Genomic DNA, 57,671 nt, shown 5'->3' with positions numbered 1-57,671 from the left:
GTAGTGCAACCCAAAGAAGTTCCACTAGTCATCGAAGCAACCGGCACGATTGTTTCGAATAATATTGTGGATATTCGCCCCATGATCACCAATACGGTTGCCAAAATTCTGGTGAAGGATGGTCAAGAGGTGAAAGCAGGCGATTTATTGTTCCAACTAGATGATCGTAATGACAAAGCCAATTACGACAAACTCAAAGCCTTAGCGGATGATGCCCAGAGCCAGTATTTACGTGCCAAAGAATTGGTTGCTAAAAACTTTATCTCTAAAGCTGGCTTAGAAACTTCCAATGCCAATGCCAAGTCTGCCTTTGCCGCTGCTAAAGCTGCTGAAGTACAACTCTCATTTGATTACATTCGTTCACCGATTGATGGTCGTGCTGGCATTGTGAATGTCTTCCCTGGTTCTCTAGTACAAGCGGGTAACGTCGTATCCACTTCTACTAACTCGACCTCTACTTCGAGTGTTGGTTCCATGGTGACTATTACGCAGCTCAACCCAATCAATGTTCAGTTCATCATTCCAGAAAAAGATATTCCGACCGTGCTGGAGAATCAGCTTGATGGCGACGCTCTCACAGTCAGAGTAACGGTGGGCGATTCCAGCAAGCGCGTCTATGCAGGCAAAGTCTTGGTTGTCGACAATCAAGTAGACCCTTCAATTGGTGCTGTGCGAGTCAAGGCACAGATTCCCAATGACGAAATGACTTTGCTACCTGGTCAGTTTGCACGCGTCTTCTTGGAAGCCAGCACACTCAAAGGGGCTCTGCAAGTTCCTTCTCAGGCCATCATTCTGAGTCCCAATGGCAAAACGGTTTACATCGTAGATCAAAACGATAAAGCGGTTGCTAAGCCTGTCAAGGTTCTCTATGAATATCAAGGTCAAGCAGTGGTGGATGGTATTGCTGCGGGGGATCGGGTTGTCGTTGAAGGCAAACAAAATCTGCGTCCTGGTAGCAAGATTAGAGAATCTAAGCTTGCTATCCAACCAGTCAATCCTAGCTAAATAGAGGTCACATGACGTTATCCGAATTATGTATTCGGCGTCCCGTAATGACGGTACTGCTCTCAGTATCAACCGTCATCGCCGGTGCTGTTGCCTATCTCCATATTCCTGTTGCTGCGCTTCCTAGCTTTAACTCTCCCGTTATCTCGGTTAGCGCATCACTACCAGGTGCATCACCAGAGAATATGGCAGCCTCGGTTGCCCTGCCCTTAGAAAAAGAGTTCTCAACGATTGATGGTATTACGGTTATTAGCTCAAGCAACTTTCTGGGCACAACCAATATCACTCTCGAATTTAATAACGATCGAGATATTGATAAAGCTGCAGTAGACGTTCAAGCCGCCCTTCTACGGGCCCAAAAACGTTTGCCGATTGAGATGACGTCTCCTCCGTCTTATCGAAAAATTAATCCGGCTGATACTCCCGTTCTGATTGTCCGCATGAGTTCTCCGTCCATGAATCTCTCGGATCTCAACGACTATGCTGAGAACCTTCTGTCCCCTAACCTTTCGACGATTAGCGGTGTTGCCCAAGTGATTGTCTATGGCGCTAAACGCTATGCGGTGCGCATTCGCGTTCACCCTGATGCTTTAGCCAACCGTAATCTCACCATGGATGACGTGGCTACTGCTGTAAACAAAGCCAATACCAATAGTCCAGTGGGCGTCCTCGATGGCCCTCGTCAGTCCATTACCATTTATGCAAACCCACAGCTGGTTAAGCCTGAAGAATTTGGTAATCTCGTTATCACGCAAAAGAATGGCCTGCCAATTTATCTGCGAGATGTTGCTGAAGTAAGTCAAAGTTATGAGGATGTCAAAACCTGGGCGACAGCTGGTGGTCAGCGCTCGATCGCGATTGCCGTCCTTCGGCAACCCAGCGCCAATACAGTTGAGGTTGTTAATTCGATTAAAGCCCTGCTGCCAAAGCTACAAAAGCAGATGCCTGCTTCAATCAAGTTACAGCTGATAAACGATCGCTCGCTGTCAATCCTGGACTCAATTCATGATGTCAATATCACTTTAGCCTTAACGATCTTATTAGTGGTCTTGGTGATTTTCCTGTTCTTGAAGCACATCTCGGCAACCATCATTCCGACCATCAGTATGCCGATCTCCCTGATTGGGGCTTTTTTCATCCTCTATTTCATGGGCTATAGCCTTGATAACATTTCGCTTTTGGGAATCACGCTTGCTGTTGGCTTAGTTGTGGACGATGCCATCGTCGTTCTCGAAAATATCATGCGTTATGTCGAGGGTGGGATGGATCCCCTCAAAGCCTCTCTCAAGGGCAGCAAAGAAGTTGGCTTCACGATTATTTCGATCTCGATTTCTTTGGTTGCAATTTTCATTCCCCTGTTTTTTATGGCAGGTCCAATCGGTTTGCTCTTTCGAGAGTTTGCGGTGATTGTGACGCTGTCGATTCTGGTCTCTGCCATTGCCTCACTTACCATCGTTCCCTTGATGTGTAGTCGCTTCTTGCCAAAGCCTGGTGAGCACCCAAGAGAGTTTGCAATCAATAAAAAGTTTGACCGTATTTTTGAATGGATGCTCAAGACCTATATCCACTATTTGGATATGGCACTGAGAAACCGTAAGCGAGTATTATGGGGCGCCATTTCTACCTTCGTAATCACGATTGTTTTATTCATCTACACCCCTAAGGGCTTCTTCCCAGAGGAAGATATTGGGCAAATTTTTGCTACCACCGAGGCTTCAGAGGACATCTCATTTACTGCGATGCTGGCATTACAAGATCAAGCGGCTGCGATCGTTAACAATGATCCTAACGTCGATAGCTCAATCTCAGTTATCGGTGGAGGTGCTAGCTCAGGCTCTAATACAGGTCGCATCTTTATCATTCTTAAGCCTAAGGCAGATCGCCAAAAGATGGCACAAGTTATGGAAGGCTTACGCGCCAAGTTTAGAGAATTGCCTGGCCTTCAAGTCTATATGCGCCCTACCCAAAATCTTCAGCTGGGAGGCAAGAGCAGTAAGAGTCGCTATCAATTTACTTTGCAAAGTGTTGGCTTTGAGGGTGTAAATGAATGGGCCGACAAGCTCATGCAGAAAATGAAAGCCGATCCAATCTTTAGGGATGTCACTAGTGACTCTCAACTAAAGGGCTTAGGTATTCAAATTGAAATCAATCGAGAAAAGGCTGCCAACGCTGGTGTGACGATTGCCGACATTCGGACGGCACTTTACTCTTCATTTGGCGAGCGTCAGGTGTCGACTATCTATACACCAGTCAATACCTACTACGCTATCTTAGAAACAGCGGCTGAAGACCGTCAATACGAAACCGATCTCAATAAGATTTATGTACGTGGCCGAGCTACTGATAAATTGGTACCCCTGTCCAGCGTAGCTAGCTTTGTTCGTAAAGTAGGCCCCACTGCTGTGAACCACCAGGGACAAATTCCGGCGGTGACCTTGTCATTTAACTTGGCACCGGATGTGTTCTTGGGCGATGCAACTAAGAAAATTGAATCCTATTGCACAGAGATCGGCCTTCCCTCTTCCATCATTACCAGCTATGGTGGTGATGCCGCGGTTTTTAAGAGCAACCAATCTGGGCAAATGATTTTACTTTTGGCGGCACTGGGTGTGATTTACATCATTCTTGGTGTTTTATACGAAAGCTACATCCATCCACTGACTATTCTTGCGGGCTTGCCATCTGCCGCGATTGGAGCGATCTTGTCTTTGCGTCTATTTGGCTTTGAGCTCACCGTGATCGCCTCGATTGGCATCTTGCTCTTGATTGGTATTGTGAAGAAGAATGCGATTTTGATGATCGACTTTGCTCTGCAGGCGCAACGGGGTCAAGGCATGACTCCCGAAAAGGCGATTCGAGAAGCTTGTATCTTGCGCTTCCGCCCCATCATGATGACCACCTTTGCAGCTTTGATGGGCGCTATACCTATTGCTTTTGGTTTAGGTGCAGGCGCTGAGCTTCGTCAGCCATTAGGCATTACGGTTGCAGGGGGCTTAATCTTCTCTCAATTTGTGACCTTGATTATTACGCCCGTAATTTATCTCTACTTGGATAAATATGCAGGAAATGGGCCTATGGAAATTCCAGAATCCGTCTTAGAGGGCACCTAATATGCGTCAAGTCATTCTCGATACCGAAACAACCGGATTAAATCCTGCTACTGGTGACCGCATTATTGAAATCGGCTGTATTGAGATGGTCGGTCGACGATTAACGGATCGGACCTTTCATCATTACATCAATCCTGAACGCGATATTGATGCAGGTGCTTTTGCTGTTCACGGACTTTCAAGAGAATTTCTATCTGACAAGCCAGTCTTTGGCAATATTGTTGAGCAGCTAATAGAGTTTGTCGATGGTGCTGAGATCGTCATTCATAATGCAGCGTTTGACTTGGGCTTCTTAGATAACGAATTTGCCTTACTTAAGAGACCCCCTTTTAGAAACCTAGCCTCCAAGATTACCGACACCCTACTCGATGCTCGGCAAATGTTTCCAGGTAAACGCAACTCTCTAGATGCTCTCTGCGAACGTTTTTCGATTAGTAATGAGCACCGCACTCTACATGGTGCTTTATTGGATGCGCAATTACTTGCCGAGGTCTATTTGGCAATGACTCGGGGTCAAGAGGACCTCACCATTGATCTGATTGACTATACGGTCAATCACGATGCTGCTGGCCAGCCTAAGGCGCTACCTACCAAGCTCAAGCTAATGGCTGCTAGTGCAGAAGACTGCAAAGCACATGAGCAAATCTTGGCAGACATTGCCAAGGCTAGCAAAAAAGATCCCGTCTGGAGTGCTTAAATCGCTGCAGCGATTGCCTTACCAAGATCATCCGTCTTAGCTGTCCCGCCCAAATCCGGTGTTAAAGGTGAGTTCTTGGGTCCAGCTGCGAGGACTTTCTCAATCGCAGTAAAGATCGCTTTGCCAGCCTCTGGATATCCGAGGTGATCTAGCATCATTGAACCACTCCAAATTTGTCCAATGGGATTGGCAATCATCTTGCCGTAGATATCGGGTGCTGAACCATGAACAGGCTCAAACAAAGATGGGAACTTCCCTTCAGGATTAATACTGCCCGATGGTGCAACCGCAATCGTGCCGGTACAAGCAGGACCTAGATCGGACAAGATATCGCCAAAGAGATTACTTGCAACCACCACATCAAAACGATCAGGGTTCATAACAAACTGTGCCGTCAAAATATCGATGTGGTACTTATCAGTTTTAACATCGGCATAGTGCTTAGCCATAGCTTCAACACGCTCATCCCAATAAGGCATCGTAATGGCAATACCGTTAGATTTGGTAGCTGAGGTGAGGTGCTTCTTAGGACGACTCTGCGCCAAATCATATGCGTACTTCAAAATACGATCTACACCGTAACGGGTAAATACAGACTCCTGAACTACGAACTCACGATCGGTATCAGGGAACATTTTTCCGCCCACGCTCGAGTACTCACCTTCTGTGTTCTCACGTACAACGAAGAAATCGATATCACCTGGCTTACGATTCGCCAAGGGGCAAGGTACGCCGGGTAAAAGACGCACAGGACGTAAGTTAACGTATTGATCAAAACCTCTACGGAACTGAATCAAACTTCCCCACAACGATACGTGGTCAGGAATGATGTTTGGCATACCGACAGCACCAAAGAAAATGGCATCGTATTGCATCAAGGTTTCAAACCAATTGTCAGGCATCATCTTGCCGTGCTTTTGGTAATAATCACAGCTAGCAAAATCAAAATGGTCGAATTGCATACCGATACCAAATTTACTATTCGCCACCTCAAGAGCACGCACCCCTTCTGGCATCACTTCTTTACCAATACCATCACCTGCAATCACTGCAATTTTAGGGTTCTTGAAAATCTTTTTTGAGTTCATCAGTTTTGTCTATTAGTTGGTTATGTTGATTTATTTTACTAGTGATAAAGCTTAGCTAATCGCCCGACGAATGTCGTCGACACTGGTCTTAATACCCCGCTCTACGCTCTCAGTGTCGTGCTCAGTCGTATTCTCAATTGTCTCAGAAGCAAATTCTTGCATCCGTAGATTGTCTTTGGGGCAAATGGGTGCGCCATAGCTAGCCCAGCGCTTGAGCAAGGTCACCTCGTACCCACATTGTGCGCACTTAGCCTTGCTGCGACTGGCATTACTGGGACGCGGCGGTGGAAACACAATCGCTTGGTGTGGATAAGGGCCGAGTTCTTGACTAATCATGGAGAGTTTGACCATCAGCTCTTCAGTTGCGTGCGCCATTCTGGCTGGGCCTTCAAGCCCCACAGTTTGAGCAATGCCTTTGAAATCCTCTCCATGACCACTAAAACAGTCATCGACTGCGTGGCATAACTCATGCACCAAGGTATCCAACAATTGCACTGGGTCATCGAGTTTTGGGGAGATGAAGATTTCATTGACACCACCACCAGATCGTTCACGTGGCCAGCACTGACCTAAAGTTGTGCGCGGACTACTCGAAGCCGGAAAGCCGCAGGAGACTCTCACGGGTGGTATCGCATAACCCGCTTTAGAAAATACGGGCTCTAAATGCCTGACTGCGTCTTGTAACCAGGACTCGCGGACAGCATGTTGCTTTGATTCTGCCTTCATCTTTAGCGTTGTCCTATTTTCACGCCACCAAAGACGGCTTGAGCTTCACGAGGTAAACAACGCCAATAACGCTCATTAGCAACTACAGTGGCACCGAGCGCTGCAGCAGCCTCCCAGCCCCAACGGGGTTTGTAAAGGAAAGCTCTAGCCAAAGCAACTAGATCAGCATCTCCATCTTGCAAGATCTCTTCTGCTTGATGAGGGTCAGTAATTAAGCCTACCGCCATGGTTGGTAAGCCCGATTTTTCTTTAACGATCTTGGCAAACGGTATTTGATACTTGGGTCCAATCGCAATCTTTTGCAATGGGGAAATTCCGCCAGAAGAGATGTGCACGTAGTCACAGCCAATCGCTTTAAGTTGCACAGCGAACTGGGCGGTTTCTTCTGGGGTCCAACCACCCTCAACCCAATCATGTGCTGAAATCCGAATTCCGAGTACGCCAGAGTAGCTTGCTCTGACTGCTTTGAATAACTCTAGTGGAAAACGAATACGATTCTCAAAAGATCCACCGTATTCATCACTGCGTTGATTGGCAATGGGAGATAAAAATTGATGTAGCAAGTAGCCATGTGCGCCATGCAATTCAACCCCTTGAATGCCAATGCGAGCTGCGCGAGTTGCCGCAGTCACAAATGACTGAATCATTTCTTTGAGTTCATCTTTGGAGAGCTCATGCGGCAAACGCTCTCCTTCCAGTTGAGCAATAGCGGATGGGGCTTCGGTTTCCCAGCCACCCTGATCTACTGCCAAGAGTTGTCCGCCATCCCATGGCGTTGCACTCGAAGCCTTGCGACCCGCATGTGCTAACTGAATAAATACCGGAATGGCAGGAGCCAACTTACGAGCCCGACTGAGTTTATCTTTTAGCGCTGCTTCGGTACGGTCATCCCACAAACCTAGACATGCCGGCGTAATGCGTCCCTCAGGAGTCACTCCCGTAGCCTCAATAATGAATAGACCAGCCCCGCTATTTAAGAGATTGCCCCAGTGCATTAAATGCCAGTCTGTTGCCTCTCCATTAAGAGCTGAATACTGGCACATCGGTGCAACGACAATGCGGTTAGCGAGGTTTAGAGGGCCTTTGGGAGAGGGCAAGGTGTAGCTGGAAAAAAGCAAGCTCATAAGGGCCTTAAAGTGCAAAAAATGGGGTTATCAGACTTAAAACAGCGAAAGCGATAGAATACCTAAAACAAGAATAAAGGAGACCCTCTTTCGTGATCCCCACGACTCTGGAAACCCTCTTTTTGCCGACAAACCCCTAAGTTTACGAAATACACATTATGAAGAATGCACCACAAGCCTTTGAATCTAAAGAAGATGTTGGCCATTATGTTGGCGGCAAGATCGTCACCCCTCAAGATGGTCGCTTTGCAGACGTCTACAACCCCTCTACCGGCTCGGTAGCCCGTCGGGTTGCCTTGGCCAGTCGTAAGGATGTTGATGCGGCTGTGGCCCTTGCTGAGACCGCATTTCAGACCTGGGGCCAGACCTCCCCTTTGCGCCGCGCACGGATTATGTTCAAGTATTTGGAGCTCCTTAATGCCCATCGCGATGAACTAGCTGCCATGATCACTGCTGAGCATGGGAAAGTATTTACCGATGCTCAAGGTGAAGTAACCCGCGGGATCGAGATCGTGGAATTTGCGACTGGCATTCCTGAGCTGCTCAAGGGTGATTACACCGAACAAGTTTCGACTGGGATTGATAACTGGGTGATGCGCCAACCTTTGGGTGTTGTAGCCGGCATTACGCCTTTTAACTTCCCCGTCATGGTTCCCATGTGGATGTTCCCAGTCGCAATCGCCTGTGGCAACACCTTTATCCTCAAGCCTAGCCCAACTGACCCTTCCCCTGCCTTATTAATGGCTAAGCTCCTCAAAGAAGCGGGCTTGCCTGATGGGGTATTTAATGTGGTGCAAGGCGACAAAGAAGCCGTTGATGCTTTGATTGAGAACCCAGACGTTAAGGCAGTCAGCTTCGTCGGTTCAACCCCGATTGCTAATTACATTTATGAGCGCTGTGCACATTTTGGCAAACGCTCACAAGCATTGGGTGGCGCCAAGAATCACATGGTGATCATGCCGGATGCCGACATGGACAAAGCAATTGACGCTCTCATTGGCGCGGCCTATGGCTCTGCTGGTGAACGCTGCATGGCGATCTCAGTAGCAGTCTTAGTTGGTACTGCTGCTGACAAGATCATGCCTAAACTGATTGAGCGTACCAAGACCCTGAAGGTTAAGAATGGCATGGAGCTTGACGCTGAAATGGGTCCAATCGTTACTAAAGTAGCGCTCGATAGAATTACTGGTTACATCGAGAGTGGCGTTGCCTCTGGCGCTAAATTATTGGTGGATGGTCGCGGTCTCAAAGTCCCAGGCCATGAGAATGGCTTCTTCATCGGCGGCACTTTATTTGATAACGTGACGCCCGATATGAAGATTTATCTCGAGGAGATCTTTGGGCCAGTTCTCTCATGCTTGCGCGTAGCGAACTTTACCGACGCCTTGAACCTAGTCAACTCCTGCGAATACGGTAACGGCGTAGCCTGCTTCACCAGTGACGGCAATATCGCCCGTGAGTTTGCACGCCGCGTTCAAGTCGGCATGGTAGGCATCAACGTACCTATTCCTGTGCCGATGGCATGGCATGGCTTTGGTGGTTGGAAAAAATCCCTCTTTGGGGATATGCATGCCTACGGTAAAGAAGGTGTTCGCTTCTATACAAAGCAAAAGAGCGTGATGCAGCGCTGGCCTGAAAGTATCGACAAAGGTGCAGAGTTTGTGATGCCGACTTCGAAGTAAGCGAGTTGATACGGTAGCCATAAAAATAGCGATCTTCGGATCGCTATTTTTTATCCTCAATGAAGCAGCATGCAATCTATTGCAAAGTATCTTTGAATGCAGGCAATAATGGCATCGCCATGACTTCAATGCCTTCATCGCGCAAAGCCTCAGCTTCATCCAAAGTCGTTTGACCACGGATGCTACGCTCAGGAGATTCTTTATAGTGCATTTTTCTGGCCTCTTCTGCAAATGCAGAACCCACATCCTCAGAGCGCCCCATCAGCTCACGCATTCCCTTAAGGAAAGTCGCTTGGACTTGAGCTTCCAATTGAGAGTGATCGTTACCGGCTAATGCTAATACATCACCACTAATGCTTCCTTGTGGAGTTATAGAAGCTTGAGGAGCATTAACCAGTGCTGTACCGGGGCTTGAGCTAGATTTGGCGATATGCGGCGCAGAAGGCATCCGAACTATCTCGGTGCTATCGCATAAAGGACAAGCTAGGATGCCATTGGCTTGTTGGGAGACGCAGTCCGCTTCAGACGCAAACCAACCCTCAAAGCGATGATCTAAGGGGCAGGATAAATTGTAGACTTTCATAAAACCTAAATGGGGGCAAATATGCCAAATTCAATACCCCTATTTTATCGGGTTTATGCAGGACTGGCTTAAGAACCCAGGGCGCTGGGTTTAACCAGATTACGGCGATAGCGATCTAACCAATAAATTGCAATGGTTGTCTTGACGTCGGTAATGACGCCCTGCTCTACCCAGGCTAAGATTTCATCCAAAGGGGCAGCAAAGACATCGAGAAACTCTTCCTCATCTAAGCGACTCTTACCAGCTTGCAGACCTTCGGCCAAATAGATATCAATGAACTCCGTTGAATACGAAATCACCGGGTGAATCCGGCGGATATAGCTCCACTTACTAGCAGAGTAACCTGTTTCTTCTTCGAGCTCTCTTTGCGCACAAACCAATGGATCTTCATTGGGATCTAATTTGCCAGCTGGGATCTCCATGCAGACTTTAGCGATGGGGTAACGGTACTGACGCTCCAATAGAATGCGACCATCATCCAGGAGTGCCAAAATAGCGACGGCACCAGGGTGGGTCAAATACTCTCGCACCGCTTCTTGGCCATCGGGTAAGCTAACCCGATCGCGCTTCATGTTCAGGAAAATACCACCGTAAATATCTTCGCCTGAGATTCTCTCTTCACGAAGATGCTGATCACCTGGGGGTAAGTCGTGAAGCGATTTTTCGGTCATGGTAGGACCTCAGCGAGGGCTTAAGAGCCTAATAATGTGCGACGCATTGCGTCGAGGCAAGTCGCCATCAGGCCGCCTGGGAAGATACCCAAGACCAGCACCAGAATGCAATTGAGACTCAAGAGTCCTTTAGCAAAGGTGGATCCTGATACAGTGGTCTCATGCAAAGGTTCATCAAAGTACATGACCTTCACTACCCGCAAATAGTAGAAAGCGCCAATCAAGGAGGCGATCACCGCGATGATTGCGATGAAAGTATGCTGCGCATCGACCAAAGCCTCAAGTACGGACAGCTTCGCCGCAAAGCCTACTGTTGGAGGAATACCCGCTAAGGAGAACATCATGACTAGACCAATAAAGGCAAACCAGGGATGTTTCTTATTTAAGCCCTTTAAGCCATCCAAGGTTTCACAGTCGTAACCTTTACGTGACAGCAATATCAATAAACCGAAGCTACCCAGCGTGGTTAAGACATAGGTAATAACGTAATAGGTTGAGGCACTAAATGCATGATCATCAAACACCGAAAGCATACCGAGCATCACAAAGCCCATTTGCGCAATCGCTGAGTAGGCCAACATGCGCTTGACATTGGTTTGCGCAATCGCTGTGACGTTACCAACAACCAAGGACAGAATGGATAATAGTACCAACATGGGTTGCCAGTCACCCAAGAGTGGCAACAAGGTATTCACCAATAAGCGGAATAACAATCCAAAAGCTGCAATCTTGGGGGCTGCAGCAATCATCAGAGTTACCGCAGTTGGGGCACCTTGATACACATCAGGTACCCACATATGAAACGGCACTACCCCTAACTTAAAGGCTAAACCAGCAACAATAAAGACGAGACCAAAGGCCATCACTAAGTGATTTACACGGGGATCAGCTACCGTTTTAAAGATCTCAATGAGATCGAGTGATCCTGTGACTCCGTAGAGCATAGACATTCCGTAGAGCAAGAAACCGGAAGCCAATGCGCCCAAGATGAAATACTTAATTGCGGCCTCGACACTCTTTTCACTATTGTGGCGCATTGCTACCAGGGCGTAGGTGGGCAAAGCCATTAACTCAAGACCGAGATAAAGAGTCAAGAGATTGGAACCTGAAATCAAGACCAATTGACCAAGCAAAGCTAACAGACTCAGAACAATAAAGTCAGGGCGGAACATGCCTCGATCTATCAAATACTGCTTAGAGTAGATCAAGCTGATCAAGACAGCGCCGCAAGAGCAGGCTTTGAGGAGATTAGAGAATGGATCTGACTGGAATAAACCATTCATAGCCACGAGTGAGACATCGCTAATGCGGCTGGCAAAAACAATGGCTAAGTAGGCCAGCAAAATCATGGTGAAGAAATAGACAAATCCCACGCCGCGTGGGGTGTGGAAAATATCTTGTTCTAATCCAGCTTTGGCTGGCTGTCGCTCTCGAACATAAACACTGGCAACCAGAAGTACGCAGGTAACAACTAGCAGTACAAGTTCAGGCAGGATGGCAAAAAGGTCAAAGGCTTGCATGTGCTTTTACTCAGATTTTGCTAACAGCAACATGCTGCAGCAGATTAATCACAGCGGGATGAATAATATCGGTAAAAGGCTTGGGATAGACGCCCATGCCCAATACGCAGATTGTCAACACAGCCATCATGAAATACTCGCGGGCATTGAGATCTTTCAGCTCCTCAACGTGTTTGTTGTGGATTGCACCAAAAAATACGCGCTTGACCATCCATAGAGAATACGCTGCGCCCAAAATCAAAGCAGTGGCTGACAAGATGCCGATCAGGAAGTCGTAATCGACTGCAGCCAGAATCACCATGAACTCCCCCACGAAACCAGAAGTCGCTGGTAAGCCACAGTTGGCCATCGCCATTAGAACCGCAAATGCAGTAAAGGCTGGCATCTTATGGACCACGCCGCCGTAATCCGCAATTTGACGGGTGTGCATGCGGTCATACAGCACACCAATGGAGAGGAACATCGCGCCGGATACGAAACCGTGCGAGATCATTTGAACAATACCGCCCTCCACGCCCAAGGGGCTGAAGAGGAAGAAGCCCAGAGTAACAAAGCCCATGTGGGCCACTGATGAATAGGCCACCAGTTTTTTCATATCCTTTTGGACTAGAGCTACTGTTCCAACATAAATCACTGCTACTAAAGACAAGAAGATGATGAAGGGACCGAGGTATTGGCTAGCATCTGGAGCAATGGGTAAAGAGAAACGCAAGAAACCATAAGCACCCAGCTTCAACATGATTGCTGCCAAGACTACCGAGCCACCCGTAGGTGCCTCAACGTGCACATCAGGCAACCAAGTATGTAGTGGCCACATGGGCACCTTCACAGCGAAAGCCATAAAAAAGGCAAAGAAAATCAGTACTTGTTCTACGATATCCAAAGGGGCTTTTTGCCAAGTCAAGATGTCAAAGGTATTGGTCGCGTTATACAGATACAGCATCGCGATCAAGGTCAATAAAGAACCCAGCAAGGTGTACAGGAAGAATTTGAAAGCCGCATAGATCCGGTTATGACCACCCCACACACCAATAATGATGTACATCGGAATCAGGGTAGCTTCAAAGAAAACATAGAACAGTAATGCATCAAGTGCAGCAAAGACGCCAATCATCAATCCAGAAAGGATCAGGAAAGAAGCCATGTACTGCGATACCTTCTTATCAATGACTTCCCAAGCAGCAATCACCACAAAGATATTGATGAAAGCGGTCAGAACAATGAACCAAACAGAAATGCCATCAACCCCTAAGTGGTAGTTAATGTCATAACGGGGAATCCAAGGGATGTTCTGCACAAATTGCATGCCAGGATTAGCAATGTCAAATTGCAAAATCAAAGGCAGGGTTGCAATAAAACCAATGATCGATCCAATCAGGGCAAGCCAACGCACACCGGCATTAGGATGCTCAGACCCATAAAACAAGATGATGAGTCCAAAGAAAATCGGGATCCAGATGGCGAAGGAAAGAATCATGATGGCTACTTAAGTAACAAAGGCCTAGCGAACAAAAGGCAGGTAAGCGTACAAAACCCAAGCCAGCAATACCGCTAAGCCTGCAATCATTGCAAAGGCATAGTGATAGAGATAACCGGATTGCAAATGGCGAATCACACCAGCAAAGCGTCCTATAGCATGGGCACTGCCATTGACCACGAACCCATCGATGATCTTTTGATCACCACGATGCCACAAGATGCCGCCAATCCATAGTAGTCCTTTAGCAAAGAAGGCTTGGTTGAAGGCATCTAGGTAATACTTGTTGTCAAGTAATACCTTGATTGGTGCGAGAGCCTGAGCAAACTTCTCTGGCAACTTGGTTGCCCACAAATAACCAATCGCTGCAGATAGCACTCCTAGCGCAACCAATAAGAGCACTGGTGAGGTAAAGGCATGCAATGCCATGGCAATCGGGCCATGGAACTCTTCAGCCAATTCCATCATGGCTGGATGCTTACTGATATCAACAAAAATAGAGTCACCAAAGAAAGTGCCGAATAGCATGGGTTCAATAGTGTAGAAACCAATAATGACTGAAGGAATCGCTAGCAGAATCAATGGCAAAGTCACAACCAAAGGAGATTCGTGGGGCTTCTCACCTGGGGCAAGACCATGGTGAGCGTGATCATCACCCTCTTCTGCGTGATGGTGATCGTGTGCATGAGAATCTGCATGGCCCCAGCGAGCCTTGCCGTGGAATACATAGAAGTAGAGACGGAAAGAATATAAGGCAGTAACAAACACGCTAGCCATGACAGCAAAGTACGCAAAGCCCGATCCAGGAATATGGCTTGCCGCAACAGCCTCAATAATCGAGTCTTTTGAATAGAAGCCAGAGAAGAATGGTGTGCCGATTAATGCCAGGTTACCTAAAAGCATCATCAAGCAAGTGATTGGCATGTACTTCCACAGACCACCCATCTTGCGCATATCTTGCTCATGATGCATTCCCAAAATCACGCTACCAGCAGCAAGGAATAACAATGCCTTAAAGAAAGCGTGGGTCATCAGATGGAAAATCGCTACTGGGTAAGCAGAAACACCCAATGCTACGGTCATGTAACCCAGTTGAGACAAAGTGGAATACGCTACTACCCGCTTGATATCGTTTTGCACAATGCCGAGGAAGCCCATAAAGAGCGCAGTAATCGATCCAATCACCAAAATAAAGCTCAAGGCGACATCAGACAGCTCAAAGAGTGGCGACATCCGTGCCACCATAAAGATACCGGCGGTCACCATGGTTGCGGCATGAATCAAAGCAGAAATTGGGGTTGGACCTTCCATGGAATCAGGCAACCAAACATGCAGTGGGAACTGGGCTGATTTACCCATGGCACCGATAAACAAGCAGATACAAGCAACCGTGACTAAGTTCCAGCCAGTACCAGGCAAACTTTGTGCTGCTAATGCTGTGTTTTGGGCAAAGATCACGTCGTACTGCATTGAGCCAGTACTAGCCAACAACAATCCAATACCGAGAATGAAACCAAAGTCACCAACGCGGTTGACTAAGAAAGCCTTCATATTGGCAAACACAGCGGACTGGCGCTCAAAGTAGAAACCAATCAAGAGATAAGAAACAACGCCTACCGCTTCCCAACCGAAGAAGAGTTGCAAGAGGTTATTGCTCATGACCAGCATCAGCATGGCAAAGGTAAATAAAGAAATGTAAGAGAAGAAGCGGTTATAACCCTCCTCACCCGCCATGTACCCAATGGTGTAGATATGGACCATTAAAGACACAAAGGTCACCACACACATCATGGTGGCGGTCAATGGATCGATTAAGAAACCAATGTCGAGGTTGAGCTCACCCAATTGCATCCAGTGATAAACGGTGCCATTGAAGTAAAAACCATCCATGACCTGAACTAGTACAAAGCATGACAGGACAAAGGCAATCATCACGCCCAAGATGGTGACAAACTGACAGGCTCCGTGACCAATGCGCTCACCGCCCAATTTAGTACCGAAGAAGCCAGCAATGGCAGAACCAATCAGTGGTGCCAAAGGCACAGCGCAAAGAACGGGAAGGGTTAGGGTAAATTGCATGACTAGCCTTTTAGGTGGTCAAGGTCTTCAGCATTGATCGTATCTACCTTACGGAAGAGTACAACCAAAATTGCTAAACCAATCGCTGCTTCAGCAGCGGCCACGGTCAGAATGAAAAATACGAATACTTGACCTGCCATATCACCCAAGTAATGGGAGAAGGCAACAAAGTTTAAATTGACTGAGAGCAGCATGAGTTCGATCGCCATCAATAGAACAATCACGTTCTTGCGATTGAGGAAAATACCAATCACGCTCGTCGCAAACAAAATTGCGCTCAGTACAAGGTAGTGCGCCAGGGTTACAGTCATTTCTTTTCTCCCCGGGCATCTTGCTTCGCAGCCATATCGGTATCCATTTTGACGATCCGCATCCGGTCTGAAGCTTTGACATTAATTTGCTCAGCTACGTTCTGGGCTTTCGCATCCTTACGATTACGCAAGGTCAATGCAACGGCAGCAATGATAGCAACCAATAAAATGACGCCAGCGACTTCAAAGGCATAGACATAATCAACGAAGATCAACATACCCAGAGCCTTAGTATTGCTCATGGTAGATTCTTCCAGCATGGGCTGCACGGGTGAACTAGTACCAATAAAGCTACGAATCAAGACAATCGATAGCTCGAGCACAATCACCGCACCCATTAAGAATGCGACTGGCAAATACTTCTTAAAGTCACGACGTAAGTGCTCCAGATCCAGATCGAGCATCATCACCACGAATAGGAACAGCACCATCACCGCGCCTACATAAACCAAGATCAAAGCCAAACTGAGAAACTCCGCTTTGAGCAACATCCACAAGCCTGAAGCGCAGAAGAAAGCCAGCACCAGAAATAAGGCAGCGTGAACTGGGTTACGCGCAGTAATCACACGCAAAGCAGAAATAACCAATAAGCCTGCAAAGGCGTAGAAGAAAACCGAGAAGATTGTGGAGGTATCGAATGTCATGGGGCTATGGCTCGATTCGATTAACGGTAAGGTGCATCAGCTGCACGGTTAACTGCAATATCTTTTTCATACTTGTCGCCTACTGCCAGCAGCATCTCTTTCGTAAAATAGAGGTCACCCCGCTTATCGCCAAAATATTCAAAAATATTGGTCTCGACAATCGCATCGACTGGGCAAGCTTCTTCGCAAAAGCCACAGAAGATACATTTAGTAAGGTCAATGTCATAGCGACTGGTACGACGTGTGCCGTCGTCGCGCTCAGCGGTTTCAATCGTTATGGCGTAGGCAGGACAAACCGCCTCACACAATTTACAACCAATACAACGCTCTTCCCCGTTCTCATAACGACGCAGAGCATGTAAGCCGCGGAAGCGTGGAGACTGAGGTGTTTTCTCTTCTGGATACTGAATCGTAATCTTGGGCTTAAAGAGATAGCGACCGGTAATCGACATACCAGTCAAAATGTCTTTGAGCATCAAGCTATTGAGAAATTGGTTGATTTTCTTAATCATCGTCTTTACCTATTTCCAAATATTCCAAGGCGATACCACCCAGGCACCAACAACCATGACCCAAAATACGGAGATGGGAATAAAAATCTTCCAGCCCAAACGCATGATCTGGTCATAGCGATAGCGAGGCAAAGTAGCCCGCAACCAAATCACACAAGACAAGAGGAAGAAGGTCTTAGCAAATAACCAGAAGAAGCCAGGAATATCACGCAAGATTGGCAAATCCACAATCGGCAACCAGCCACCCAAGAACATCGTGGATGCTAAGGCAGCGATCAAAATCATATTGGCGTATTCAGCCAAGAAGAACATCGCAAAAGCCATACCCGAGTACTCGACCATATGGCCCGCAACAATTTCCGACTCCCCTTCAACTACGTCGAATGGGTGGCGATTAGTCTCAGCCACGCCGGAAATAAAGTAGATCACAAACATTGGTAATAAAGGCAACCAGTTCCAGGAGAGGAAGTTCAGGCCCATGCTGGCGAAATAACCTTGATTTTGAGATTCAACAATCGTGCTCAAATTTAAAGAGCCAGAAGTTAACAAGACGGTTACCAAGGCAAAGCCCATGGCAATCTCATAAGAGATCATCTGAGCAGATGCTCGCATCGCGCCCAAGAATGGATATTTTGAGTTTGATGACCAGCCAGCCAGAATGACGCCATAAACGCCAATGGAGGAAATCGCCATCACATACAGCAAGCCTGCATTGACATCAGATAGGACCATTTTTGCCTGGAAAGGAATCACAGCCCAAGCAGCAAAAGCCGGCATGATTACCATCACTGGTGCAATGATGTAGAGCACCTTGCTTGCTTGTGCAGGAGAAATGATCTCTTTCATCAAGAGCTTGAGAGCATCAGCAATCGGTTGCAATAAACCTAAAGGACCAACTCGATTAGGTCCAAGACGGATGTGCATCCAACCGATGAGCTTTCTTTCCCAGAGGGTCAGATAAGCAACCGCACCAAACATTGGCAGAACAATAATGACAATGCGTACCAAGGCCCAAACTAATGGCCACAAGGAACCAAAAATGGCTTGTCCTTGAGTAGTTACGAGATTTAAGAAATCCGCCATTTCTTAGACCTTACTCAAAGTAATCGAACCAAACATAGCGCCTAACTGAGCGCTAGCTGAGGTACCAGCAGAGACGCGAGCTGCCCCAGCGGCTAAGTTTGCTTCCAGCGTAACGGACAGTTGTGTCGACAAATTGCCTTGGGCAATGGAAACTAGATCACCCTCTTTAAGGCCTAGCTCATTCATCGCAGCCTGATTCAGACCAACTTGATTACCCCGTTTTGCATCGCTAGTGCGTTGCAAGGCTGGCGCACGACGAACAATCGGATCCACTGCATAAATATTGACATCAGACACCCGCTCAAAAACATTTGCAGGAGAAATATTTCCGCTTGATATAACAGGAGATCCAGTGAACTGATTATTGAGATTGTCCACAAAGCTCTCACCCAAAGCATCGCCCAAGACTTCTTCAGGCATATTGAATAAGAAACCATCTAAGCCAAGCAAGCCACCAAGCACGCGTAGCACTTTCCAGCCTGGACGTGAATCACCCAAAGGTTTGACTGCTGGCTGAATCGTTTGTGCACTACCTTCCGCATTCACGAAAGTGGCGACTGTTTCAGTGAAGGCGCTAATAGGCAGAATCACATCAGCAGTCTCTAGCAAATCGGGGCTTGTGAATGCAGTCAATGCGATCACGGTATTGGCTTTAGCCAAAGCAGCTTTAGCTTGCTCGGGATTAGCTAAATCACGAGTGGGCTCGAGATTCATGAGAATCACTGCGCGGCGCTCACCGGATAGAACAGAATTAATACCAGCACCATTAGCCTTAACCAAGCTTGCACCAACGGCATTGCCACCTACAGGCAAGAAACCAAAAGTAGCGCCAGTTTGCTGGGCAATAAATTGTGCCAACACATGCAAATCAGATGCGTTTGGATGCGCTATGGCAGCCGAGCCCAGGAATACAGCACTGGACTGGCCGGATAAAAGACTATCGGCAATCGCTTGGGCCGCAGGAGAAATGCTAGCAGCAACACCAGCTGGAGCTGAAGCAGACTTTGCTTTTGCAACTGCTAAAGCAACTTCACCAAGACTATTCACCCAAGCACTGGGCTTTACAGCTAAACTCCTTAGCGCTGAAATCAACCAGTCATCACCACCCGCGTCGATACGGTGTAAGGCAAGACCACGCTTAGCAGCAGCACGCAGACGCGCCGCCATCAATGGCTGATCTTTACGCAAATAACTACCAATCACGAGGGCACGATCTAAGCTATCAAGCTTGGTAATCGACATGCCGAGCCAAGGTGCTTTAGCAGCGCCTTCAATATTGGATTGCAATAAACGGGTTTCAATTTGATCTGAACCGAGTCCACGCACAATCTTTTGCAAGAGGTGCAATTCTTCCGTACTGCTGATTGGGTGTGCCAATGCAGCAATCGCTTGTGGGCCATGTTCAGTTGCAATCGTTTTAAGTGAGCGTGAGACGTAATCTAAGGCAGATTCCCAATCCGTCTCCAACCATTGACCGCCCTGCTTCACCATCGGTGAAGTCACGCGATCTGCACTATTAATACCCTCATAGGAGAAGCGATCACGGTCACTAATCCAGCATTCATTGATTGCTTCGTTCTCTAAAGCAACGACCCGCATGACTTTGTTTGCTTTAGTTTGAATTGTTGTATTGCTACCCAAACTATCATGTGGGCTCACAGAACGTTTACGAGCCAATTCCCAGGTACGAGCAGCATAGCGGAATGGCTTGCTAGTCAATGCGCCGACCGGGCAAATATCAATCATATTGCCGGACAACTCTGAATCTACAGTCTGGCCAACGAAAGTAGTGATCTCAGAATGCTCGCCACGGTTAATCATGCCCAACTCCATGACTCCGGCAATTTCTTGACCAAAGCGAACGCAACGGGTGCAGTGAATACAGCGTGACATCTCTTCCATTGAAATCAATGGGCCCATATTCTTGTGAAAGACTACGCGCTTCTCTTCTTCGTAACGCGAGTTTGACTTACCGTAACCTACTGCCAAGTCTTGCAACTGACACTCACCACCTTGATCACAAATAGGACAATCGAGTGGGTGGTTAATCAACAAGAATTCCATTACCGAGCGTTGAGCTTCTACTGCTTTAGCCGAATGGGTGAAGACCTTCATACCTTGTGTCACTGGTGTTGCACAAGCAGGTAATGGCTTAGGCGCCTTCTCCACCTCAACTAAACACATGCGGCAGTTCGCAGCAATCGAGAGCTTCTTGTGATAACAGAAATGCGGAACGTAAGTGCCCAACTTATTCGCGGCGTGCATCACCATCGAACCCTGAGGAACCTCAACCGTCTTGCCGTCTAATTCGATTTCTACCATGCTCACTTTAAGTAGTCCCGTACACAATATCTTTTACAAAGGCCGCGCAGATTCTAAGCAGTGCTTATGTTCTACGTGATACGCAAATTCATCCATGTAATGCTTCAGCATGCCTCTAACAGGCATTGCTGCTGCATCTCCCAATGCACAAATCGTACGACCCTGAATATTGGCCGCTACGTCATTGAGTAAATCTAAATCTTCTGGCCGACCCTCGCCGTGTTCAATCCGGTTCACGATACGCCATAACCAACCTGTTCCTTCACGACATGGGGTGCACTGACCGCAAGATTCTTCGTGATAGAAATAGGAGAGACGTAATAAAGCACGAACCATACACCGGGTATCGTTCATCACAATCACTGCGCCTGAACCTAACATCGAGCCTGCTTTGGCAATACTGTCGTAATCCATTGTGAGATCCATCATCTGAGCGCCAGGAATAACCGGCGCAGAGGATCCACCAGGAATCACCGCTTTAATCGCCCTGCCATCGCGCATCCCACCAGCAAGCTTCAAAAGTTCCACAAAAGGAGTGCCCATTGGCACTTCATAATTTCCCGGGTAAGTCACGTCACCAGAAACAGAGTAGATTTTTGTACCGCCATTATTGGGTTTACCCATATTCAAATACGCTTGTCCACCAATTGCCATAATGAATGGCACAGCTGCAAACGTTTCAGTATTGTTAATGGTGGTAGGTTTGCCATACAAACCATAGCTCGCTGGGAAAGGTGGCTTGTAACGCGGCTGACCTTTTTTACCTTCGAGCGACTCAAGCAAAGCAGTCTCTTCACCACAAATGTAGGCACCCCAACCTGGTGCAGCATGCAACTGGAAATTGAAGTCGCTGCCCATGATCTTGTCACCCAAATAACCAGCAGCGCGTGCTTCTTCTAGCGCCTCTTCAAAGCGGGTGTAATCTTGCCAAATTTCGCCGTGGATGTAGTTGTAACCCACCGAGATCCCCATCGTGTAGGCACCAATGATCATGCCTTCGATAAGCGCATGGGGGTTATAACGCATGATGTCGCGGTCTTTAAATGTCCCTGGCTCGCCTTCATCCGAGTTACACACTAAATACTTCTGCCCAGGGAACTGGCGGGGCATAAAACTCCACTTCAATCCAGTAGGAAAACCTGCACCGCCACGGCCACGCAAAGAAGATAACTTCAATTCAGCAATGATTGAATCTGGGGTGACTTTGTCAGCCAAGATACGGCGCAACTGTTGATAGCCGCCGCGGCTCTCATAGTCCTTAATACGCCAGTTATTGCCATTGAGACCCGCCAAAATCAGGGGCTTAATGTGACGATCGTGCAAGCTGGTCATGCTGACTTCCCTTGTGCGCTAAGCTCAGTCAAGAGAGCATCAATCTTTTCATTACTCATAAAACTACACATCCGCTTGTTATTCACGAGCATCACAGGTGAATCACCGCAGGCGCCCATGCACTCACCCTCTTTCAAGGTGAAAGTACCGCAAGGGGTTGTCTCGTTGTAGCCGATACCCAATGTCTTTTTGAGATGGGTCGCTGCAGTCTCGCCATGAGTTAACTGGCAAGGCAAGTTGGTGCAGATAACCAACTTATATTTACCAACTGGCTTGGTGTCATACATATTGTAGAAAGTCGCCACTTCATCTACGGCAATGCGAGGCATTCCCAAAATCTCAGCAATGGTTTCAATCACATCGTCAGAAACCCAGCCGATTTCGGTTTGTGCTGCAATCAAAGCTGCCATCACTGCAGACTGCTTTTGTTCTGGTGGATATTTAGCGATGTTACGCTCAATATCAGCCATTGTTTGAGGGGATAGTTGAAGAATAGTCATAAGTTTGTAGCACGCTGTTATTAGCGGTCAATCTCCCCGAACACAATATCTTGGGTGCCAATAATGGTGACGGCATCAGCCAGCATATGACCACGGGACATCTCATCCATCGCTGCCAAATGAACAAAACCGGGAGCACGAATCTTCATTCGATATGGTTTGTTGGCGCCATCGGAAATCAAGTACACACCGAACTCACCCTTAGGATGCTCAACCGCTGAATAAGCCTCTCCATCAGGAACGTGAATACCTTCGGTAAAGAGTTTGAAGTGATGAATCAGCTCTTCCATATTGGTCTTCATGTCCACACGCTTGGGTGGAGAGACTTTATGGTTATCACTCAACACCGGACCGGGATTGGCTTTTAACCATGCGATACATTGTTTGATGATGCGATTGGACTGGTACATCTCTTCCATACGCACTAAATAACGATCATAAGAGTCGCCATTGACGCCAACCGGAATATCAAAGTCGAGACGGTCATAAACTTCATAAGGTTGCTTCTTACGCAAATCCCACTCGATGCCTGAACCGCGAAGCATCGGACCAGTAAAGCCCAGCTGTAAAGCACGTTCTGGTGTAACAACACCAATACCAACTAAACGCTGTTTCCAAATCCGATTATCGGTCAGGAGATTGCAATACTCGTCGACATTAGCATCAAAGCCATTCGAGAACTCTTCAATAAAATCCAATAAGGAACCGCTACGGTCTTCGTTGAGACGCTTAATTGCAGAAGCACTGCGTACTTTAGATGCGGAGTACTTAGCCATTTGCTCAGGCAAATCACGATAGACTCCGCCTGGACGATAGTAAGCTGCATGCATACGGGCACCAGAGACTGCTTCATACATATCAAAGATGGCTTCACGATCCCGGAAGGCATACAAGAAGACAGCCATCGCACCGACGTCAAGACCATGACATCCAATCCACAACAAGTGATTGAGCAAACGGGTTAACTCATCAAACATCACTCGAATGTATTGCGCGCGCACTGGCACTTCAACACCTAAGAGCTTTTCAATAGCCATCACATAGGCATGCTCATTGACCATCATCGATACATAGTCCAAACGATCCATATAGGGAACGTTCTGAATCCAGGTCCGAGTCTCAGCGAGTTTTTCAGTGGCACGATGCAATAAACCGATATGGGGGTCGGCACGCTGAATGACTTCACCATCTAGCTCGAGCACTAAACGTAAAACGCCGTGCGCAGCGGGATGCTGAGGGCCAAAGTTGAGGGTGTAGTTCTTAATTTGTGCCATGACTTAAACCGGGCCTCCATACTGCTCTTCACGCACAATGCGCGGAGTAATCTCACGCGCTTCAATGGTGACAGGTTGATAGACCACACGCTTGAGCTCTGGGTCATAGCGCATTTCCACATTACCGGTAATTGGGAAATCTTTACGGAATGGATGACCAATAAAACCGTAATCGGTCAAGAGGCGGCGCAGATCTTCATGGCCATCAAACAAAATGCCGTAAAGATCAAACGCTTCACGCTCGAACCAATTTGCACTAGCCCATACAGGGGTAAGTGAAGCAACTACCGGATAAGAATCATCTGCTGCAAATACACGCACTCTTAAGCGCCAGTTGTGGGCGATAGACAAGAGATGGGTAACAACTGCAAAACGCTGACCAGACCAAGCGCCATCACGGAAGTCTTGATAGTCAACACCACATAAATCAATGAGCTGCTCAAATCCTAAAGCAGGATCATCGCGCAACATAAGCGCTGCTTCTAAATAGCTATCCGCTTCAATAACTACGGTCACCTCACCCAAAGCAATCTCAATAGATTGGGCACGTGTACCAAGTACCCGTTCAAGATTGGCTGTAAGTTGATTTAAGCGATCTGACATCTTAAGCTTTCCGTGCAATCGTGCTGGTGCGAGCAATTTTCGATTGCAACTGAATAATTCCGTAAATCAATGCTTCTGCAGTTGGTGGGCAGCCCGGTACATAAATATCGACTGGCACAATGCGATCGCAACCGCGCACTACTGAATAGGAGTTGTGATAGTAGCCACCGCCATTAGCACAAGAACCCATCGAGATTACCCAACGGGGCTCAGGCATTTGGTCATAGACCTTACGCAAAGCGGGAGCCATCTTGTTGCAAAGTGTTCCGGCAACAATCATTAAGTCGGACTGACGTGGTGAAGGACGGAACACGACTCCAAAACGATCCAAGTCATAGCGAGAAGCACCAGCGTGCATCATCTCTACAGCGCAACAGGCCAAACCAAAAGTCATTGGCCAAAGGGAGCCATTACGAGTCCAGTTAATTAACTGATCAGCAGTCGTAGTAACAAATCCTTCTTTGAGAACGCCTTCTAGTGCCATATTGATTACTCCCAGTCGAGAGCGCCCTTCTTCCAGATATAAATAAATCCCACAATGAATTCCAATAAGAAAGTCACCATAGAGGCGTAACCAAACCAGCCAATGTCCCGCAGAGCAACGCCCCAGGGGAACAAAAAGGCAGTTTCTAAGTCAAATAAGATAAAAAGGATTGCGATGAGGTAGTAGCGCACATCGAACTTCATGCGAGCATCTTCAAAAGCTTCGAAACCACACTCATACGGAGACAGTTTTTCAGCATCTGGCTTTGAAGGAGCCAAAATTTTTCCGAGGAACATGGGGACTAAACCTACCCCAATGCCTACAAGGATGAACAGCAGAACAGGAAAGTAATTAGCGAGATTCAAAGTAATCCTGAGTTATTCCTGAGTCAATTAGCTAGTAAAACCTAAAAATGTTACAAATTATTAATTAATCCAAATTCCAAGCCACTTTTACTGCTTTTTTGGTGCCGACGGCGAGACTCGAACTCGCACAGCCTAAGCCACTACCCCCTCAAGATAGCGTGTCTACCAATTTCACCACGTCGGCATCTTGCAAAACTCATCAATTCTACTGCATTGCAGTAGAGACATGCAGGGCTAAAAGCACCTAAATCGACCTAAAAAGGCCTTTTTAGATTACTTCGGTACTGCAGGTTTGCTAGGATCTTGCGCCGGCGCTACAGGAGCTGTTGGGGCAACCTGAGTGGGTGCCACGGTACCCGACAAAACACTTTGAGGGGCAGTCTTGTGATTACCGATCCAGGTAATGCCTAAAGTACAAATAAAGAATATCGCTGCAAATACGGCAGTGGTGTGGGACAGGAAATTAGCAGAACCACTAGCGCCAAATAAGCTGCCAGAAGCGCCCGATCCAAAAGCTGCGCCCATATCGGCGCCCTTACCCTGCTGAAGGAGGACCAATAAGATCACGCCCAGAGCAGAAACCACCTGCAACACTACCAACAAAGTCTTTAACCATTCCATGACTTATCTCCAAATAAAAATTATGCCTGACAAATCGCCAGAAATTCTTGAGGATCTAATGAAGCGCCCCCAATTAAGCCGCCATCAATATCAGGCATGGCAAACAATTCAACCGCATTGTCTGGCTTAACGCTACCGCCATACAAAATCCCGACATGCGAGGCAACATCCTCATCAAACTCTGCCAGTTGCAAGCGAATAACACGATGCATATCTTGAGCAACCTGTGCACTTGCTACTTTGCCAGTGCCAATCGCCCAAACGGGTTCGTAAGCAATCAGACAATCAGCTAAACGATCTTGTAGAACAGAGACCAACTTGGCAACTTGGGAGCGTACTATTTCTACTTCTCTTCCAGAATTGCGCTCATCGGCAGTTTCTCCAACACAAATGACTGGAGTGACACCATGATCTAGGGCCTGCAAGGCTTTTTCTGCAATAAGGCCATCGCTTTCACCATGCATCTGGCGACGCTCTGAGTGACCAACAATGACATAGGCACATGCAAACTCTTTGAGCATGGCCGCACTAACTTCACCTGTAAAGGCGCCGGTTTCATGGCGTGAGACATCTTGCGCACCTAAGCTTAAAAAGGCGGCTGAACAATTCTGAATGAGATCAGCACACTGAGCCAAATACGGAAACGGTGGGCAAACCACATACTTACGACCAGCGGGCATACCTTTTTCCATACCACGGCATACCACTTGCACCCAATCCTGATTGCTCTTGAGATTGCCATTTAATTTCCAATTGGCGATAACGATAAGTGGGCGCATATCTTTAGATCATTGAACCGTTAAGACAATTTTGCCTACATGCTCTGAAGACTCCATCAAGCGATGGGCATCAGCCGCCTCTTCCAGTGAAAAAGTTTTGTAAATCACTGGTTTGAGTTTGCCCGCATTGAGCAGTGGCCAAATGCGCTCGTGCAATTGATGGGTAATTTGTTTTTTAAATGAGACGGGACGGGGGCGCAAAGTAGAGCCAGTAATGGTTAAACGGCGACGCAAAATCTGTCCTGTATTGACTTCGGCTTTTGAGCCACCCATGATCGCAATAATCACAATGCGACCATCATCGGCCAAACATTCCAACTCACGCTGCACATATGATCCAGTAACCATATCCAACACGACGTTAACGCCTTTGCCATCCGTCGCTTTTTTAATCTCTTCAACAAAATCTTGGGTTTTGTAATTGATTGCTAAGTCAGCACCTAGCTTTAGACACGCAGCGCACTTCTCATCTGAGCCCGCAGTTACAAACACTTTATGACCGAGCGCCTTCGCAATCAAAATGGCAGTCACACCAATACCACTAGAGCCACCCTGCACTAACAAGGTTTCACCTTCGGAAAGTTCACCACGCATGAAGACATTGCTCCACACGGTGTAAAAGGTTTCAGGCAAAGCAGCTGCTTCTTGATCTGAAAATCCCTTTGGGTAAGGCAAACATTGGGCAACCGGCGCGGTACACAATTGTGCGTAACCACCACCCTGAACCAAAGCACATACCTTATCGCCAAGCTTCAAGCCAAAGGCATTGTCTGCATGTGCTAAATCACCACCGACAATTTCTCCAGCAACTTCTAGGCCAGGAATATCCGATGCCCCAGCAGGCACTGGGTAGTGACCTTTGCGTTGGAGCACATCTGGACGATTGATGCCTGCAGCGAGAACGCGGATCAAGACTTCGCCAGAACCCGCAGCAGGAGCTGCAGGATCTGGGCGAGTGGCAGACACCAGCATTTCTGGTGCGCCAAACTCTTTGATTTCCATTACGCGCATGACGAACCTCGAATGAAAAACTTAGTTAGATTCTTCCGAGATTGGAGCAGTTTCTGCACCTTCAGCAGCAGTGCTACCAGCTAAGGGCTCAATCGTTCCGCCCTCATCTGCCATCGCCGCTTTGAGTGATAGGCGTAAACGACCACGCTCATCAGCAGCCAACAGTTTCACGCGAACAACTTGGCCTTCTTGTAAATAGTCTTTCACTTCCTTCACACGCTCAGTAGAAATCTCAGAGATGTGGAGCAAGCCATCTTTACCAGGAAGAATATTAACCAAAGCACCGAACTCGAGTAACTTCACAACTGGGCCTTCATAGATCTTGCCGACTTCAGCTTCAGCAGTAATGCCTTCGATACGGGCTTTTGCTTCAGCCATGCCTTCAGCACTAGTAGATGCAATGGTTACAGTTCCATCATCTTTAATGTCGATGCTGCAACCAGTCTCTTTTGTCAAAGCCTGAATAGTTGCGCCACCCTTGCCAATGACTTCACGGATCTTGTCTGGATGAATCTTGAAGCTGACCATGCGTGGTGCATGTGCTGATAATTCAGTGCGAACTGAACCCATCGCCTCTTGCATCTTGCTCAGAATATGTAAACGGCCTTCTTGAGCTTGCGCCAAGGCTACTTGCATGATCTCTTTGGTGATACCTTGTACTTTGATATCCATCTGCAAAGCAGTAATACCGTTAGCAGTACCAGCTACCTTAAAGTCCATATCACCTAAGTGATCTTCGTCACCGAGAATATCGGTTAAGACCGCAAAACGATTACCATCAAGGATCAAGCCCATTGCTACGCCAGCAACGTGCGCCTTAACAGGAACACCAGCATCCATCATGGCTAAGCAACCACCACAAACAGAAGCCATTGAGGAAGAGCCATTGGACTCAGTAATCTCTGAAACCACACGAATGCTGTATGCAAAGTCTTCTGGGCTTGGCAATACTGGAATCAATGCGCGTTTTGCTAAACGGCCGTGACCGATTTCGCGACGCTTGGGGCTACCAACGCGACCAGTTTCACCAGTAGCAAATGGAGGCATGTTGTAGTGGAACATGAAGCGATCACGGTACTCACCTTCGAGTGCGTCGATGATCTGCTCGTCACGTGCAGTACCCAAGGTTGCAATTACAAGCGCCTGAGTTTCACCGCGAGTAAACAATGCTGAACCGTGAGTGCGTGGCAATACGCCATTACGAATTTCAATTGGGCGAACCGTACGAGTATCACGACCATCAATACGTGGCTCACCATTCAAAATCTGGCTGCGCACAATCTTGGCTTCGATTTCGAACATGATGTTGCCAACGACAACTTCATCGACTTCACCGTCTTGCGCCAACTTTGCCAATACTTCTTTAGTAGTGGCTTTGAGCTTCTCAGAACGAGCGCTCTTTTGGCGAATCTGATAAGCCTCACGTAATGGACCTTCAGCCAAGGCAGTGATTTTAGCGATCAATGGCTCATCTTTAGGTGCAGGCTGCCAGTCCCACTCGGGTTTACCAGCTTCACGGACTAAATCATTAATTGCATTGATGGCAGTTTGCATTTGGTCATGGCCAAACACTACCGCGCCCAACATGATCTCTTCAGATAATTGATTTGCTTCTGATTCCACCATCAATACTGCAGCTTGTGTGCCAGCAACAATCAAATCGAGCTCACTAGTAGTTTGCTCAGTACGGGTTGGGTTCAGTAAATATTGGCCATTGGTGTAACCCACACGGGCTGCACCGACTGGGCCGCTGAAAGGAATACCAGAAACAGCCAAAGCTGCAGATGCAGCGATCAAAGCAGGGATATCCGATGGCACTTCTGGATTGATTGACAACACATGCACTACAACCTGAACTTCGTTGTAGAAACCTTCAGGGAATAATGGACGAATTGGGCGATCGATCAAACGGGAGATCAAAGTCTCGCCTTCAGATGGACGACCTTCACGACGGAAGAAACCACCAGGAATCTTGCCTGCTGCGTAAGTCTTCTCTAAATAATCAACAGTGAGTGGGAAAAAGTCTTGACCTGGCTTAGCGGTCTTAGAGGCAACTACGGTACCCATAACAACAGTGTCATCAACGTTAACAATAACGGCACCACCTGCTTGACGAGCAATCTCGCCAGTTTCCATGGTTACTTGATGATTGCCCCATTGAAAACTCTTTACTGCTTTTTTAAACATAGTCATTCTGATCTTCTCCAAATTGTTCACGCCAGACTCACATGAGCATGACGCTTGTCGTGGGATAAAGCAGTGTCACGACAACACTGGAGTGTTTGAAGATTACAAGGGATGCCATTCCAGGGAGACTCTAAATACGCAATTCAGAAACCCATTGGAATGACACGATCCCCTATACAAATAATCTTGAAGCACTCAAAAACATGCCATCTGCTTAAGACCGAATCTAGAAAGAAACAATCCTAAGGAAGATGGCATAGCAATACCAATAAGAATTACTTACGGAGACCTAATTTCTCAATCAGTGCGCGATAGCGTCCCAAGTCTTTGCCTTTGAGGTAATCCAAAAGGCGACGGCGACGTGAAACCATCTTCAACAAGCCACGACGGCTGTGATGGTCTTTAGCGTTAGCCTTGAAATGGGGGGTTAATTCATTGATTCGGGCTGTGAGCAATGAAACTTGCACTTCAGGACTGCCCGTATCGTTTGCGCTGCGCGCATTGTCTTTGACGATTTCCGCCGTTTTAATATCAGCAACTGCCATTTTCCTACTCCTTACTTGCGATCACCTGAGCTTTCACCCAACTGGTGTCGTGCGATTAAAAAACTAACAAATAAACAAAAAAGCTTTAAAAATCAAAGCCATCGAATTGTAGCAGAGCTAAGGGCTTCTGAGCCAGCACTATGGCCAAAAGAAATATTGGTATTCTGATGTCATTGAACCGATTAAATTATAAATATTTCAATTAAATCAAGGACTTATAAATGCTATCCCTGCGCAAACTGGTATTTTTAGGTATTTTTGGGCTTTTGCTGGGCAATTCCCCTGCTTTTGCCCAGTTTTCTTCCATCTTTGGCAGCGATAAAACCGTTGCCCAGCAGCGAGAAGAGATTCTCAAGAAGAATCGGGAGATCTTGCAGCGGCTCTACAAGACTGAACCCAGCTCCAAAGCCGCAGTTGAGAATGCGGTTGCCTATGCCACGTTTAGCAACTTTGGCATGAAGATTCTGATCGCCGGTGGAGGTTCTGGTAGTGGCGTAGTGATCAGCAAAAATGGCACAAAGCCTATTTATATGGACATGGCAGAAGTGCAAGCCGGTGTTGGCCTGGGCGTTAAGTCATTCCAAAATATTTTTGTCTTTCAAACGCAAACTGCTTTGAATGACTTCATTAACTCAGGCTGGACCTTTGGTGGACAAACAACTGTAGCCGCCAAATACGAAAAGGATGGCGCTGCTTATGCGGGTGCGGTTGTTGCCGCTCCAGGTTTGCTGATGTACCAATTAACAGACTCAGGCCTTGCCGCAGAGATCACCGGCAAGGGTACGAAGTATTACAAAGACTCAGACCTCAATTAAGGGGTCATCTGGGCATTGAGCTTAGCTTGGCTTGGGTCATGTAATTTATTCAAGGCTGATAAGTAGGCCTTGGCCGAAGCCGCAATGATGTCAGGATCAGTGCCGACACCATTGACAATCCGCCCGCCCTTAGCCAAGCGCACCGTGACTTCACCTTGTGACTGCGTTCCGGAAGTAATGGCATTGACTGAATAGAGCAACTGCTCTGCCCCACTTTTGGCCTTAGCTTCAATCGCATTCAAACTCGCATCGACTGGACCGTTGCCTTCGGCTTCAGAGTTCACCTCTTGATCACCCATTCGGAAAGTAATGGTTGATTTAGGACGTACGCCTGTTTCAGAATGCTGACTCAAAGAAATAAATTGATAATGCTCCGCTTTTTCAGAAGCTGCGGAGTCGGACATGATGGCAATAATGTCCTCATCAAAAATATCAACCTTCTGATCAGCCAAAGCCTTGAAGCGAATAAAGGCCTCATTCATCTCTTCTTCTGACTCAACGGCGATACCCAAGTCTTGCAGGCGTTGCTTAAATGCATTACGCCCAGACAACTTGCCCAAAACGATCTTATTAGTAGACCAACCCACATCCTCGGCACGCATGATTTCATAGGTCTCGCGGGCTTTTAAGATGCCATCTTGATGAATACCAGAGGCATGCGCAAAGGCGTTCGCACCCACTACTGCTTTATTGGGCTGAACCACAAAACCCGTAATCTGAGAAACCAATTTAGACGCCGGCACAATTTGCGTCGCATCAATGCCGCAAGTTAAATCAAAATAATCCTTACGGGTGCGCAAAGCCATTACTACCTCTTCCAATGCAGTATTACCTGCACGCTCACCTAAGCCATTAATGGTGCACTCAACTTGACGCGCTCCACCAATCTTCACACCAGCTAAAGAGTTAGCAACAGCCATACCCAAATCGTTATGGCAATGCACCGACCAAATCGCTTTATCAGAGTTTGGCACTTTGCTACGCAAGGTATGAATGAAGTTGCCATACAGCTCAGGGATGGCATAGCCTACGGTATCAGGGATATTGATCGTTGTCGCACCTTCAGAAATTGCCGCCTCTACTACCCTTGCCAAGAAATCAATCTCAGAACGATAGCCATCCTCTGCCGAGAACTCCACATCACTAGCTAAGTTTCTGGCAAAACGAATTGAGCGTTTGGCTTGCTCTAATACATCCTCAGGCGACATTCGCAATTTGACTGCCATATGCAAAGGGCTAGTAGCAATAAAGGCGTGGATACGTTTGGCATTGGCTTGCTTTAAAGCATCGGATGCACGGGTAATATCTTTTTCATTAGCACGAGCGAGTGAGCACACCACGGAATCTTTGACAGCTGCGGCAACTGCAGCGATTGCTGCAAAATCGCCCTCTGAGCTGGCAGCAAAGCCGGCCTCAATCACGTCGACCTTAAGTCTCTCTAATTGACGGGCAATTCGTACCTTTTCGTCTTTAGTCATGGAGGCGCCAGGCGACTGTTCGCCATCACGCAAGGTGGTGTCAAAAATGATTACTTTGTCATTCATCGCTACTCTCCGATTCAAAACTACGCTCTTAAAAATAAAAAACCCCAGCAAATTGCTGGGGCTGGTATGTGGTGGTTAATGAATTATTGGCGTCTCATCAACTCAGGCCTTACCCGCCCCAAGCTTTAGGCTTAGTGCTAGAAGGAGGCCGGTTAAAAGTGAGAAGTTCATCAACATGGATTTACTATACCCCAAAATTTGGGGATTAGCCAAATCGTTTAGGATTAATCATTTCCCAGGCCCAAATCACATAGCCTGAGATCGAATAAATGACGAAGAAGCCAAACAGCGTCAGGGGTGGATTGGTGGAAATCAATACAAAGCCAAGAATCATCAATACCATCACGCCAAAAGGCACCCGATAGCGCACATCTAAGGCTTTACCGCTATAGAACTTGGCATTGGAGACCATGGTTAAACCTGCATAAACGGTAATCAAAAAGGTGACCCAAGGAATCGCGTAATCCTTCACTGGGATCTTGTTGTCATCTGCTAACCAGATAAAGCCGGCTAAGAGCGATCCAGCAGCTGGGCTTGGCAAGCCCTGAAAGAAACGTTTGTCCACCACCTGGGTGTTGACGTTAAAGCGAGCGAGACGTAAAGCAGCGCCAGCACAATAAGTAAATGCAGCTAACCAGCCCCACTTACCAAGATCCTTCAAAACCCACTCATAGGCAACAAGCGAAGGCGCTACGCCAAATGAAACCATGTCTGCTAATGAATCGTATTGCTCGCCAAAGGCGCTTTGGGTATTAGTCATGCGAGCAATGCGCCCATCCATACCATCTAAAACTAGAGAAGCAAAAATCGCAATTGCTGCAATAGCAAATTCATGATTCATCGCATTCACAATCGCAAAGAAGCCGCTAAAGAGCGCTGCGGTTGTGAAAGCGTTAGGCAATAAATAGATCCCTTTATTGCGTGGGCGATGATGCGCAATTTCTTCGACCTCGTAATCCAGAGGATCACCCAGCTCTGCTGATAAGCGATCGTCAGAATGCTTGAAGTGGGAGCGAGAAGTACGACTTCTCTCGATTCGACCACGGCGTCTAAAGGTAGGCATTCTCAATTCTTTAATCTAAGCCAGGTAAACGAGCTAAAGCAGTGTTAGTTGCATAAACCCGATCGCCCACACTAACCATGGGGACTGCTGTTAGTGGCAAATAGATGTCCACTCTAGAGCCGAAGCGAATAAAACCGTAGCGCTCCCCTGCTTTGAGGCGATCACCAACGTGAACATAGCAAAGAATTCTGCGCGCGATCAAGCCAGCTACCTGCACTAAGGTCACAGTCTGACCATTAGCATCGATCACCATGGCATTGCGCTCATTCTCTAGAGAAGCTTTATCCAGATCAGCATTCACAAACTTACCTGGAAAATATTGAATCTCTTTAACAAGGCCGTTCACTGCACTGCGATTGGAATGGACATTAAAGACATTCATGAAGACGCTAATCTTTAAAGCTTCACGCTTGGCATAAGGGTCTTGAGTGACTTCAACCACTACGATACGACCATCAGCAGGAGACAGAACTAAATCGCGTCCCAATGGAGCAATTCGTTGTGGATCACGAAAAAATTGGAGAACAAAGAAAAACAAAATCCAAAGAGGCCATGACCAAGTAAAGCCACCCAAAGAGTGGACAACTAATGTCAGCACTCCCAAGACTGCCAAATAGGGCCAACCTTCTTTAGCAATCAGGGGGTGTGGATACATCATCTTTTTAGGGTCTCGCTTATTAGCTAATTAGTTCTTGGTTTGATCAACCAATTTGTTCTTGGCAATCCAGGGCATCATGGCACGCAATTTAGCGCCCACGATTTCAATATCATGCTCAGCATTCAGACGACGACGAGAAATCAAAGTAGGCGCACCTGCTTTATTTTCTAGGATGAAGCTCTTGGCGTACTCACCAGTTTGAATATCTTTCAAGCACTGACGCATGGCGTTCTTGGTATCTTCAGTGACAACACGAGGACCGGTAACATATTCACCATACTCAGCATTGTTTGAAATCGAGTAGTTCATATTGGCAATTCCACCTTCGTAGATCAAGTCCACAATCAACTTGAGTTCGTGCAAGCACTCGAAGTAAGCCATTTCTGGAGCGTAACCCGCTTCAACCAAAGTCTCAAAGCCAGCTTTGATCAGCTCAACCGCACCGCCACACAGAACCGCTTGCTCACCAAATAAGTCAGTCTCAGTTTCTTCACGGAAATTAGTTTCAATGATGCCAGCGCGGCCGCCGCCATTGGCAGTTGCATATGACAAAGCAATATCACGAGCGGCGCCAGATTTATCTTGGTACACGGCGATCAAATGGGGTACACCGCCACCCTGAGCATAAGTACCGCGTACAGTATGACCAGGTGCTTTAGGCGCAATCATGATCACATCCAAATCTGCACGAGGTTGTACTTGTCCGTAGTGAACGTTAAAGCCGTGAGCAAACGCCAAAGCAGCACCCTGCTTGATATTGGCATGCACTTCTTTGTTATAAACCTCGGCAATTTGCTCATCAGGCAAAAGCATCATCACAATATCTGCATCCTTAACGGCTTCAGAAACTTCTTTTACTGTTAGGCCCGCGTTAGCTGCTTTTTTCCAAGAGGCTCCGTCCTTACGTAGACCCACGGTGACTTTGACACCAGAGTCATTCAGATTCAATGCGTGCGCATGACCTTGTGAACCATAACCAATGATGGTGACTTTTTTGCCTTTAATGAGGGACAAATCAGCGTCTTTATCGTAAAAAACTTTCATGCTCTTTCCTTGTGTGAATAATGTTTGCTACTTCGTAATGAATCAGTTAAAAAATTAGACCTTCAAAATCCGTTCGCCACGGCCGATACCAGAACCGCCAGAACGCACAGTCTCTAGAATCGAGGCACGATCAATCGAATCGATAAATGCATCGAGCTTCATGCCGTCACCAGTCAGCTCAATCGTATAGCTCTTATCAGTGACATCAATAATGCGACCACGGAAAATATCGGTTGTGCGTTTGAGCTCTTCGCGCTCCTTACCTACTGCACGGACCTTAATCATCATCAGCTCACGCTCTATATGAGGACCTTCAGTCAAATCAAAGACCTTAACTACTTCAACCAAGCGATTGAGGTGTTTAGTGATTTGCTCAATGATGTCTTCAGAACCGACAGTCACAATTGTCATGCGCGATAAGGAAGAATCCTCAGTTGGCGCAACACTAAGAGTCTCAATGTTGTAGCCACGTGCCGAGAATAGTCCAACCACACGAGATAAAGCGCCAGGTTCGTTCTCTAATAAAACGGAAATAATGTGTCGCATTAGAGATCCTCGCTACCCAAGAGCATTTCACTAATACCTTTACCAGCTTGGACCATCGGCCAAACGTTTTCCTCTGGATCGGTTTGGAAATCCATAAATACCGTGCGATCTTTGAGGCGAATGGCTTCCTTGAGCGCACCCTCGACATCGGACTTCTTCTCAATGCGCATGCCAACGTGACCAAAGGCCTCTGCCAGCTTTACAAAGTCTGGCAAAGAATCCATGTATGAACTGGAGTAACGCTTGTTGTAGGTGAGCTCCTGCCATTGACGAACCATACCTAAATAACGGTTGTTCAAGGACACGATCTTCACGGGTGTGTTGTATTGCTTACAGGTCGACAGCTCCTGAATACACATCTGGATCGAGCCCTCGCCAGTAACGGTGAAGACATCTTTGTCTGGGAAGGCTTTCTTAATCCCCATGGCGTATGGCAAGCCCACGCCCATGGTGCCTAGACCACCCGAGTTAATCCAGCGACGGGGTTTGTCGAACTTATAAAACTGCGCTGCCCACATTTGATGCTGGCCAACGTCAGAACAAATAAAGGCGTCACCACCAGTGAGCTCCCAGAGCTTTTGAATCACGTACTGTGGCTTCACAATTTGTGACTGCTCGTCATATTTCAAGCAATCTTTTTTGCGCCATTCATTAATCTGTGTCCACCACGCTGCAAGCTTGGCATCGTTCTTGCGAGGACCAGCTGCTTTGAGCTGTGCAGTCATCTCTTGCAACACTTCTTTGAGGTTGCCAACGATGGGAACATCGACCTTCACCCGCTTGGAAATTACAGACGGATCGATATCGATGTGGATGATCTTACGAGGATGACTTGCGAAGTGTTCGGTATTACCGATCACACGATCGTCAAAGCGGGCGCCAATCGCAATCAGCACATCGCTGTGCTGCATTGCCATATTGGCTTCATAGGTGCCGTGCATACCCAGCATGCCTAAGAACTGCGGACTGGTTCCTGGGAAACCGCCTAAGCCCATTAGGGTATTGGTGACGGGGTAACCTAAGAGGTCTGCAAATTCTTTTAATTCTGGTGCAGCATCGGCCAAGATGATGCCACCACCGGTGTAGATGTAAGGACGCTCTGCTTCTTGCAACAAAGTAACCGCTTTACGGATTTGACCGCTATGGCCCTTCACAACCGGGTTGTAGGAACGCATCTCCAGAGTTTCTGGATAAACAAATGGTCCTTTGGTTGCAGAGATATCCTTTGGAATATCGACCAAAACTGGACCAGGTCTTCCAGTGCGTGCAATATGGAAAGCCTTCTTCAAGACGAGTGGCAAATCCTTGATGTCTTTGACCAAGAAGTTGTGTTTCACCACTGGGCGAGTAATACCCACAGTGTCTGCTTCTTGAAAAGCATCTTCACCAATAGCGTAAGTTGGCACGTTACCGCTGATGATCACCATCGGGATCGAGTCGGTATAGGCAGTCGCAATCCCGGTAACGGCATTCGTTACTCCTGGACCAGATGTCACCAATGCAACACCAACCTTACCAGTAGCACGCGCATAGCCATCGGCCGCATGAACGGCTGCTTGCTCATGGCGAACCAGGATATGTTCAAACTTATCCTGTTTAAAAATTTCATCATAGATAAAGAGCACTGCTCCACCAGGATAGCCCCAGACAAATTCAACGCCTTCTGCGTGCAAAGCATGCACGAGCATTTCGGCACCGATCATTTCGGGTACTGGGGTATTGGAGTTTGCTGAGTCTTTATTAGCTGTTTTAGCTAAAAATTCTGCGCTGCTTGTATTCATTTTCTTTCGTCCTTTGCAATTTTCGGCAAAAAATTGTTTGGTCTGTTCTGTCCCTGGCTTATGACCCGGGTTCGAACGGCGCTGCTGCCAAAGAAAGCCACTTCTTGAATGAGTTTCTCGGCAGTAAGCCCTCTATTCTATAGCAATCCCCTAAAATAGCTCAACCAATACCGATTCAGGTCTAATCCATTGCATGGCATCAGCCCAAGAACTATCTGACTTTCTAAGCAGTATTGAGCAGCGCGCTTTTAAACAAGCGGTCTACGCTGTGCGAGACGACGATGCCGCTCTGGATATTGTTCAAGACGCCATGATCAAATTGGCTGAAAAGTACAGTGATCGGCCAGCAGGCGAGCTTCCTCTGGTCTTTACCCGGATTTTGCAAAACCGCATCCATGACTGGTTTAGACGGCAAAAGGTCAGAAATGCCTGGGTAACCCTGTTTTCCAGTATGGGCAAAAAAACCGATGAAAACGATGATTTTGACCCTTTAGAGCAGCTTTCTGCCCCTGATGACAGCCAAATTCATCAGGATGGGTCCCAAAAAATGGAACAAAGTCAGCTTTTACAGGCTTTGGAGTCAGAAATATCTAAATTACCTGTCCGTCAACGAGAAGCCTTCCTCATGCGTTATTGGGATGAGCTTAGTATTACTGATACTGCCAAAGCCATGAATTGCAGCGAAGGTAGTGTAAAAACACATTGTTCGAGAGCAACTCAGTCTTTAGCTAAAGCATTGAAATTAAAAGGAATTACCCTGTGAACCGCGCCAAACATGACAATTTGACCTCTACAGAAGCTGACCGTTTCGGCCTAGCGAGCGCTGCCCTATTGCGTCAGGGAGCACAAAATTTACCTGCGAATATCAAAGACCGTCTTTATGCCGCCCGTATGAAGGCGCTTTCTGTGAGTAAAGCCCAGAAGGTAGCAGTTCGTTCTAACGTATTGGCTGGTAATGCTGGCAATTGGTCATCACACTCTAGCCCGTTATGGGATAGCGTGAGATGGGCCGCTCCCGTGGCCTTTTTGGTTCTTGGTCTCTATGGTATCGCGCAGTGGCAACAAGATTCCCGAATCAATGACATTGCCCAAGTCGATGCGGCCTTGTTGACCGATGACGTTCCGCCAGATGCCTATGCTGATAGTGGCTTTTTGAGCTTCTTGAAGAACGGCCCTCTTTCTGATTTAGATTCTGATTCTGATTCGGATTCAGCCTCCTTAGACCCTTCTCATCGCTAAGCCATCGCCGATACTAAGTCGGCTCTATTGAACGCATGCATCACTTCTTCAAAAATCATCTTGCCAGCAGCTTAACCCTGCTGGCTCTTTGTTTTTCTGGACCTATGGGTTTACATAATGCTCAAGCTCAAGGAGCAGCAGCTGGTGGCGCTCCGGCCCACGCAAAAGCATCAGGTGTTCCAGAAAAAACGACTGATGGCACTTGGGACGGACTCAAGCCAAATCAGCAAGCCATTCTGGCTCCGCTTGAAAACGATTGGGATTACTTGAATCCTGAGAGCCGCAAGCGTTGGATACAAGTAGCGAATCTCTACCCCAAGATGAGTGAACAGGAGCAACAACGACTTCAATCCAGAATGACCAGCTGGTCCAATCTGTCTCAAAAGGACCGTCGCCTAGCGCGCGAGAACTATCTTGCCAGCCTCAAGTTCCCTGCAGATAAAAAAGTAGAGGCCTGGAGTGCCTATCAAAAACTGAGTGAAGAGCAAAAAAAGAAATTGGCTAAGCTGGAGGCAAGCAAAAAGAAACCCAATGCCGTGAGCTCACCCACATTAGTACAACATCCCATTACTCAAAAATCGGATATTGTGATTAAGCCATCTCGTACACCAGCGAACCCTAGTGCGGGCTCACCTGAAGCTAGCGGCGACAACCCCGCTAACTCAAATCCGTATTAAGCAAACTACATGACTCCTGCTGAGTTAAATGTATTGCCTGCACCACTATTTTGGCGGCGCGTATTTTGCACCCTCTATGAGCAACTCGTTTTATTAGGTGTTGTAGCCTTAACTTTCTTATTGCCCAACTTAGCATTGGGTCTCTTGTTTGGCGTCTCCCTGCCAAGCTGGCTCACTTTTTTATACCTCTACCTTGTGCTGGGCATTTATTTTGTTTGGTACTGGGCCAAGACGGGACAAACTTTAGCAATGCAAACTTGGCGGATTCGCTTGATTGCGGTCAATGGCATGGCGCCTACTCGAGCTCAAGCACTACGTCGCTATGTTTATGGCTCTCTTTGGCTATTGCCCTGCATCGGTATCCAGTTCTGTCTTGATCTACATCGTTGGCAGATTATTGAAATGCTATTTTTTGTGGCACTCTTTTTATGGCCACTGAGCATCTACTTCGATCGGGTCAGCCCAAATATGCGCCAAGGAATACCCGATCGATTGGCGGGAACACGTCAGGTGATCTTGCCATCCAATCAGGTGAAATTAGGCTAAGTGTCGCTTTGGCTTATTGCCCAATCGGCTTAGGCAGCTTAGCAGCATATTGGTTAAGCTGAACTTCATAGAGCTTTAAGATTTCTGCTAAAGCTTCTTGCTCACCCTGCACTAAGGCAGCTGGCGTGTTATTAACCAATGCGACGCGCTTGGTATAGCGGTTGCTAGCAATCAAAGGCTTTTCAATTCCAGCAGTAGTGACTGTTAAGAAGAACTCAACCGTCACAACCGCTTCAGGACGCACACGATAGTCGCCATAAAACTCTTCAACACTCGCTTGTAAAGTATAGAAAGGGAAAAAGCTTGTACTTTGCCCTACCGTCATCGAGAAAATATTGGCTTGATTCATCCACTGACGGGTTGCATTAGAGACCATCTCATTAGGTAAGGCCGCATAAACGTTATAAAAATCTTTTTCATAACGGTTGTCACCCAATCGATAGACCAAGGACTTACCATCAAATGGTGTTGTTACGGATACCGATCCCATGCGCAACCAAATATCTGTTCGAGGCTGACGTGCTGGTCCAGTTCTCGTTGGTGAAACCAGCCAACTCGAGCTTTCAATTGGTGGACGACTCGGTAAACCACAAGCCAATAAGGTGCAAACCGATATGCCACACAGGATGAGTTTTATCAAACTACTGTTCTTCAATGGAATCAATCTCATTTTTGCTCTCCTGCTGCGCTATTGCCTTGCGTGCTATTCATAGGCAGAATAATTTTGGGAGGTGGCTCACCCCAGATCAAACTAGAAGGTGAGCGACTAGCAATACGGGTCAGCTCATTAAGCTGTTCACTGGCCTGTTTAATATTTTCAACCGTGACTTCAGTATTACCCTGCACGCTCGTGAGAGTCTGGCGCAATGAGACCATTGCCCCAATCAGTTCACGCGTCAGAATTTCTAGCTCGCCTTTATCGGTAACCTTAGCGATTCTGGCTAAAAGAACATTTAACTCTTGCACGGATTGCACTACCCCTTGATTGCTCTTACCATCGCCTGCCATCAAGATATTGAGGTTTGTAAGTAACGCATCAAACTTTTTCTGGGTTCCCTGCAAGTCAGCCTCACTGAGCGAGGCCACAATCTTTTGCAAGCCTGAAATAATTTGGTCTGCCTGATTAGGCAAAGATGGCACAACGGGATAATCTGGATCCCAGTCATATTTTAGAGGTGGATAGGCAGCCGTATCAGTAGGAGAGTCGAAGTCAAACTCAACATAGCTCACACCGGTAATGCCAGAAGACTTGATGCGGGCTCGCAGGTTTTCTTTAATAAACGTATCTAGGGCCTTGCCATCAATTTTTTCACCAAAGATCTTCATTCGGATCACAACGTATTCGTTGCGGTCAGTCATCTTGGTTCTCTTTTCATAGATATCGCCAGATAAACCAATCAAAGTGACCTGCCCAAGTCTAACCCCCCGAAAGCGGACAGGCGCTCCTACATCAAGACCAGTAACAGATTGTTTGACATAAGTTTCAACAGTGAACGAGGGTTTGAAAAAGCGCCCTCCTCCAAAAATCAAAATGATCGCGATTAACACTCCGATGGCAGACAGGACAAATACGCCTAAACGGAAATAATTGGGATTAGCATTTTTAATCATGCGACTTCCTTGCTCATGATGCGGTTAAAGAATTGATGCACTCTAGGGTCTGGACTGGTATCTCGTAAAACTTTAGGGTCACCTTCAGCAATAATGCTTTTGGTTTGCTTATCCAACATGATGACCTTATCGGCAATCGCGTAAATACTGGCTAGCTCGTGAGACACCACCACAAAGGTAAAGCCAAGATTTTTGGAGAGGTCCAAGATCGTGCTGTCCAGATCAGCTGAAGTAATTGGATCAAGACCAGCAGAAGGCTCATCCAAAAAGAGAATTTTGGGATCCAATGCCATCGCCCGCGCAATTGCAGCACGCTTTTGCATACCACCACTAATTTCGTTGGGCATATAACTTTCGTAAGGCAATAGACCCACTAGGTCTAATTTACAACGGGCCAACAACTGCATTTGGGCTTGAGTGAGTTGGGTATATTCCTCCATAAAGAGGGTCACGTTATCAAGCAGATTCATAGAGCCAAATAAAGCACCCTGCTGATACATCATGCCAAAGCTAGTCATGATTTTTTGGCGCTCTGCCCCAACCGCAGTGGTAATATTTTGACCCTCGATCAGCACATCGCCAGCGAGGGGTTGGTGCAAACCATTTAAGTTAGTGAGAAGGCTGGACTTGCCACAACCAGAGCCGCCTAGAATCACAAAGATTTCTCCGCTATTGACGGTGAAATTGAGATTCTGCAAAAGGACATTTGAGCCATAACCTACAGTCAGATTTTTTACCTCGATAGCTGGTGTCGTGATCATCAGAAGCCCGTCTTATAGGAAATAAAGGCAAAGATACCGTCGACCAAGACGATGAGTACAATACTGCTCACCACTGCACGGGTGGCGGAGATACCCACAGCTGCAGCGCCAGTGCCAGTTTGCATACCACGCAAGCAACCCACAGCAGAAACGACGACACCAAAAAGCGTGGCCTTGACTAATCCAGACATGACATCTTCTATTGCAACCACCTGCACCATACCGTTATAGAAGTTCACCATTGGAACGCCATAAATGATGAGGGTCAGTGCAGAAGAAAATACGCTCACAATATCTGCAAAAAGAGTCAAAATTGGGGTTACTAAAATGCCAGCCAGTACACGCGGCACAATTAAGAAACGAATGGGGCTCAAGCCACCGGTTACCAAAGCATCTACTTCGTTGTTGACAGTCATAGTGCCAATCTCTGCAGCAAAGGCGGCTGACGATCGACCCGCTAATAAGATCGCTGTGATCAATGGGCCCAGTTCACGAAAAATTCCTAGGGAGACCAAAGGGCCAACAAATGAGATCGCGCCAAACTGCTGCATGCCGATCGCAGATTGAAAGGATAAAATCACGCCGATCAAGAAAGCCACTAAACCCACAATTGGTAAAGCCGCAATACCGGCTTGGACAGCAGCGTTGACGAAATCGCCCCAGCGAACATGAGCTGGATTGCGGAGCGACCAGAATAAGTCTGCCGAAAGATGGCCAGTGAAAGAGATCAGGCCCGCTGTATCGTCTAAAAAGTTTTGGGTTGCCATCCCAGTACTGACCACAAAACTTCTTTTGGGTTTTACGATTGGAGCTGGAAATAAATTGGCGATAGGATCAAATTCTTTTAGGAGCGGTTCATAACGGGGATCTAATCCTGTAACTGCAAACTGCCCTCCTGCCGTTTTTTGCGCTTCCTCAACATCAATCAGAAAAGCAAAACCTGATCCATCCAAGGAAGTGACTTCACTCGCATCAAATGTGAGGATGGGATTTTTACCTTTTGACTGCAATAGCCAAGCATCTTGTTGTTCGCGAACCTGAGTCCATGTATGGGCTAAGGTATAGACATTCACCCTGCCCTTTAATGCTACTTTGGCATTCAAGGAATCGAGCAAAATCCACTCCGCTACCGGGGAGTCTGGGTTTGCTGTCGCTTTAGGTGATATCGCCTGGGAAACGATCATGGCCTTACTATAAGGGATCTATATGAAAGCCATAAAGAAAAGGGCCCAGTTTTTACACTAGGCCCTTGATATTTTGGTGCGGCTGGCAGGAATTGAACCCACGACCCCTTGGTTCGTAGCCAATACGTCTGATTGATACTTTACCTATATAAATCAATAGCTTATAGGAAATAATTTGCATAACAGGATTGATGCTTTGGAGCTCCTAAACTATTTGGGGCTAAAAAATAAAATCACAAACGTTCCTATAAGGAACATTGCAACTATTAAATATAGCCACTAAATCAGCATACTTCTAGCATCAGAAGAAATCAGGTCAGAAATGGGTTTAAATCATCGTCGTAAGTAATTTTTGATTAATTTCAAATAGCTTCATGAGTACTGATTAAGCTGCTTTGGTATTAAGCCAGCCCACAAGCACCTGAACTGCATCACTACTGGTACCTTGCCACCGCTCTGGATCTACCCTGGGGTCGCCAATCACACTGATCAGTTTTGCACTCATTGCTGCCTTCAAATCCTCTGGCGGCTTTACCCCTTTCCAGGCTAACAGCAAAGCATCATTAAATAGCGCCTGAACCTGGGGATAGCGAAATTGATTTTGGCTGTCTATACCCCAATCAAAGACCAGATGGATATAGTCTGTTTGCCGTCTTTTTTCTGTTGGAAATTTAAGCAGTTCAATAAAAGCGGCGTGAGCAAAAGCAGTACCTGTAAATCCAGGCCATAGATCAAATTGATTGATCCACCCCATTAACCCTCTTTTTGTTTTGAGGATGGACTCTGCAATGAAACGCGGCCCCTCAGATGCATTCAATAAATTTAAATCATGGGTCAACGATTTCAGTGGAGAGCCTAATTTAATAGCGCTACTGGTAAAAAAAAGTTGTGCTGTCTGAGCCAGCTTTTTAAATACAGGGTCATTAGGCTTAAAGTGATAGAGGTAAACATAGAATAAGGGCTCAGCCCACTTCATTGCCCTTTTGGCAATCTTGAGAGAGCGCGGAAGATGGATCTCAAAGTACTCACTTAAGTAATCCGTGCGCGCAGATAAACTACGTTCTGGCTCAAGCCAAATAGCATAGGGAAAATAACGCCAATAGCGTTGGTCAACTTGATGCCCTGATAGCTGTGCCAATGAGAAACGAATAAAAGTACGCTCACCAACCGCAAAAATATCCGGCGGCAAACCTATTTTTTCAATTGATATCGATTCTGAGGAGATTTTTTGCGCAGCACTTGCTAGCAGAGGAAAATCTTCTGGTAGCGTTGCTAGGTTCATTTTGGCGATGTAATAGGTTTGCTGTTAGGACTTTGTATTACATTCGCTCCAGGCGTCACAACAGCCGCAGCAGCGGTTGGAGCACCAGCAGCATCTAAAGCCTCTCTAGCTGCTTTACCTTTTTTGGAGTCGGGCTTAAATGCCAAAATGAAGCGCAACTCAACTCGCCGGCTTTTTTCTGCATCCTCTAAACCAAAACTTTTGATTACGCGCTTATCAGCATAAGAGCTAATGCCAAAGACGTCTAACTTACGTTCATTTTGATAGGACTGGGGCTTGCCTTCGGTCAGAACTTCATAAACCGCACGGGCACGATCTAAACCCAGGTGCCAATTAGTGTAGTTGCCTTGTTGAAGGGGCTTAGAGTCAGTATGCCCTTCAATAAAAATTGTTTCGATTTCTGCTTGCTCATCATTTGGTGGGCAGTCTAATGGTCTAGAAGCTCTTTCAGAATGAACATAACAAGGCAGAATCTTAATCAAGGACTCTCTAGCTTTTTTTAATGTTTGAGTTGAATTTTCATTCAAAACTGCACTATTAAATCCAAATAAAGCATCAGCCGGAAGGCCTATAACCCCGGATTGCGGATCAATCACCACATTTAAGCCAGCTTCCTTAAACTTTTGCCCAATGATCAGTACCGCGCTTGCGAGTGGGTCGTTAACGCTTTCTCCTCTTTGAATCGAATCGACCCTTTGAGAAAGCATTACTACCATGATGATAAAAACAAACAATAGACCTATCATCAAATCACTTGCAGAAGCGAGATAGCCCGCTTCCTCAACCTTTTCAGATTGTTTATTGTGGCTAGACGGTAAAAAAATCATAGTGATGTTTTAGTCTCGGCGAAGATATCCAATTAACTCTTGGGAAGTGACTCAACAAAGTCATCCATCGTTTGCTCTAAGGTTGTGATGGTTGTATGAATAGAAGAAATAGCCTGAGCCAGTTTTTCATCTAATTTAAAATGTAACTGCACCACCTTATTAGAATAATCCGACACACCACTAGTCAAATGATTGACGGTTTGATCAATAGAGGTCTTGGTTGATTCAAACTCAATCCTCAAAGAACTGAGCGCCGCACGAGAAGCATCGGTGCCTAGTTTAATTTCATTAACAGCGTCTTTGAGAGCACTGGACATGGCAGAAATGCCAACACCAAACTCTTTACTGATGACTTCTTGTGAAGCTACTGTCGTATCTAAACTGCGGGCTATTAAGCCTAGTGACTCCGTACTCGATTGAATTTTTTGCACAAAGGAATCAACATTAACAATCACCTTGTCGATGCCGTTGACTGAACCAATCAATCCACCCAAGACAAACTCTAATTTAGTAGCGCCTTCGCTAGTGAAGTCTTTTGCTCTTTGGAGCCCAGACTCTAAGCCAAGCATGGTTTCATTGGTTTTGGTAACCGTCTTTTCTAAGGCGCTTATGGCACTACCAAAAGAATCTCCTGCTTGGGCAAGAGAGACTCCAGCCCCCACTCCAGCAGTATTGAGTTTTTCAGTCACCTCTACTAAGGTTTTTCTGAACTGCTCCATCTCTTTTGCGGAGTCACCTTTAATCGCCTCTAAGAATTTCTCCATAATGTTTTTAAGAGCTTCTTCATTAATACGGCTGATACGCTCGGTTAATTTATCGAAAGCATCAATGAGTTTTACGCTAAGGTCATTAAATAAAGGCTCGAGTGCATTGCCGATCGCCTTGGATATGGATAGCGCAAAGTCCGTTTCAAATCGTTTTAATTGATTTACTTGCTCATGGTTTTGCGACAGCATTTCATGGAACATGCCAAGTTGCGCTTGGATAACTGCTTGCGGACCATTATCGGGAACAATTGCCCTGAGCTGAGCCTGCAATTCATCTATAGCAGTTTCCAACTTTTCAAGTGTAAGCTTAGCAGCCCAGTTCCAAACTAGGGAAGTTAACAAACCAGCAATCGAGGTAATAAACTTGCCGCCCGCTGTAGCAATCAAACCCTTAAGGGCGGCATCACGAGACTCTTGGTTACCACTCATAGACTGACCAGCATCATTTAATGCTAATGCCAGAAATATAAAAGTAAACATCAAACCTACACCGATCAAAATATTCGGCATAGTTTCATACAATGAGAGATTAATTTTTCCAGCTAGTATATTTCTAGCAGTCCAAATATCAGAATACGGTTTAAGACAGTATTGCTTAGACCCAGAATCCCCTCGAATGTCGATGAGATTTCTTTTGCTCTCTTGGAGTAAATCAATGATTCGAGCATTGGTAGTCGACCCGATAGCCGCCGTAAAAATGTCCCCGCCTGCTGCCTCTTTACCATTGAGCTCACCGCAAAGGTCTTTAATTTGAGCGCTCGATTGGTAAATAACTTTTGACCAAGACCAATACAAAAAAGCGGCAACAAGAAGAATTCCAATTGCAATGCCAATGGGTAGATATAGATTGACTGGAGTTTGCATGTTTTAGCGGAAATAAAATGAATAAGAAAATGGTGAAAGAATGATTTTTCGGGGAAATTGAAGTTTATATTGCCTAATTCTATACATCAGACGCCCTTACAGACACGTTTCATCACAACCAAGCCTAAAGTGCCTTCTGCTACAGGGGCAAAGGGGTATGGTTGCTTATCTTGATAGGCTACATTGCCCTCGCCCATTGGTTCAGAGAACCATTTAGTAGACAGTGCTCTTTGAAGCTCTTTCTTGCAGTTGTACTCTATGTAAGTTCTAAAGGATTGATAAGGATGCCTATCTTTATCAACGACTAATTCTTTAGCTTCATTGACCAAAACTTTAACCTTCACCAAGCCTTTATTTCTTTGAATTGCCTGGGCATCTATGTACACAGAAATATCTTGATTGGCCGTCACTTTAGTCCAATCAGCATACGCCTGACTAGTAAATAAGATTGCCCAAAGTAAAACAATTGGTTTAATCATTTAGCAATCTTTCTGCTAGGCGATTGCGGATTGCAGTGACGATACTAGTGATATCGGTGATAGAGGGCATTCTTATCAACTTAGGAAAAATGAATATATGGGCTGAGTACCCGATACCCGATGCCGAGGACCGCAAGCAAAATTAGTAAAAAGACAATACGCTTGAAGACTGATTTAGGTCCAGTGGCATAGGTCACCTCAATGCCTTGGATTGGCAATTGCATAGAGGTTTTCTTGCCAATAATCTTTTGAATCAAGCTGGGCTTTTCAAACTTGATCTCGTTGATCATTTTTTGCGCCAGCATGGCTTCGATCTCATTGAATTCTTTTTGCTCTCTTGAGACTTGAATATCTCCATCGAGCATTGTTTCGCTTGCATCAAAAGCTTGCTCTTCGGGTAGCCCCAGAATTTTGGCTACCTTTTTAGCGCTCGAATATTTGATGTCTGGGGAATAGAATGCGCCCTGCTCATTGCCTTCGATTTGCCGAATTTGGCTGTTGGAAAGAATCGCTTTATTTGCTAATTCCTCAATAGATAAACCCTGCTTTTCCCTGGCGTCCCTAAAGCGCTCACCCACTATTTTAGGTAATAGATTTTTCTGCTTGTCGGACACCAAATCTCCTTAAAGGGTGAGCAAAAAAATCGACTGCTTGCCCAGCGCACAATAGCAACACTAATCAATATTGAATCATTTTTTAGATGCTACAGACCATGAGAAGTAGGCCTTGAAAACAATAGCCAACTAAACATTGCCTATAATAAACATGAACTTAGGATAGTGTATACACTAATTGTCACAATGCAAGTATTTCAATTCCATGACAATTTTTTTAACCAATCTAACCCAGATCTGTAAGAGCTGGGCGGAACCCGTTAGCGCTCTTGACCCACATCGCCTGATTGGCCCTTAGGCCAATTCTTCATTCGGTGAATCTGCAGCATCCCAAACGCCCTCTTCTGGTGCAAACTGGGTTTGAGCCACAAAGTTTTTAATCGCCAATAGGGAATCTTGAGCAACATCGTCTAGGCTTACCGTCTTCAACTCATCAGAGCACAGATGACGGCACTTCTCCAAATCACCTACTTCTGCAGCCTCAGCCAGTGAAAGCAATTGCCCCAAAATACCGGAGCGGTCGACAATGGCATCTACGACAACGCTGGGAAGGTTAAAGTGAGAAAGTAATTCGCGAGCCGGCTCGTCAAAAAGATTATCAATTAAGGATAGCCCGCCAACCAAGAAGGCTAAATCACTAGAACCCAAGCCTCCACCCGCCCCCAATTTGGTTGACAGAGATTCCATAAAGAAAGCTCGGACACAAACAAGCTGCAATAAAGGTGTGGCATCTAAGGCTACTTTTGCCTTGGTATCGGCATAGAGCAGGAGTTGGGTCCATCGCGTAATGCGCTTAATGCCTGAAATTACAGCAGCATCACGAATATTCTCCGGCTTTTCACGCTTTCTCCGTGAGTCAATCTCAGCGATCACCATGAGGTGTTTAGAAACTACCGGATTAGCCTCCACTGCAGTTACCAATTCTTTTAACTCAGGGGAAGACAGTAGCAAAGTTAATAACTCTAATAACTTACGATATTCATCACCGCGATGCAATGACAGTTCAGGATCAGATTTAACAAAGTAAAAACCTTCAAACGCATCGCATCCAATATCGCGCGCATGATGGTATTCTTCTGGGGTATGTACGTTGGACGCAATAATTTGCAATGTCTTGCTACCATCTTTGGATTTTTCATCGCGTGGCAAAGGAATGCCTTTACAGTAATCAATCAGGCTGGATGGTTTAGTGACCTTTTGAAGATCTAACTTCACATAACGAAACTTTGTCAAAATATCATCCAGGCCATCAAAGACTTCAGTCAAACCCGTTAATACGAATTTGTAACCTACGCTTCGCAGTCTTTCAAGCTTTTCTATAATTTCAGGAACCCTAGGTTCTCCAGAATCCTCAAAATCTTTTTTAGCTTCAGCATTGGTCTCGAGATCTTGTTCAGCCTCTTTAGCAATTGCAGCTTCAGCTTCAATCGCGCCTAGAATTTCTGCAAGATCAATTTGCAAGGGAAATTTTACTGCCGGAAATCCGCGCAACTCATCACCCAATTGATCGGCACGAATATTAATAAAACCTAAATGTTGACCCAGGGATTGAGTAACCCCTTTTGTCTTTAGGGAGTAGAGGATTTCAGATAGAGTTACTTGAGTCACCTCCTTACCATCATCATCCCTGAGATTGGCATCGGTCACCTCCTCTGGGTAATTCACTTCGGCTTTGGGATCCTCGGCTAAGCGCTTAGCAATTTGCGCCACAACATCATTACGATCATTCAGTCTTTTAGCTTTAAGCGTAGTACCTGGTCTAAAGAAAAGCTCATACCCAATGATCGCCTGCTCTCTATTTATGATGGGCTCACGTCCAAGATAAGGATTTTCTGGCGCAATTTTTTCAGGGCCTCTAGGCGCCTGAATTGGTGCAGCTACGGATTTTTTCTTAAAGAGTGCCATGGCAAAGAGAACGGAAAAAACAGGTCAAGGATGTCCGCAATTTTACTGTATTTGATCTAATGCAGCCTCGCGCTCGCTTTCATGGAGTTCTAATGCAAAAATCTGACCATCTTTTAAGCTCTAAAACACCCCAAATTCAGAAATCTGCATTAATCATAAAATACAGAATAGAATATTTCGAGTATTAAACACTGACTGTAAATGAAAGAACTTCAATGAAAAAATTCACTGCAATCATCCTGTGTTGCATTAGCTCTGTAGCAATGGCCAATTGGCTCGAGCTTGGAAGCAATGATACTGCCGTTGTAAAGGTAGATACCAGCACTATTAAACGAAACCCATACTCAATCGAAGCATGGGTTTTATTTGACCTTAAAAAACCAATGCAAATTTTTGAGGGCGATAGAGACGTATATTCTGGGGTGGCCTACTATGAATATGATTGCACCGAAAACAAAGCGCGTTTTTTAGAGAAATATGCCTACACTGAAAAAAATGGGCAGGGCGATCGCATCTTTTCATCTAACAAGCCAGAGAATTGGCTCAGTATTCCACCTAATGTACTCAATTTTAAAGTCTTCACTTATTTATGCAGGCCCAAATAAGTCGCAAGGCTTATTTCGACAGTTTTTACTTACGGCGCTCTTTCACTATTACTAAATCAAAACTGAATGTTGATCCCCGCCCTTCTGTACTATCAATATTTAAAGTACTGCCCATCAACTCCAAAATTCGATTGCTGATAGTTAAGCCCAATCCAGTACCTCCAAAACGCCGTGATATAGAGCCATCAGCCTGAGAAAAGGGATCTAATATTTGTTTTTGAGATTCTGGAGAGATGCCTATTCCCGTATCTTTAACAGAAAAATGTAGCGTGAAGATTGAGTTTTCTAGCTTAATTTTCTGAATTGAAAGGTCTATCGAGCCTTGTTCTGTAAACTTAATTGCATTACCAATGAGATTGTTAATCACCAGGCTGAGATAGAAAAAATCACCGATTAGTTGTGTGTTGGGTTCTAAGTCGCAAAAAAGATTGAATTGCAAACCCTTCGCTTTAGTATTTTCTAAAAATAGACTACGCACCCTGACAAAGAGATCTTCAATTGAAAATGGTGCAGCATTGATACGCGCCTTATTCGCCTCTAATTTAGAGAAGTCGAGGATATCATTGACAATCTCAAGTAATAATTTGGCTGAAGATTCGATTCCCAGCAGATATTCACGCACCACTGGGCTTAAGGGCTCATACAAGGCCAAGGTAGACAGGCCAATAATGCCTGTCATCGGCGTACGAATCTCATGAGACATGTTCATTAAAAACTGTGTTTTCACATTGAGCGCAGCTTCAGCATCTACCTTAGCGCCGATGAGCTCAGTAATATCCCAATTAGTACCGACCATTCGGAGCGGTTTATTGTCCTCATCTCTCTCAACAGTCGCTAGACCTCTAATGACACGAACACTTCCATCTGGCCACAGGATTCTGAATTGAGTATTAAATTCACTAGCACCTTCAAGCGCTTTGGTTATAGCTGATTCAGCTGCGTCTCGATCTTGAGGATGAAGAGCACTAGCCCAGCCATCATATGAACCATTAAATTGGTCTCGCGTGATGCCATACAATTTACACATTTGGTCATCCCAAACCAAACGATTATTGAAGAAGTCAAAATCCCAAATACCAACAGAGCCTGCTCGAGCCGCCAACTGCAGGCGATTATTCGTTTCAAATATCACTTTTTCAGCTAATTTACGCTCTGTAATATCCCGTTGAATTGAAACCCAATATGTAAAAGTACCCGCTTCATTGGCAATGGGAATAATGTTCAGCTCCTGCCAAAACTCTTCACCATTTTTTTTATAATTTAATATTTCTTCGCGTACATGCTTCCACTCGCCCAGAGCTTTGAAAATCCTACTCTTGGTTTCTGGGTCGGATCTTGGGCCCTGAAGCATTCGAGGATTTTTCCCCAACACGTCGCTAAGTGAATAACCGGTCTCTCGAATGAAGGCCTCGTTTACATAAACAATGCGTGGCTCTAGATGGTCATTTGGAACGTCGGTTATGACAACAATATCGTTGGTATTGGCAATGACTACTCCAGCTAGCTTGAAGAATTCATCCTGTCCAATCACGGAGAAAGATTCATCATTCCCCGACTGAGCAAGCTGCCCCTGAATGCCTAGGGAGTGATTGGTATTCGTCATAGGCTCAAATTATAGAATTAACTGAGTAATTAGCAACGTTTGATTCTTGGGCAAAAAATCATAACTAGGTCGAAATAATGGCTTATGCAACAGAATTTTCTAGGGTGGATGCAATAGTGCTTAGAAAATCTCTAAAGCCAATCGGTTTTTCTATGAGGGCATTAAAGCCGGCATCCATAATGGCCTGCTTGTCTTCTTGCATAACAGAAGCTGTAAAAGCAATGACGGGAATAGCAGCGTAACGATCATCGGCACGCATAAAGCTCAAACAATCAAAGCCGCTCATACCGGGCATTTGAATATCCATTAATACGAGGTCTGGGACTTGCCTTTCAAGTTGCCCCTGCAAATCCTCACCACACTCTATTTCACTAGTCTCATAACCAGAGGATTGCAAAATATCCTTTGCGAGAGCTGAGTTAAGAATGCTGTCATCGACAATCAATATATGGGTCATTCTGCACCCCCCTTATCAACCTTGGGGATAAAGAATGTGAAGCTTGTACCCTCACCTAATGCTGAATCTAGTTTAAGCCAGCCACCTTGTAGATCTATTAGACGCTTAACAATTGCCAAGCCTAGACCAGTTCCCTCTAATTTTCTGGTGTAGTTATTTTCTACTTGCTTAAATTCTTCGAAAATTTTCTCTTGATCTTTTGGATCAATGCCGATTCCAGAATCCTTCACAAGGATCTTGACGCCTGCCTCAGTACTTTCAGCCTGAACTACGATTTCACCACCCTCAGGTGTAAATTTGACAGCATTCGTTAGTAGATTCAGAAGTATTTGCTTCATTTTTCGCTCATCAGCAAAGATGAGATTTTCACCCTCACTGATAAATACATTAAGCTTTAATTTATTTTTCTTAACTCGCTCTGACACGATAGCAACGCAAGATTGAATAGCCTTATTCAGAGAAAAAATTTCTCTGAATATCACAACTTCCCCGGATTCAATTTTGGAGAGGTCTAAGATATCGTTAATTAAATCGAGTAAATGCTTGCCCGAGTTAAAAATATTTTTGACATATTCAGCCTGCTTGACATTGATTTCACCAAAAATCTTTTCTTTGAGAAGTTCTGAGAATCCAATAATGGAATTGAGTGGTGTTCTGAGCTCATGTGACATATTGGCTAAAAATTCAGATTTATGTCGATTAGCACTTTCCAGCAAGAGATTGCTTTCTTGCAAACGGACTTGATTTGTCTCGAGCTCTAAAGTGCGCTCACGCACCTTGTTATCAAGCTCCATATTCTGCTTCTCAATAATTAACTGAGACTCCCTTAATGCACTTTCAGCATTACTAATTCGCACCAACTCCTCGTGAATTTGCTCATTACGATTCAAAATCATTTTGATAAAAATAAATAGCAAGACCAAATTCAAAATTGCAATAAGCCATATCGCATAAAGCGACCTTAGCCAACTATTGAGATAAATATTGTCCGCCACTACTGGTGTGACAATGAATGGGAAATTAGTTACTCTTCTGGGGGCAACAATACGGGTTTCAGACAGGCCATCCTGAATAGCTCTTGGCGTACTAACCTCTGCAACAGCATGATTAATATTTTGATCTGACATTAATTTCTTGGTGCTACTAGACAAAATCTTCTGGCCAATTAAATCTTCCCTAAAGGGATAGGCAGTCATTAAAGAAAAATCATTTCGATATAAAGAAACGGAGGCACCCTCACCTAGACTACTAATCACTTTTTTATAAAATTCAGAAAAGTTTGCTGCTGAAACACCAACCTGTAATGTTCCCAAGAACTCACCAGCTGGGGTTTGCAGTCTTTTGGCAATATAAAATACCCACTGGCCAGTACCCTTATTTTTAACTGGCAGACTAAAAAAATTAGTGTTTAGCGCGTGATCTCTGAGCTCTTTAAAATAATCTCGCTCGGATAAGTTGATCGGTGGTGGCGGATAAGATCTAGAAAAATTAACTAAACGCCCATCATCTAGAGCGATAGATGCCACATCAATCAAGAGATTTGATGCAATCTTTTCAGCAAGCAGTTGATGAACTATCTTTTGAGCGGCATACTGCTTAAAAGCAGATTCATTGGAAAAGCTGCTTTGCGGTAAAGCGTTGTAGATACTATTAAGTGCAACTTCCGCAGAAATAAACGTTTGCGCAGCGTGCTCAGATAATGTGAAAGAAACATTATCTGTCTGCCTCTTCCATTCCGATTCAGCATTGAACTTCAAGAAAAAACTAGCGGCAATGGCTATCGCAACAACCAATAGGCCCAAAGCAACACCCGAAGCGATAATGACTAAACGATTATTTTTCAATGGAGTGTTCGCAATTTTAGAAGGATTTCCAGCCCTAAAGCCTTAGCTTTCAAAGTGGGCTTGTAGCTCTTGCTCTACTACCAGTGCAATATCTCGGAGGTGACCCAACTCTTTTTCTGAGAAATTTCTTGGCGCAGTATCAATAATGCAAAGGGTACCAACCGCCAAACCACCTGGTAAATGCAATGGAATACCCGCATAAAAACGGATGAATGGTTTTCCGGTGACCAGTGGGTTATCTTTAAAGCGACTATCTTCTAGCGCATTGGGGATCAGAAAAATATCCTTACCTAAGATAGCATGTCCACAAAAAGAAATATCTCGTGGAGTTTCTGAGGCATCCAAACCACAACTCGATTTAAACCACTGCCGATCTTTATCTACTAAAGAGACCAATGCAATTGGTACATTAAATACGGAGCGCGCTAGTTTAGTAACGCGATCAAAACGCTCTTCAGGTTCCGTATCTAGAATCTCAAGTTGGCGTAATCCCGCTAGTCTTTCTGATTCATTTATTGGATTTTCAGGTTTCTGCATCTATTAACTCCTAATCAAGCGGATTGAAGTGAATTTTTACTGTGCAATTTTGAATGCCTCAATGGACTTATCGATATCTTTAAACATAATTGAGCCACGGGGTTTAGCACCAGAATCTGCATTTAAGCGTGACTGAGTTCGCACATCCATCAAAATTTCTCCAGCCTTAGCTTCACGGCATAGCCTTGAAACAATTTCAGTGACTGCACCAATTGCGGTATAGTCTTCACGCCCCTCAAAACCCATCATACCCAAGGTAGCAAATCCAGTGGCAACACCAATCCCAAGTGACAAAGATGGGTTATAGCCTTTTTGACTCCAGCGAACTTTGAGATTGGCGAAAGCTGTTTGAAACCGTTTTGCCAGGTTAATAGCCTGCATTGGAGCGTTATCAACCGGTATCGGGTCATTAAAAAAGATCACGATTTCGTCGCAAGAAAAACGCTGCACAGTGCCATTAAATTGACTAATGAGTTTTCCAAGAATTTGATGAAACTCGCTCAGAATGATCATGACTTCTTCTGGCTCTCTATCCATCACCAAATTACCAAAGCCACGCAACTCAAAAAATGCAATGGTGATTTCTTTGCGATGAGGTTGCAGGAGACCCTCTTGTTTATCAGCAACAATCTTGGTGGCAACATCAGCAGGCAAAGATCGTTTGAGCTTATTAAGACTCTCAATTTCCTCAACTTGTTGGGCAACCTTTTTTTCTAGGTCTTGATTCAGTTGTAACAACTCTTTATTTTTATCGGCAATTTCCTTTTGAAGGCCGGCGATACGCAGCAAAGAATCTACTCGCGCTAACAGTTCTGCCTGATTAATTGGCTTACTTAAAAAGTCATCTGCGCCAGCCTCTATTCCTTTGACTTTTTCACTGGAAGGATCCAGCGCTGTGAGCATAACTACTGGTAGTAATGCAGTTTGTGGTTTTTGACGAATGGCCTGACACACCTCATATCCGGACATCTCAGGCATCATGACATCTAGCACCACGAGATCAGGCATAGACTCTTCGATAGATTTGAGGGCTTCGGCGCCACTAGCAGCTGTTTTAACAGCATAGTCACGACTCTCTAATACAGCCTTTAATAGATCAATATTTTCAGCGGTATCGTCAACAATTAAGATGTTTGTGGGTTTCATGGCTTAGTGACTGATTTATATAGGTATTTTTGATAAATTAAGAGATTTCCGCATTATTCTATTATATTATCCTTAGGGCACTCTTGAATGTTAAAAGGTCGAACCAATCTGGTTACTGGAGATCACATGGAAAAAGTATTTTTGATCCGCGCAGAGTGGGATAACGATGCGAGCATTTGGTCCGCCACCTCCGATGATGTATTGGGATTGGCAACTGAGGCTGACTCTATTGACATCCTCTTTAATAAGCTCTCTTCCATGGTTCCAGAGTTAATACTTTTAAATAAACTTACGGAACAGCCTGAAATTGTGTATGAAGTGCTAGCCCGTAAGTCGTCAGTAGCTCACATACCAACTGAGGCTTAATCATGGCAAAAGTGATCGGGTCTTATCGTGGTAACTCTTTTTCTACAGATTTACTAGTCATACTCAAAGAAGCTGGTTGTAACTATCATGCGCCAGCCCACCGGGGCAATCACGACATTTGGTTCTCACCAATTACAGGGATCTACTTTCCGTTCGATAGTAAAATCCTCTCGCACCACACTGCTAATGCCATTCTCAAGATCGCAGGCCTGCCCGAACAGTTTGAGGCCCATCAAGATGAAGAAGCGGAAGAAAATGCCGGTAAGTAATTACCTAAAGATCGACAGAATGGAAGCAGAGGCTGTATTCATCTGCGCAACTACCTGAAAATCTAGACTTTGTTGGGTACTCAGAGCCTGCAGACTTGCTTGCAAGGCTGTCAAATCAATGTTCTGAATTGCATCTACTGTTTTCTGCGAGCTTGTCGCTAATTTTGTACTTTTATCAAGAGCGCCGTTCAGATCCGTACTCGCAGCCGACAAAGATGCTTGGGTAGATGAGATCTCTGAAATGAATTGATTGATCAAAGCAATCGCCTTAGGCGCGTTGTCTTGACCCGAAACCATTTGAC

At 45.9% G+C, this 57,671-nt stretch carries 57 protein-coding genes, 1 tRNA gene and 1 pseudogene (2 of these 59 only partly in view); 12 read left to right on the top strand and 47 right to left on the bottom strand.

All coding sequences use genetic code 11. The annotated features are described in order from the left end of the window. The 3 genes in view from Pas1_RS03980 to dnaQ are tightly spaced (at most 11 nt apart) and all read left to right on the top strand, a layout consistent with a single transcriptional unit that may run on beyond the window. Nucleotides 1-1,005: the 3' portion of an efflux RND transporter periplasmic adaptor subunit gene (locus Pas1_RS03980; protein ID WP_225971644.1), read on the top strand. 300 nt of this gene lie to the left of the window's left edge; the window shows 1,005 of its 1,305 coding nt (coding positions 301-1,305); its start codon lies off the left edge, out of view; it ends in the stop codon at nt 1,003-1,005. An 11-nt stretch (nt 1,006-1,016) separates the two neighbouring features. Continuing rightward, the gene (locus Pas1_RS03975; protein WP_112294567.1) at nt 1,017-4,115 is read left to right on the top strand and encodes an efflux RND transporter permease subunit; all 3,099 of its coding nucleotides are present in this window, start codon (nt 1,017-1,019) and stop codon (nt 4,113-4,115) included. A gap of 1 nt (nt 4,116) precedes the next feature. Beyond that, nucleotides 4,117-4,812, top strand: a complete 696-nt coding sequence (gene dnaQ / locus Pas1_RS03970) for a DNA polymerase III subunit epsilon (RefSeq protein WP_112204308.1) — start codon at nt 4,117-4,119, stop codon at nt 4,810-4,812. Here dnaQ and Pas1_RS03965 read toward each other — a convergent pair. Genes Pas1_RS03965 through Pas1_RS03955 form a run of 3 tightly spaced genes read right to left on the bottom strand, consistent with a single transcriptional unit; the run spans nt 4,809 to nt 7,750 of the window. Then, nucleotides 4,809-5,900 carry a tartrate dehydrogenase gene (locus tag Pas1_RS03965; RefSeq protein WP_112204310.1) on the bottom strand — a complete coding sequence of 364 codons (1,092 nt, stop codon included), beginning with the start codon at nt 5,898-5,900 and terminating at the stop codon, nt 4,809-4,811. The two genes, dnaQ and Pas1_RS03965, sit on opposite strands and share 4 nt — an antisense overlap. Before the next feature lie 51 nt (nt 5,901-5,951). After that, the gene (locus tag Pas1_RS03960; RefSeq protein ID WP_112209321.1) at nt 5,952-6,626 is read right to left on the bottom strand and encodes a SprT family zinc-dependent metalloprotease; all 675 of its coding nucleotides are present in this window, start codon (nt 6,624-6,626) and stop codon (nt 5,952-5,954) included. Nucleotides 6,627-6,628: 2 nt separating this feature from the next. Then, the gene (locus Pas1_RS03955; protein ID WP_112294566.1) at nt 6,629-7,750 is read right to left on the bottom strand and encodes an NADH:flavin oxidoreductase/NADH oxidase; all 1,122 of its coding nucleotides are present in this window, start codon (nt 7,748-7,750) and stop codon (nt 6,629-6,631) included. A 158-nt stretch (nt 7,751-7,908) separates the two neighbouring features. Between Pas1_RS03955 and Pas1_RS03950 the strand changes: the two genes are divergently transcribed. Next, entirely contained in the window at nt 7,909-9,432 is a 1,524-nt protein-coding gene (locus tag Pas1_RS03950; RefSeq protein ID WP_112294565.1) for a CoA-acylating methylmalonate-semialdehyde dehydrogenase, read from the top strand. Between the two features lie 76 nt (nt 9,433-9,508). Here Pas1_RS03950 and Pas1_RS03945 read toward each other — a convergent pair whose 3' ends face one another. The 22 genes from Pas1_RS03945 to rpsO all read right to left on the bottom strand — a co-directional run bounded on the left by Pas1_RS03945 (nt 9,509) and on the right by rpsO (nt 30,335). Beyond that, entirely contained in the window at nt 9,509-10,015 is a 507-nt protein-coding gene (locus tag Pas1_RS03945) for a DUF1178 family protein (RefSeq protein ID WP_112294564.1), read from the bottom strand. Between the two features lie 68 nt (nt 10,016-10,083). Beyond that, nucleotides 10,084-10,686, bottom strand: coding sequence for an NUDIX domain-containing protein (locus Pas1_RS03940; protein ID WP_112204320.1), 603 nt, complete (start codon nt 10,684-10,686; stop codon nt 10,084-10,086). Between the two features lie 20 nt (nt 10,687-10,706). Continuing rightward, nucleotides 10,707-12,206 carry an NADH-quinone oxidoreductase subunit NuoN gene (gene nuoN / locus Pas1_RS03935; protein ID WP_112294563.1) on the bottom strand — a complete coding sequence of 500 codons (1,500 nt, stop codon included), beginning with the start codon at nt 12,204-12,206 and terminating at the stop codon, nt 10,707-10,709. Nucleotides 12,207-12,216: 10 nt separating this feature from the next. Continuing rightward, a complete protein-coding gene (locus Pas1_RS03930; protein ID WP_112209325.1) occupies nt 12,217-13,683 on the bottom strand; it encodes an NADH-quinone oxidoreductase subunit M in 1,467 nt (488 codons plus the stop codon). 24 nt (nt 13,684-13,707) lie between these two features. Beyond that, nucleotides 13,708-15,762 carry an NADH-quinone oxidoreductase subunit L gene (nuoL, locus tag Pas1_RS03925; RefSeq protein ID WP_112294562.1) on the bottom strand — a complete coding sequence of 685 codons (2,055 nt, stop codon included), beginning with the start codon at nt 15,760-15,762 and terminating at the stop codon, nt 13,708-13,710. 2 nt (nt 15,763-15,764) lie between these two features. Further along, nucleotides 15,765-16,073, bottom strand: coding sequence for an NADH-quinone oxidoreductase subunit NuoK (nuoK, locus tag Pas1_RS03920; RefSeq protein WP_112204328.1), 309 nt, complete (start codon nt 16,071-16,073; stop codon nt 15,765-15,767). Continuing rightward, nucleotides 16,070-16,717 carry an NADH-quinone oxidoreductase subunit J gene (locus Pas1_RS03915; protein ID WP_112294561.1) on the bottom strand — a complete coding sequence of 216 codons (648 nt, stop codon included), beginning with the start codon at nt 16,715-16,717 and terminating at the stop codon, nt 16,070-16,072. Before Pas1_RS03915 ends, nuoK begins: the two co-directional genes overlap by 4 nt. Before the next feature lie 20 nt (nt 16,718-16,737). After that, nucleotides 16,738-17,229 (bottom strand): NADH-quinone oxidoreductase subunit NuoI, encoded by a 492-nt coding sequence (gene nuoI, locus Pas1_RS03910; RefSeq protein WP_112204332.1) that lies wholly within the window; start codon nt 17,227-17,229, stop codon nt 16,738-16,740. A 9-nt stretch (nt 17,230-17,238) separates the two neighbouring features. Beyond that, nucleotides 17,239-18,312, bottom strand: a complete 1,074-nt coding sequence (gene nuoH / locus Pas1_RS03905) for an NADH-quinone oxidoreductase subunit NuoH (RefSeq protein WP_112294560.1) — start codon at nt 18,310-18,312, stop codon at nt 17,239-17,241. Nucleotides 18,313-18,315: 3 nt separating this feature from the next. Next, complete coding sequence (gene nuoG / locus Pas1_RS03900) at nt 18,316-20,634, bottom strand: NADH-quinone oxidoreductase subunit NuoG (protein ID WP_112294559.1); 2,319 nt, start codon at nt 20,632-20,634, stop codon at nt 18,316-18,318. A gap of 33 nt (nt 20,635-20,667) precedes the next feature. Continuing rightward, nucleotides 20,668-21,966, bottom strand: coding sequence for an NADH-quinone oxidoreductase subunit NuoF (gene nuoF / locus Pas1_RS03895; RefSeq protein WP_112238362.1), 1,299 nt, complete (start codon nt 21,964-21,966; stop codon nt 20,668-20,670). Beyond that, on the bottom strand, nt 21,963-22,466 hold the full coding sequence (gene nuoE, locus Pas1_RS03890; RefSeq protein ID WP_112294558.1) for an NADH-quinone oxidoreductase subunit NuoE: 504 nt from the start codon (nt 22,464-22,466) through the stop codon (nt 21,963-21,965). Before nuoE ends, nuoF begins: the two co-directional genes overlap by 4 nt. Before the next feature lie 20 nt (nt 22,467-22,486). Continuing rightward, complete coding sequence (locus tag Pas1_RS03885; RefSeq protein ID WP_112204341.1) at nt 22,487-23,740, bottom strand: NADH-quinone oxidoreductase subunit D; 1,254 nt, start codon at nt 23,738-23,740, stop codon at nt 22,487-22,489. Nucleotides 23,741-23,743: 3 nt separating this feature from the next. Then, nucleotides 23,744-24,343, bottom strand: a complete 600-nt coding sequence (locus Pas1_RS03880; protein WP_112204343.1) for an NADH-quinone oxidoreductase subunit C — start codon at nt 24,341-24,343, stop codon at nt 23,744-23,746. A 1-nt stretch (nt 24,344) separates the two neighbouring features. Then, nucleotides 24,345-24,827 carry a NuoB/complex I 20 kDa subunit family protein gene (locus tag Pas1_RS03875; RefSeq protein WP_011902891.1) on the bottom strand — a complete coding sequence of 161 codons (483 nt, stop codon included), beginning with the start codon at nt 24,825-24,827 and terminating at the stop codon, nt 24,345-24,347. A gap of 5 nt (nt 24,828-24,832) precedes the next feature. Beyond that, on the bottom strand, nt 24,833-25,192 hold the full coding sequence (locus tag Pas1_RS03870) for an NADH-quinone oxidoreductase subunit A (protein WP_112204345.1): 360 nt from the start codon (nt 25,190-25,192) through the stop codon (nt 24,833-24,835). A 99-nt stretch (nt 25,193-25,291) separates the two neighbouring features. Continuing rightward, nucleotides 25,292-25,376 (bottom strand) — tRNA-Leu (locus Pas1_RS03865). 89 nt (nt 25,377-25,465) lie between these two features. Continuing rightward, nucleotides 25,466-25,813: a preprotein translocase subunit SecG gene (secG, locus tag Pas1_RS03860; RefSeq protein ID WP_112204347.1), complete on the bottom strand. Its 348-nt coding sequence runs from the start codon at nt 25,811-25,813 to the stop codon at nt 25,466-25,468. A gap of 20 nt (nt 25,814-25,833) precedes the next feature. Then, nucleotides 25,834-26,592 (bottom strand): triose-phosphate isomerase, encoded by a 759-nt coding sequence (gene tpiA, locus Pas1_RS03855; protein ID WP_112204349.1) that lies wholly within the window; start codon nt 26,590-26,592, stop codon nt 25,834-25,836. A 9-nt stretch (nt 26,593-26,601) separates the two neighbouring features. Then, nucleotides 26,602-27,603, bottom strand: a complete 1,002-nt coding sequence (locus Pas1_RS03850) for an NAD(P)H-quinone oxidoreductase (protein WP_112204351.1) — start codon at nt 27,601-27,603, stop codon at nt 26,602-26,604. A gap of 21 nt (nt 27,604-27,624) precedes the next feature. Continuing rightward, nucleotides 27,625-29,796, bottom strand: coding sequence for a polyribonucleotide nucleotidyltransferase (gene pnp / locus Pas1_RS03845; protein ID WP_112294557.1), 2,172 nt, complete (start codon nt 29,794-29,796; stop codon nt 27,625-27,627). A 269-nt stretch (nt 29,797-30,065) separates the two neighbouring features. Further along, nucleotides 30,066-30,335 carry a 30S ribosomal protein S15 gene (gene rpsO / locus Pas1_RS03840; RefSeq protein WP_112204355.1) on the bottom strand — a complete coding sequence of 90 codons (270 nt, stop codon included), beginning with the start codon at nt 30,333-30,335 and terminating at the stop codon, nt 30,066-30,068. Nucleotides 30,336-30,556: 221 nt separating this feature from the next. Between rpsO and Pas1_RS03835 the strand changes: the two genes are divergently transcribed. After that, on the top strand, nt 30,557-31,150 hold the full coding sequence (locus Pas1_RS03835; RefSeq protein ID WP_112204357.1) for a lipid-binding SYLF domain-containing protein: 594 nt from the start codon (nt 30,557-30,559) through the stop codon (nt 31,148-31,150). Here Pas1_RS03835 and Pas1_RS03830 read toward each other — a convergent pair. The 6 genes from Pas1_RS03830 to Pas1_RS03805 form a co-directional block, all read right to left on the bottom strand. Further along, complete coding sequence (locus Pas1_RS03830) at nt 31,147-32,694, bottom strand: 2-isopropylmalate synthase (RefSeq protein ID WP_112209336.1); 1,548 nt, start codon at nt 32,692-32,694, stop codon at nt 31,147-31,149. The two genes, Pas1_RS03835 and Pas1_RS03830, sit on opposite strands and share 4 nt — an antisense overlap. Before the next feature lie 205 nt (nt 32,695-32,899). Next, entirely contained in the window at nt 32,900-33,757 is an 858-nt protein-coding gene (gene pssA / locus Pas1_RS03825) for a CDP-diacylglycerol--serine O-phosphatidyltransferase (RefSeq protein ID WP_112209337.1), read from the bottom strand. A 10-nt stretch (nt 33,758-33,767) separates the two neighbouring features. Then, nucleotides 33,768-34,415, bottom strand: a complete 648-nt coding sequence (locus tag Pas1_RS03820) for a phosphatidylserine decarboxylase (RefSeq protein ID WP_112238370.1) — start codon at nt 34,413-34,415, stop codon at nt 33,768-33,770. Between the two features lie 27 nt (nt 34,416-34,442). Then, nucleotides 34,443-35,459, bottom strand: coding sequence for a ketol-acid reductoisomerase (ilvC, locus tag Pas1_RS03815; protein WP_112204364.1), 1,017 nt, complete (start codon nt 35,457-35,459; stop codon nt 34,443-34,445). 54 nt (nt 35,460-35,513) lie between these two features. After that, nucleotides 35,514-36,005 carry an acetolactate synthase small subunit gene (ilvN, locus tag Pas1_RS03810; protein ID WP_112204366.1) on the bottom strand — a complete coding sequence of 164 codons (492 nt, stop codon included), beginning with the start codon at nt 36,003-36,005 and terminating at the stop codon, nt 35,514-35,516. Continuing rightward, a complete protein-coding gene (locus Pas1_RS03805; RefSeq protein ID WP_112294556.1) occupies nt 36,005-37,786 on the bottom strand; it encodes an acetolactate synthase 3 catalytic subunit in 1,782 nt (593 codons plus the stop codon). Before Pas1_RS03805 ends, ilvN begins: the two co-directional genes overlap by 1 nt. A 193-nt stretch (nt 37,787-37,979) precedes the next feature. Between Pas1_RS03805 and Pas1_RS03800 the strand changes: the two genes are divergently transcribed. The 4 genes from Pas1_RS03800 to Pas1_RS03785 are packed head-to-tail and all read left to right on the top strand — an operon-like array spanning nt 37,980 to nt 40,248. Continuing rightward, nucleotides 37,980-38,549 carry an RNA polymerase sigma factor gene (locus Pas1_RS03800; RefSeq protein WP_112238374.1) on the top strand — a complete coding sequence of 190 codons (570 nt, stop codon included), beginning with the start codon at nt 37,980-37,982 and terminating at the stop codon, nt 38,547-38,549. Then, on the top strand, nt 38,546-39,025 hold the full coding sequence (locus Pas1_RS03795; protein WP_112294555.1) for a DUF3619 family protein: 480 nt from the start codon (nt 38,546-38,548) through the stop codon (nt 39,023-39,025). Before Pas1_RS03800 ends, Pas1_RS03795 begins: the two co-directional genes overlap by 4 nt. A 35-nt stretch (nt 39,026-39,060) precedes the next feature. Further along, nucleotides 39,061-39,702, top strand: a complete 642-nt coding sequence (locus tag Pas1_RS03790; RefSeq protein ID WP_192874764.1) for a DUF3106 domain-containing protein — start codon at nt 39,061-39,063, stop codon at nt 39,700-39,702. Nucleotides 39,703-39,711: 9 nt separating this feature from the next. Next, nucleotides 39,712-40,248 carry an RDD family protein gene (locus Pas1_RS03785; protein WP_112294554.1) on the top strand — a complete coding sequence of 179 codons (537 nt, stop codon included), beginning with the start codon at nt 39,712-39,714 and terminating at the stop codon, nt 40,246-40,248. 13 nt (nt 40,249-40,261) lie between these two features. Here Pas1_RS03785 and Pas1_RS03780 read toward each other — a convergent pair whose 3' ends face one another. From Pas1_RS03780 to Pas1_RS03735, 10 genes are all read right to left on the bottom strand, one after another. Further along, nucleotides 40,262-40,918, bottom strand: a complete 657-nt coding sequence (locus tag Pas1_RS03780) for a PqiC family protein (RefSeq protein ID WP_112294553.1) — start codon at nt 40,916-40,918, stop codon at nt 40,262-40,264. Further along, nucleotides 40,915-41,859 (bottom strand): MlaD family protein, encoded by a 945-nt coding sequence (locus Pas1_RS03775; protein ID WP_112294552.1) that lies wholly within the window; start codon nt 41,857-41,859, stop codon nt 40,915-40,917. Before Pas1_RS03775 ends, Pas1_RS03780 begins: the two co-directional genes overlap by 4 nt. Beyond that, nucleotides 41,856-42,620, bottom strand: coding sequence for an ABC transporter ATP-binding protein (locus Pas1_RS03770; protein ID WP_112294551.1), 765 nt, complete (start codon nt 42,618-42,620; stop codon nt 41,856-41,858). Before Pas1_RS03770 ends, Pas1_RS03775 begins: the two co-directional genes overlap by 4 nt. Then, nucleotides 42,620-43,804: an ABC transporter permease gene (locus Pas1_RS03765; protein ID WP_112294550.1), complete on the bottom strand. Its 1,185-nt coding sequence runs from the start codon at nt 43,802-43,804 to the stop codon at nt 42,620-42,622. Before Pas1_RS03765 ends, Pas1_RS03770 begins: the two co-directional genes overlap by 1 nt. 385 nt (nt 43,805-44,189) lie before the next feature. After that, nucleotides 44,190-45,086, bottom strand: coding sequence for an EH signature domain-containing protein (locus Pas1_RS03760; protein WP_096672525.1), 897 nt, complete (start codon nt 45,084-45,086; stop codon nt 44,190-44,192). Next, entirely contained in the window at nt 45,083-45,913 is an 831-nt protein-coding gene (locus Pas1_RS03755; protein ID WP_112294549.1) for an OmpA/MotB family protein, read from the bottom strand. Before Pas1_RS03755 ends, Pas1_RS03760 begins: the two co-directional genes overlap by 4 nt. Nucleotides 45,914-45,945: 32 nt before the next feature. Then, nucleotides 45,946-47,544, bottom strand: a complete 1,599-nt coding sequence (locus Pas1_RS03750; RefSeq protein WP_096672523.1) for a hypothetical protein — start codon at nt 47,542-47,544, stop codon at nt 45,946-45,948. Between the two features lie 86 nt (nt 47,545-47,630). After that, nucleotides 47,631-48,023 (bottom strand): surface-adhesin E family protein, encoded by a 393-nt coding sequence (locus Pas1_RS03745; protein WP_096672522.1) that lies wholly within the window; start codon nt 48,021-48,023, stop codon nt 47,631-47,633. A gap of 80 nt (nt 48,024-48,103) precedes the next feature. Then, the gene (locus tag Pas1_RS03740) at nt 48,104-48,637 is read right to left on the bottom strand and encodes a helix-turn-helix domain-containing protein (RefSeq protein ID WP_158525985.1); all 534 of its coding nucleotides are present in this window, start codon (nt 48,635-48,637) and stop codon (nt 48,104-48,106) included. A gap of 294 nt (nt 48,638-48,931) precedes the next feature. After that, the gene (locus tag Pas1_RS03735; RefSeq protein WP_112294548.1) at nt 48,932-50,542 is read right to left on the bottom strand and encodes an EAL and HDOD domain-containing protein; all 1,611 of its coding nucleotides are present in this window, start codon (nt 50,540-50,542) and stop codon (nt 48,932-48,934) included. Nucleotides 50,543-50,757: 215 nt separating this feature from the next. Between Pas1_RS03735 and Pas1_RS03730 the strand changes: the two genes are divergently transcribed. Beyond that, nucleotides 50,758-51,147, top strand: a complete 390-nt coding sequence (locus Pas1_RS03730; RefSeq protein WP_096672519.1) for a surface-adhesin E family protein — start codon at nt 50,758-50,760, stop codon at nt 51,145-51,147. A 25-nt stretch (nt 51,148-51,172) separates the two neighbouring features. On the opposite strand, the gene Pas1_RS03725 is transcribed toward Pas1_RS03730, so the two are convergent. From Pas1_RS03725 to Pas1_RS03705, 5 genes and pseudogenes are all read right to left on the bottom strand, one after another. After that, nucleotides 51,173-52,750 (bottom strand): PAS domain-containing protein, encoded by a 1,578-nt coding sequence (locus Pas1_RS03725; protein ID WP_112294547.1) that lies wholly within the window; start codon nt 52,748-52,750, stop codon nt 51,173-51,175. 82 nt (nt 52,751-52,832) lie between these two features. After that, nucleotides 52,833-53,207, bottom strand: coding sequence for a response regulator (locus Pas1_RS03720; RefSeq protein WP_112294546.1), 375 nt, complete (start codon nt 53,205-53,207; stop codon nt 52,833-52,835). Beyond that, complete coding sequence (locus Pas1_RS03715; protein WP_112294545.1) at nt 53,204-55,051, bottom strand: sensor histidine kinase; 1,848 nt, start codon at nt 55,049-55,051, stop codon at nt 53,204-53,206. The genes Pas1_RS03720 and Pas1_RS03715 overlap by 4 nt, the downstream gene beginning before the upstream one ends. Before the next feature lie 57 nt (nt 55,052-55,108). Beyond that, a pseudogene (locus tag Pas1_RS03710) lies at nt 55,109-55,588 on the bottom strand (GAF domain-containing protein); the annotation flags it as partial. 36 nt (nt 55,589-55,624) lie between these two features. Beyond that, nucleotides 55,625-56,734 (bottom strand): response regulator, encoded by a 1,110-nt coding sequence (locus Pas1_RS03705; RefSeq protein WP_096672514.1) that lies wholly within the window; start codon nt 56,732-56,734, stop codon nt 55,625-55,627. Nucleotides 56,735-56,860: 126 nt separating this feature from the next. On the opposite strand from Pas1_RS03705, the gene Pas1_RS03700 reads away from it, so the two are divergent. Further along, the gene (locus Pas1_RS03700; protein WP_096673055.1) at nt 56,861-57,100 is read left to right on the top strand and encodes a DUF1902 domain-containing protein; all 240 of its coding nucleotides are present in this window, start codon (nt 56,861-56,863) and stop codon (nt 57,098-57,100) included. Nucleotides 57,101-57,102: 2 nt separating this feature from the next. Further along, on the top strand, nt 57,103-57,369 hold the full coding sequence (locus Pas1_RS03695) for a type II toxin-antitoxin system HicA family toxin (protein ID WP_096672513.1): 267 nt from the start codon (nt 57,103-57,105) through the stop codon (nt 57,367-57,369). Here the strand turns inward: Pas1_RS03695 and Pas1_RS03690 are convergent, their stop codons facing one another. Continuing rightward, on the bottom strand, nt 57,370-57,671 hold the 3' end of the coding sequence (locus Pas1_RS03690; RefSeq protein ID WP_112294543.1) for a beta strand repeat-containing protein. The gene runs 3,667 nt beyond the window's last position; only the last 302 of its 3,969 coding nucleotides appear in the window; the start codon falls outside the window, past its right edge; the stop codon is at nt 57,370-57,372.

It is taken from the genome of Polynucleobacter paneuropaeus (assembly GCF_003261235.1).
Lineage (GTDB): Bacteria > Pseudomonadota > Gammaproteobacteria > Burkholderiales > Burkholderiaceae > Polynucleobacter > Polynucleobacter paneuropaeus.
Note: the sequence above shows the minus strand (reverse complement) of the source record. Positions and strands in the feature narration are given on the sequence as shown.

Bases quoted from the DNA above. Each gene is read 5' to 3' on its own strand.
- Pas1_RS03975 (WP_112294567.1), top strand. From the start codon at position 1,017: ATGACGTTATCCGAATTATGTATTCGGCGTCCCGTAATGACGGTACTG.
- dnaQ (WP_112204308.1), top strand. From the start codon at position 4,117: ATGCGTCAAGTCATTCTCGATACCGAAACAACCGGATTAAATCCTGCT.
- Pas1_RS03965 (WP_112204310.1), bottom strand. From the start codon at position 5,900: ATGAACTCAAAAAAGATTTTCAAGAACCCTAAAATTGCAGTGATTGCA.
- Pas1_RS03960 (WP_112209321.1), bottom strand. From the start codon at position 6,626: ATGAAGGCAGAATCAAAGCAACATGCTGTCCGCGAGTCCTGGTTACAA.
- Pas1_RS03955 (WP_112294566.1), bottom strand. From the start codon at position 7,750: ATGAGCTTGCTTTTTTCCAGCTACACCTTGCCCTCTCCCAAAGGCCCT.
- Pas1_RS03950 (WP_112294565.1), top strand. From the start codon at position 7,909: ATGAAGAATGCACCACAAGCCTTTGAATCTAAAGAAGATGTTGGCCAT.
- Pas1_RS03945 (WP_112294564.1), bottom strand. From the start codon at position 10,015: ATGAAAGTCTACAATTTATCCTGCCCCTTAGATCATCGCTTTGAGGGT.
- Pas1_RS03940 (WP_112204320.1), bottom strand. From the start codon at position 10,686: ATGACCGAAAAATCGCTTCACGACTTACCCCCAGGTGATCAGCATCTT.
- nuoN (WP_112294563.1), bottom strand. From the start codon at position 12,206: ATGCAAGCCTTTGACCTTTTTGCCATCCTGCCTGAACTTGTACTGCTA.
- Pas1_RS03930 (WP_112209325.1), bottom strand. From the start codon at position 13,683: ATGATTCTTTCCTTCGCCATCTGGATCCCGATTTTCTTTGGACTCATC.
- nuoL (WP_112294562.1), bottom strand. From the start codon at position 15,762: ATGCAATTTACCCTAACCCTTCCCGTTCTTTGCGCTGTGCCTTTGGCA.
- nuoK (WP_112204328.1), bottom strand. From the start codon at position 16,073: ATGACTGTAACCCTGGCGCACTACCTTGTACTGAGCGCAATTTTGTTT.
- Pas1_RS03915 (WP_112294561.1), bottom strand. From the start codon at position 16,717: ATGACATTCGATACCTCCACAATCTTCTCGGTTTTCTTCTACGCCTTT.
- nuoI (WP_112204332.1), bottom strand. From the start codon at position 17,229: ATGATTAAGAAAATCAACCAATTTCTCAATAGCTTGATGCTCAAAGAC.
- nuoH (WP_112294560.1), bottom strand. From the start codon at position 18,312: ATGGCGGATTTCTTAAATCTCGTAACTACTCAAGGACAAGCCATTTTT.
- nuoG (WP_112294559.1), bottom strand. From the start codon at position 20,634: ATGGTAGAAATCGAATTAGACGGCAAGACGGTTGAGGTTCCTCAGGGT.
- nuoF (WP_112238362.1), bottom strand. From the start codon at position 21,966: ATGACCAGCTTGCACGATCGTCACATTAAGCCCCTGATTTTGGCGGGT.
- nuoE (WP_112294558.1), bottom strand. From the start codon at position 22,466: ATGACTATTCTTCAACTATCCCCTCAAACAATGGCTGATATTGAGCGT.
- Pas1_RS03885 (WP_112204341.1), bottom strand. From the start codon at position 23,740: ATGGCACAAATTAAGAACTACACCCTCAACTTTGGCCCTCAGCATCCC.
- Pas1_RS03880 (WP_112204343.1), bottom strand. From the start codon at position 24,343: ATGTCAGATCGCTTAAATCAACTTACAGCCAATCTTGAACGGGTACTT.
- Pas1_RS03875 (WP_011902891.1), bottom strand. From the start codon at position 24,827: ATGGCACTAGAAGGCGTTCTCAAAGAAGGATTTGTTACTACGACTGCT.
- secG (WP_112204347.1), bottom strand. From the start codon at position 25,813: ATGGAATGGTTAAAGACTTTGTTGGTAGTGTTGCAGGTGGTTTCTGCT.
- tpiA (WP_112204349.1), bottom strand. From the start codon at position 26,592: ATGCGCCCACTTATCGTTATCGCCAATTGGAAATTAAATGGCAATCTC.
- Pas1_RS03850 (WP_112204351.1), bottom strand. From the start codon at position 27,603: ATGCGCGTAATGGAAATCAAAGAGTTTGGCGCACCAGAAATGCTGGTG.
- pnp (WP_112294557.1), bottom strand. From the start codon at position 29,796: ATGACTATGTTTAAAAAAGCAGTAAAGAGTTTTCAATGGGGCAATCAT.
- rpsO (WP_112204355.1), bottom strand. From the start codon at position 30,335: ATGGCAGTTGCTGATATTAAAACGGCGGAAATCGTCAAAGACAATGCG.
- Pas1_RS03835 (WP_112204357.1), top strand. From the start codon at position 30,557: ATGCTATCCCTGCGCAAACTGGTATTTTTAGGTATTTTTGGGCTTTTG.
- Pas1_RS03830 (WP_112209336.1), bottom strand. From the start codon at position 32,694: ATGAATGACAAAGTAATCATTTTTGACACCACCTTGCGTGATGGCGAA.
- pssA (WP_112209337.1), bottom strand. From the start codon at position 33,757: ATGCCTACCTTTAGACGCCGTGGTCGAATCGAGAGAAGTCGTACTTCT.
- Pas1_RS03820 (WP_112238370.1), bottom strand. From the start codon at position 34,415: ATGATGTATCCACACCCCCTGATTGCTAAAGAAGGTTGGCCCTATTTG.
- ilvC (WP_112204364.1), bottom strand. From the start codon at position 35,459: ATGAAAGTTTTTTACGATAAAGACGCTGATTTGTCCCTCATTAAAGGC.
- ilvN (WP_112204366.1), bottom strand. From the start codon at position 36,005: ATGCGACACATTATTTCCGTTTTATTAGAGAACGAACCTGGCGCTTTA.
- Pas1_RS03805 (WP_112294556.1), bottom strand. From the start codon at position 37,786: ATGAATACAAGCAGCGCAGAATTTTTAGCTAAAACAGCTAATAAAGAC.
- Pas1_RS03800 (WP_112238374.1), top strand. From the start codon at position 37,980: ATGGCATCAGCCCAAGAACTATCTGACTTTCTAAGCAGTATTGAGCAG.
- Pas1_RS03790 (WP_192874764.1), top strand. From the start codon at position 39,061: ATGCATCACTTCTTCAAAAATCATCTTGCCAGCAGCTTAACCCTGCTG.
- Pas1_RS03785 (WP_112294554.1), top strand. From the start codon at position 39,712: ATGACTCCTGCTGAGTTAAATGTATTGCCTGCACCACTATTTTGGCGG.
- Pas1_RS03780 (WP_112294553.1), bottom strand. From the start codon at position 40,918: ATGAGATTGATTCCATTGAAGAACAGTAGTTTGATAAAACTCATCCTG.
- Pas1_RS03775 (WP_112294552.1), bottom strand. From the start codon at position 41,859: ATGATTAAAAATGCTAATCCCAATTATTTCCGTTTAGGCGTATTTGTC.
- Pas1_RS03770 (WP_112294551.1), bottom strand. From the start codon at position 42,620: ATGATCACGACACCAGCTATCGAGGTAAAAAATCTGACTGTAGGTTAT.
- Pas1_RS03765 (WP_112294550.1), bottom strand. From the start codon at position 43,804: ATGATCGTTTCCCAGGCGATATCACCTAAAGCGACAGCAAACCCAGAC.
- Pas1_RS03760 (WP_096672525.1), bottom strand. From the start codon at position 45,086: ATGAACCTAGCAACGCTACCAGAAGATTTTCCTCTGCTAGCAAGTGCT.
- Pas1_RS03755 (WP_112294549.1), bottom strand. From the start codon at position 45,913: ATGATTTTTTTACCGTCTAGCCACAATAAACAATCTGAAAAGGTTGAG.
- Pas1_RS03750 (WP_096672523.1), bottom strand. From the start codon at position 47,544: ATGCAAACTCCAGTCAATCTATATCTACCCATTGGCATTGCAATTGGA.
- Pas1_RS03745 (WP_096672522.1), bottom strand. From the start codon at position 48,023: ATGATTAAACCAATTGTTTTACTTTGGGCAATCTTATTTACTAGTCAG.
- Pas1_RS03735 (WP_112294548.1), bottom strand. From the start codon at position 50,542: ATGGCACTCTTTAAGAAAAAATCCGTAGCTGCACCAATTCAGGCGCCT.
- Pas1_RS03730 (WP_096672519.1), top strand. From the start codon at position 50,758: ATGAAAAAATTCACTGCAATCATCCTGTGTTGCATTAGCTCTGTAGCA.
- Pas1_RS03725 (WP_112294547.1), bottom strand. From the start codon at position 52,750: ATGACGAATACCAATCACTCCCTAGGCATTCAGGGGCAGCTTGCTCAG.
- Pas1_RS03720 (WP_112294546.1), bottom strand. From the start codon at position 53,207: ATGACCCATATATTGATTGTCGATGACAGCATTCTTAACTCAGCTCTC.
- Pas1_RS03705 (WP_096672514.1), bottom strand. From the start codon at position 56,734: ATGAAACCCACAAACATCTTAATTGTTGACGATACCGCTGAAAATATT.
- Pas1_RS03700 (WP_096673055.1), top strand. From the start codon at position 56,861: ATGGAAAAAGTATTTTTGATCCGCGCAGAGTGGGATAACGATGCGAGC.
- Pas1_RS03695 (WP_096672513.1), top strand. From the start codon at position 57,103: ATGGCAAAAGTGATCGGGTCTTATCGTGGTAACTCTTTTTCTACAGAT.